The 56519-nt window shown below is 64.1% G+C and carries 51 protein-coding genes and 1 tRNA gene (2 of these 52 only partly in view); 24 read left to right on the plus strand and 28 right to left on the minus strand.

Features of this window, described 5'->3' with window-relative positions; genetic code table 11:
• Nucleotides 1-514, plus strand: partial view of a 50S ribosomal protein L19 gene (locus tag C0606_10080; GenBank protein ID PLX38789.1) — the 3' portion only. It extends 8 nt beyond the left edge of the window; the window shows 514 of its 522 coding nt (coding positions 9-522); its start codon lies beyond the left edge, outside the window; its stop codon occupies nt 512-514.
• A gap of 80 nt (nt 515-594) precedes the next feature.
• Here the strand turns inward: C0606_10080 and C0606_10085 are convergent, their stop codons facing one another.
• Entirely contained in the window at nt 595-1254 is a 660-nt protein-coding gene (locus tag C0606_10085) for a TetR family transcriptional regulator (GenBank protein ID PLX38530.1), read from the minus strand.
• 221 nt (nt 1255-1475) lie between these two features.
• Here C0606_10085 and C0606_10090 point away from each other — a divergent pair, with 221 nt between their 5' ends.
• The 3 genes from C0606_10090 to leuC all read left to right on the plus strand — a co-directional run bounded on the left by C0606_10090 (nt 1476) and on the right by leuC (nt 4035).
• Nucleotides 1476-1706 carry a hypothetical protein gene (locus C0606_10090; protein ID PLX38531.1) on the plus strand — a complete coding sequence of 77 codons (231 nt, stop codon included), beginning with the start codon at nt 1476-1478 and terminating at the stop codon, nt 1704-1706.
• A 131-nt stretch (nt 1707-1837) separates the two neighbouring features.
• The gene (locus tag C0606_10095; protein PLX38790.1) at nt 1838-2365 is read left to right on the plus strand and encodes an NADH-quinone oxidoreductase subunit F; all 528 of its coding nucleotides are present in this window, start codon (nt 1838-1840) and stop codon (nt 2363-2365) included.
• 263 nt (nt 2366-2628) lie between these two features.
• Nucleotides 2629-4035, plus strand: a complete 1407-nt coding sequence (gene leuC / locus C0606_10100) for a 3-isopropylmalate dehydratase large subunit (GenBank protein ID PLX38532.1) — start codon at nt 2629-2631, stop codon at nt 4033-4035.
• A gap of 105 nt (nt 4036-4140) precedes the next feature.
• Here leuC and C0606_10105 read toward each other — a convergent pair whose 3' ends face one another.
• The 3 genes from C0606_10105 to tesB form a co-directional block, all read right to left on the minus strand.
• Nucleotides 4141-5796, minus strand: coding sequence for a hypothetical protein (locus C0606_10105; protein ID PLX38533.1), 1656 nt, complete (start codon nt 5794-5796; stop codon nt 4141-4143).
• A gap of 134 nt (nt 5797-5930) precedes the next feature.
• Complete coding sequence (locus C0606_10110) at nt 5931-6641, minus strand: alpha/beta hydrolase (protein ID PLX38534.1); 711 nt, start codon at nt 6639-6641, stop codon at nt 5931-5933.
• A complete protein-coding gene (tesB, locus tag C0606_10115; protein PLX38535.1) occupies nt 6638-7513 on the minus strand; it encodes an acyl-CoA thioesterase II in 876 nt (291 codons plus the stop codon). The genes C0606_10110 and tesB overlap by 4 nt, the downstream gene beginning before the upstream one ends.
• Nucleotides 7514-7764: 251 nt before the next feature.
• Here tesB and C0606_10120 point away from each other — a divergent pair, with 251 nt between their 5' ends.
• The gene (locus C0606_10120; GenBank protein ID PLX38536.1) at nt 7765-8997 is read left to right on the plus strand and encodes a 2-octaprenyl-6-methoxyphenyl hydroxylase; all 1233 of its coding nucleotides are present in this window, start codon (nt 7765-7767) and stop codon (nt 8995-8997) included.
• A gap of 30 nt (nt 8998-9027) precedes the next feature.
• On the opposite strand, the gene C0606_10125 is transcribed toward C0606_10120, so the two are convergent.
• Nucleotides 9028-10059, minus strand: a complete 1032-nt coding sequence (locus C0606_10125) for a hypothetical protein (GenBank protein PLX38537.1) — start codon at nt 10057-10059, stop codon at nt 9028-9030.
• A 345-nt stretch (nt 10060-10404) separates the two neighbouring features.
• Between C0606_10125 and C0606_10130 the strand changes: the two genes are divergently transcribed.
• From C0606_10130 to C0606_10155, 6 genes are all read left to right on the plus strand, one after another.
• Complete coding sequence (locus tag C0606_10130) at nt 10405-10707, plus strand: hypothetical protein (protein PLX38538.1); 303 nt, start codon at nt 10405-10407, stop codon at nt 10705-10707.
• 275 nt (nt 10708-10982) lie between these two features.
• The gene (locus C0606_10135; protein PLX38539.1) at nt 10983-12083 is read left to right on the plus strand and encodes a spermidine/putrescine ABC transporter ATP-binding protein; all 1101 of its coding nucleotides are present in this window, start codon (nt 10983-10985) and stop codon (nt 12081-12083) included.
• A 103-nt stretch (nt 12084-12186) separates the two neighbouring features.
• Nucleotides 12187-13275: a spermidine/putrescine ABC transporter substrate-binding protein gene (locus C0606_10140; GenBank protein ID PLX38540.1), complete on the plus strand. Its 1089-nt coding sequence runs from the start codon at nt 12187-12189 to the stop codon at nt 13273-13275.
• Between the two features lie 135 nt (nt 13276-13410).
• Complete coding sequence (locus C0606_10145; GenBank protein PLX38541.1) at nt 13411-14700, plus strand: ABC transporter permease; 1290 nt, start codon at nt 13411-13413, stop codon at nt 14698-14700.
• 13 nt (nt 14701-14713) lie between these two features.
• Nucleotides 14714-15625 carry a polyamine ABC transporter permease gene (locus C0606_10150; GenBank protein PLX38791.1) on the plus strand — a complete coding sequence of 304 codons (912 nt, stop codon included), beginning with the start codon at nt 14714-14716 and terminating at the stop codon, nt 15623-15625.
• A gap of 156 nt (nt 15626-15781) precedes the next feature.
• Nucleotides 15782-17017 carry a creatininase gene (locus C0606_10155; protein PLX38542.1) on the plus strand — a complete coding sequence of 412 codons (1236 nt, stop codon included), beginning with the start codon at nt 15782-15784 and terminating at the stop codon, nt 17015-17017.
• A 13-nt stretch (nt 17018-17030) separates the two neighbouring features.
• Here the strand turns inward: C0606_10155 and C0606_10160 are convergent, their stop codons facing one another.
• The 5 genes from C0606_10160 to doeA form a co-directional block, all read right to left on the minus strand.
• Complete coding sequence (locus C0606_10160) at nt 17031-18173, minus strand: DUF1513 domain-containing protein (protein ID PLX38543.1); 1143 nt, start codon at nt 18171-18173, stop codon at nt 17031-17033.
• Nucleotides 18163-19239 (minus strand): peptidase M75, Imelysin, encoded by a 1077-nt coding sequence (locus C0606_10165; GenBank protein ID PLX38544.1) that lies wholly within the window; start codon nt 19237-19239, stop codon nt 18163-18165. Before C0606_10165 ends, C0606_10160 begins: the two co-directional genes overlap by 11 nt.
• Nucleotides 19236-20801, minus strand: coding sequence for a thiol oxidoreductase (locus C0606_10170; protein ID PLX38545.1), 1566 nt, complete (start codon nt 20799-20801; stop codon nt 19236-19238). The genes C0606_10165 and C0606_10170 overlap by 4 nt, the downstream gene beginning before the upstream one ends.
• A gap of 103 nt (nt 20802-20904) precedes the next feature.
• On the minus strand, nt 20905-22194 hold the full coding sequence (locus tag C0606_10175; GenBank protein PLX38546.1) for a peptidase: 1290 nt from the start codon (nt 22192-22194) through the stop codon (nt 20905-20907).
• 296 nt (nt 22195-22490) lie between these two features.
• Nucleotides 22491-23678, minus strand: coding sequence for an ectoine hydrolase DoeA (gene doeA / locus C0606_10180; GenBank protein ID PLX38547.1), 1188 nt, complete (start codon nt 23676-23678; stop codon nt 22491-22493).
• 408 nt (nt 23679-24086) lie between these two features.
• On the opposite strand from doeA, the gene C0606_10185 reads away from it, so the two are divergent.
• Nucleotides 24087-25571: a chemotaxis protein gene (locus C0606_10185; GenBank protein ID PLX38548.1), complete on the plus strand. Its 1485-nt coding sequence runs from the start codon at nt 24087-24089 to the stop codon at nt 25569-25571.
• A gap of 21 nt (nt 25572-25592) precedes the next feature.
• Here C0606_10185 and C0606_10190 read toward each other — a convergent pair whose 3' ends face one another.
• A complete protein-coding gene (locus C0606_10190; GenBank protein PLX38549.1) occupies nt 25593-25907 on the minus strand; it encodes a 4a-hydroxytetrahydrobiopterin dehydratase in 315 nt (104 codons plus the stop codon).
• 290 nt (nt 25908-26197) lie between these two features.
• Here C0606_10190 and C0606_10195 point away from each other — a divergent pair, with 290 nt between their 5' ends.
• Nucleotides 26198-26650: a Host attachment protein gene (locus C0606_10195; GenBank protein ID PLX38550.1), complete on the plus strand. Its 453-nt coding sequence runs from the start codon at nt 26198-26200 to the stop codon at nt 26648-26650.
• A gap of 248 nt (nt 26651-26898) precedes the next feature.
• Nucleotides 26899-27129: a hypothetical protein gene (locus tag C0606_10200; protein PLX38551.1), complete on the plus strand. Its 231-nt coding sequence runs from the start codon at nt 26899-26901 to the stop codon at nt 27127-27129.
• A gap of 27 nt (nt 27130-27156) precedes the next feature.
• Here the strand turns inward: C0606_10200 and ispG are convergent, their stop codons facing one another.
• The gene (gene ispG, locus C0606_10205; GenBank protein ID PLX38552.1) at nt 27157-28401 is read right to left on the minus strand and encodes a 4-hydroxy-3-methylbut-2-en-1-yl diphosphate synthase; all 1245 of its coding nucleotides are present in this window, start codon (nt 28399-28401) and stop codon (nt 27157-27159) included.
• 291 nt (nt 28402-28692) lie between these two features.
• Here ispG and C0606_10210 point away from each other — a divergent pair, with 291 nt between their 5' ends.
• From C0606_10210 to C0606_10220, 3 genes are all read left to right on the plus strand, one after another.
• Complete coding sequence (locus C0606_10210; protein PLX38553.1) at nt 28693-29475, plus strand: 3-hydroxybutyrate dehydrogenase; 783 nt, start codon at nt 28693-28695, stop codon at nt 29473-29475.
• A gap of 146 nt (nt 29476-29621) precedes the next feature.
• Entirely contained in the window at nt 29622-30422 is an 801-nt protein-coding gene (locus tag C0606_10215) for a hypothetical protein (GenBank protein ID PLX38554.1), read from the plus strand.
• A gap of 130 nt (nt 30423-30552) precedes the next feature.
• Nucleotides 30553-31386 carry a hypothetical protein gene (locus C0606_10220; protein ID PLX38555.1) on the plus strand — a complete coding sequence of 278 codons (834 nt, stop codon included), beginning with the start codon at nt 30553-30555 and terminating at the stop codon, nt 31384-31386.
• Nucleotides 31387-31413: 27 nt separating this feature from the next.
• Here the strand turns inward: C0606_10220 and C0606_10225 are convergent, their stop codons facing one another.
• The 5 genes from C0606_10225 to C0606_10245 all read right to left on the minus strand — a co-directional run bounded on the left by C0606_10225 (nt 31414) and on the right by C0606_10245 (nt 39126).
• Nucleotides 31414-33066 carry an AMP-dependent synthetase gene (locus C0606_10225; protein PLX38556.1) on the minus strand — a complete coding sequence of 551 codons (1653 nt, stop codon included), beginning with the start codon at nt 33064-33066 and terminating at the stop codon, nt 31414-31416.
• 95 nt (nt 33067-33161) lie between these two features.
• Nucleotides 33162-35252: an ABC transporter ATP-binding protein gene (locus C0606_10230; protein PLX38557.1), complete on the minus strand. Its 2091-nt coding sequence runs from the start codon at nt 35250-35252 to the stop codon at nt 33162-33164.
• A 12-nt stretch (nt 35253-35264) separates the two neighbouring features.
• Nucleotides 35265-36197: an ABC transporter permease gene (locus tag C0606_10235; protein PLX38792.1), complete on the minus strand. Its 933-nt coding sequence runs from the start codon at nt 36195-36197 to the stop codon at nt 35265-35267.
• A gap of 125 nt (nt 36198-36322) precedes the next feature.
• Nucleotides 36323-37273, minus strand: coding sequence for an ABC transporter permease (locus C0606_10240; GenBank protein ID PLX38558.1), 951 nt, complete (start codon nt 37271-37273; stop codon nt 36323-36325).
• A gap of 143 nt (nt 37274-37416) precedes the next feature.
• Nucleotides 37417-39126 carry an ABC transporter substrate-binding protein gene (locus C0606_10245; GenBank protein ID PLX38793.1) on the minus strand — a complete coding sequence of 570 codons (1710 nt, stop codon included), beginning with the start codon at nt 39124-39126 and terminating at the stop codon, nt 37417-37419.
• A 406-nt stretch (nt 39127-39532) separates the two neighbouring features.
• Between C0606_10245 and C0606_10250 the strand changes: the two genes are divergently transcribed.
• Nucleotides 39533-40237 carry a fumarylacetoacetase gene (locus tag C0606_10250; GenBank protein ID PLX38559.1) on the plus strand — a complete coding sequence of 235 codons (705 nt, stop codon included), beginning with the start codon at nt 39533-39535 and terminating at the stop codon, nt 40235-40237.
• Between the two features lie 161 nt (nt 40238-40398).
• On the opposite strand, the gene C0606_10255 is transcribed toward C0606_10250, so the two are convergent.
• Together C0606_10255 and C0606_10260 are read right to left on the minus strand one after the other, a co-directional pair.
• Nucleotides 40399-42687 carry a hypothetical protein gene (locus C0606_10255; protein ID PLX38560.1) on the minus strand — a complete coding sequence of 763 codons (2289 nt, stop codon included), beginning with the start codon at nt 42685-42687 and terminating at the stop codon, nt 40399-40401.
• Nucleotides 42688-42706: 19 nt separating this feature from the next.
• The gene (locus C0606_10260) at nt 42707-43366 is read right to left on the minus strand and encodes a class II aldolase (GenBank protein PLX38561.1); all 660 of its coding nucleotides are present in this window, start codon (nt 43364-43366) and stop codon (nt 42707-42709) included.
• Between the two features lie 208 nt (nt 43367-43574).
• Here C0606_10260 and C0606_10265 point away from each other — a divergent pair, with 208 nt between their 5' ends.
• Nucleotides 43575-45146: a hypothetical protein gene (locus C0606_10265; GenBank protein PLX38562.1), complete on the plus strand. Its 1572-nt coding sequence runs from the start codon at nt 43575-43577 to the stop codon at nt 45144-45146.
• Nucleotides 45147-45162: 16 nt separating this feature from the next.
• On the opposite strand, the gene C0606_10270 is transcribed toward C0606_10265, so the two are convergent.
• Together C0606_10270 and C0606_10275 are read right to left on the minus strand one after the other, a co-directional pair.
• Nucleotides 45163-45840, minus strand: coding sequence for an MBL fold metallo-hydrolase (locus C0606_10270; protein ID PLX38563.1), 678 nt, complete (start codon nt 45838-45840; stop codon nt 45163-45165).
• Between the two features lie 70 nt (nt 45841-45910).
• On the minus strand, nt 45911-46642 hold the full coding sequence (locus tag C0606_10275; GenBank protein ID PLX38564.1) for a hypothetical protein: 732 nt from the start codon (nt 46640-46642) through the stop codon (nt 45911-45913).
• 621 nt (nt 46643-47263) lie between these two features.
• On the opposite strand from C0606_10275, the gene C0606_10280 reads away from it, so the two are divergent.
• Together C0606_10280 and C0606_10285 are read left to right on the plus strand one after the other, a co-directional pair.
• A complete protein-coding gene (locus C0606_10280) occupies nt 47264-47824 on the plus strand; it encodes a cold-shock protein (GenBank protein ID PLX38565.1) in 561 nt (186 codons plus the stop codon).
• A gap of 259 nt (nt 47825-48083) precedes the next feature.
• Nucleotides 48084-49739: a hypothetical protein gene (locus C0606_10285; protein PLX38566.1), complete on the plus strand. Its 1656-nt coding sequence runs from the start codon at nt 48084-48086 to the stop codon at nt 49737-49739.
• A gap of 514 nt (nt 49740-50253) precedes the next feature.
• On the opposite strand, the gene C0606_10290 is transcribed toward C0606_10285, so the two are convergent.
• A tRNA-Ala gene (locus C0606_10290) sits at nt 50254-50329 on the minus strand.
• Between the two features lie 346 nt (nt 50330-50675).
• Here C0606_10290 and C0606_10295 point away from each other — a divergent pair.
• Genes C0606_10295 through C0606_10305 form a run of 3 tightly spaced genes read left to right on the plus strand, consistent with a single transcriptional unit; the run spans nt 50676 to nt 52266 of the window.
• Nucleotides 50676-50975, plus strand: coding sequence for a hypothetical protein (locus C0606_10295; GenBank protein PLX38567.1), 300 nt, complete (start codon nt 50676-50678; stop codon nt 50973-50975).
• Nucleotides 50976-51000: 25 nt separating this feature from the next.
• Nucleotides 51001-51324 (plus strand): hypothetical protein, encoded by a 324-nt coding sequence (locus C0606_10300; protein PLX38568.1) that lies wholly within the window; start codon nt 51001-51003, stop codon nt 51322-51324.
• Between the two features lie 48 nt (nt 51325-51372).
• Nucleotides 51373-52266, plus strand: a complete 894-nt coding sequence (locus C0606_10305) for a bifunctional methylenetetrahydrofolate dehydrogenase/methenyltetrahydrofolate cyclohydrolase FolD (GenBank protein PLX38569.1) — start codon at nt 51373-51375, stop codon at nt 52264-52266.
• 36 nt (nt 52267-52302) lie between these two features.
• Here C0606_10305 and C0606_10310 read toward each other — a convergent pair whose 3' ends face one another.
• The 6 genes from C0606_10310 to C0606_10335 form a co-directional block, all read right to left on the minus strand.
• On the minus strand, nt 52303-52503 hold the full coding sequence (locus C0606_10310) for a hypothetical protein (GenBank protein PLX38570.1): 201 nt from the start codon (nt 52501-52503) through the stop codon (nt 52303-52305).
• Between the two features lie 64 nt (nt 52504-52567).
• On the minus strand, nt 52568-53248 hold the full coding sequence (locus C0606_10315; protein ID PLX38571.1) for an ATP-dependent protease: 681 nt from the start codon (nt 53246-53248) through the stop codon (nt 52568-52570).
• Nucleotides 53249-53430: 182 nt separating this feature from the next.
• Nucleotides 53431-53775 carry a hypothetical protein gene (locus C0606_10320; protein ID PLX38572.1) on the minus strand — a complete coding sequence of 115 codons (345 nt, stop codon included), beginning with the start codon at nt 53773-53775 and terminating at the stop codon, nt 53431-53433.
• A gap of 162 nt (nt 53776-53937) precedes the next feature.
• Complete coding sequence (locus C0606_10325; GenBank protein ID PLX38573.1) at nt 53938-54723, minus strand: 1-acyl-sn-glycerol-3-phosphate acyltransferase; 786 nt, start codon at nt 54721-54723, stop codon at nt 53938-53940.
• 106 nt (nt 54724-54829) lie between these two features.
• A complete protein-coding gene (locus C0606_10330) occupies nt 54830-55579 on the minus strand; it encodes a hypothetical protein (GenBank protein ID PLX38574.1) in 750 nt (249 codons plus the stop codon).
• A 235-nt stretch (nt 55580-55814) separates the two neighbouring features.
• Nucleotides 55815-56519 carry the 3' portion of an ABC transporter permease gene (locus C0606_10335; protein PLX38794.1) on the minus strand. The gene runs 123 nt beyond the window's last position, so the window shows 705 of its 828 coding nt (coding positions 124-828); its start codon lies beyond the right edge, outside the window — the gene reads right to left on this strand; its stop codon occupies nt 55815-55817.

Here is a 56519-nt window from a genome sequence, read left to right on the forward strand (position 1 = left end):
CATCCAGGAACTCGAAAACGAGCAGATGGCCGAAATTGCGGCCCAGCGCACGCTGCCTGAGTTCTCGCCGGGCGATACGCTGCGCGTCAATGTGCGCGTTACCGAAGGCAACCGGACCCGTGTGCAGGCCTATGAAGGCGTCTGCATCGCCCGCTCCGGCGGTGGCCTCAACGAGAGCTTCACCGTGCGCAAGATTTCCTACGGCGAAGGCGTGGAACGTGTGTTCCCGGTGTTCTCGCCGCTGGTCGAGAGCGTCGAAGTGGTTCGCCGTGGTAAGGTTCGCCGCGCAAAGCTGTATTATCTGCGCGATCGTCGCGGCAAGTCGGCCCGTATTGCGGAGTCGACCAACGCCCGCACGCGCCGCCTGAACGAGGCCGATCGCCAGGCCGTCGTCAACGCCAAGGCCGCCGCGGAAGCCGAGAAGGCCGCTGCCAAGGCCGCCGCGGCCGAGGCTGAAGCCGCCGCCGCTGCCGCGGAGGCTGCTGCCGCCGAAGGCGAAGCGACCGTCGAATAGAATTTCCGCTTAAGCTGCGGATGCGAGAAACCGGCCCTTTGAGGCCGGTTTTTTGTTGCCCGGATGACGGCTTTACGAGCTCAGCGGGCGCGCATCGTGTCGAGATAAGCGCCGATCTGCGTGGCGCAGAGTTCAAGGGTCGCCGTGCTCTGCTCGTTCTTGGCGAGCCCGATGCAGCCCTCGAAGGCGGCGACGACGAAGGTCGCGACCGCGTGCGTATCGATTTCCGCCCGCACGGTTCCGGCTTCCTTGCCGCGGGCCAGCGCGTCGGCGATCCAGCCGATCAGCTTTGCGAAGATGCCATGCAGACGGGTGCGGAAGCCGTCGTCGAGCGATGACATTTCCTGCGCGAGATTGTTGATCGGGCAGCCGAGCGTGCAAAAGCCCTCGCCTCGTTCGACGCTGATCCGTTCGAGCACGGTGCCGATCGCTTCGATCGGGTCGGCGGCGTCTTCGAGCGTCTGGCGCCACATTTCCTCGGCGATGCCGGCGATGATCTCGTCGACGACGGCGTAGGCGAGCGCCTGCTTGCTCGGGAAATAGTAGTAGAAGGCGCCCTTGGTCAGACCGGTCTTTTCCAGCACTCGGTCGACGCGTGTGCCCTGATAGCCGTGCGCATAGATTTCCTCGAAGGCGGCGAGCAAAAGCCGGTCGCGCGGTGAGGGCTCAGGCGTTGGGCCGTCTCCCCGTGTCGCTGCGTCGTTCGTCTTCGCGACCATGTCTCTTCCCTTCGCCGGCATGCTCCGCTCTCTCTGCTGTCACACTTGTACGATTCGGGCCGCACTTTGTCATCGCCCGCGGTCGGTTGATGCGCCTGCCCGCGCGTACCGTTCCCGGCCGGTTTCCCCGATCACATTTCAGATATCGCGTATATTCGCAAGTGACAAACCAACTGGTCTGTATTATACAAACCAACTGGTCGGTATTGAAGATCCAAGCCGGCAAACGAGAGGAGGAAACCATGTCGTCCACGATCACCCAGGAACTCGATGCCAGCGGCCTCAACTGTCCGCTGCCGATCCTCAAGACTCGCCAGGCCATCAAGAAGATGGGCTCGGGCGAATTGCTGCGCGTGCGCTCGACCGACCCCGGCTCGGTCAAGGATATCGAGGCGTTCTGCAACCAGACCGGCCATCAGCTCGTCGAGCAGGATGACCGCGGTCCCTACACCTTCGTCATCCGCGTCCAGTAAGCGGCACACCGCACCGTTTAGGAAAGGAGGCCACCATGGTCGCCGTGACACAATTTGCGGGCGCCGAGCCCGTTGCCGATCCGCAGCGCGAGGCGTTCGAGCGCTGGTTCGACGAACGGTTCGAGGAAAAGATGCGCGAGCGCGAGGCGGCAAAGACGCCGTCGCTGGCCATCATCTCGACCAAGGGCACGCTCGACTGGGCCTATCCGCCGTTCATCCTCGCTTCGACCGGGGCCGCGCTCGGCTGGGACGTGTCGATCTTCTTCACCTTCTACGGGCTGATCCTGTTGAAGAAGGACCTCGACCTCGAGGTCAGCCCGCTCGGCAATCCGGCGATGCCGATGAAGATGCCGGTCGGTCCCGACTGGTTCAAGGCGATAGACTGGCCGATCCCGAACGCGCTGAAAGGCACCATTCCGGGCTTCGAGCGCATGGCGTCGTCGATGATGAAGAAGACGTTCCGCGAAAAGGGCATCGCGTCGATCCCCGAGCTGCGCGAATTGTCGCTTGAGGCCGGCGTCAAGATGATCGCCTGCCAGATGACGGTCGACGCCTTCGGTTTCGCCAAGGAGGATTTCATCGACGAGGTCGACAGCTGGTGCGGGGCGGCGAGCTTCCTGCCGACCGCGCAGAAGGCCGACGTCATCCTGTTCGTCTAGCTGCGCAAACAGGTGCCGGATGCCGGGTGCGAGGTGCGTGCCCGGCATCTTTTTTTGGTGCGTGGCGGGGTGCATGGGACCTATTCCCCGCATCCCGCTTGACCGTGGGGCTGCGGCTACCTAAGACACCCTTCAAAGAGTATCGGTCCGGTTGCCGCCATGGTTCCGGACCAATCCGATACCCAGACAAGGTTCGGCACTCGGGGTGCAGCGGATCGAAATCCGGTCCGGTGCGCCCTTGCGACCGTTAATGGAGAAGGTTCATGTCCGCCCCGAAAACACTCTACGACAAGATCTGGGACGACCACGTCGTCGACACGCAGCCCGACGGTACCTGCCTCCTTTATATCGACCGCCACCTCGTGCACGAGGTGACGAGCCCGCAGGCCTTCGAGGGCCTGCGCATGACCGGGCGCAAGGTGCGTGCGCCGGAGAAAACGCTTGCGGTCGTCGACCACAACGTGCCGACCACCGATCGCAGTCACGGCATCGACGATCCGGAGTCGGCACTGCAGGTGCAGACGCTGGCCGACAACGCGGCCGAGTTCGGCATCGAGTATTATTCCGAGCATGACAAGCGGCAGGGCGTGGTGCACATCGTCGGCCCGGAACAGGGCTTCACGCTGCCCGGCACCACGATCGTGTGCGGCGACAGCCACACCTCGACCCATGGCGCGTTCGGCGCGCTGGCTCACGGCATCGGCACCTCGGAAGTCGAGCATGTGCTCGCGACCCAGACGCTGATCCAGGCCAAGGCCAAGAACATGCGTGTGACCGTCGACGGCGAATTGCCGGCCGGCGTGACCGCCAAGGACATCGTGCTGGCGATCATCGGCGAGATCGGCACGGCCGGCGGTACCGGGCACGTCATCGAATATGCCGGCGAGGCGATCCGCGCCTTGTCGGTGGAAGGCCGCATGACGGTCTGCAACATGTCGATCGAGGGCGGCGCCCGCGCCGGCATGATCGCGCCGGACGAGAAGACCTTCGCCTATCTGAAGGGCGCGCCGAAGGCGCCGCAGGGTGCCAACTGGGATGCCGCGCTGCGCTATTGGGAAACCCTGCGCACCGAAGAGGGCGCGCATTTCGACACGGTGCTCGAACTCGACGCCGGCGCGCTGCCGCCGATCGTCACCTGGGGTACCAGTCCGGAAAACGTCGTCTCGATCACCGGAAAGACGCCGGATCCGGCGACGATTGCCGACGCGGGCAAGCGGGCTGCGGTGGAGCGTGCGCTCGCCTATATGGGTCTTGCCGCGAACACGGCGATGACCGATGTGGGCATCGACCGCGTCTTCATCGGCTCGTGCACCAATGGCCGCATCGAAGATTTGCGCGCTGCGGCTGCGATGATCAACGGCAAGACGGTTTCCGAGCGCGTCAACGCGATGGTCGTCCCGGGCTCGGGTCTGGTCAAGGAGCAGGCCGAAGCGGAAGGTCTCGACAAGATCTTCCTTGCCGCCGGCTTCGAATGGCGCGAGCCGGGCTGCTCCATGTGCCTTGCCATGAACGCCGACAAGCTGGCGCCGGGCGAGCGCTGCGCCTCGACCTCGAACCGCAACTTCGAGGGCCGCCAGGGCTTCAAGGGCCGCACCCATCTGGTGTCGCCGGCGATGGCCGCGGCCGCCGCGATTGCCGGCCGCTTCGTCGACATCCGCGACTGGCACTAAGAACCTTCGCCGGCACCTGCCGGGAAACACCGAAACGGGATGCGTGGCGGAGACCGCTGCGCATCCCTTTTTTGTTTGGGCCGCTTTCGTTCGGGCTGTTCGATTTTACGCGAACAGGAAGAAGTCGGCGCCGTCGGCGGAGTTGACCAGCGCGATGAAGACGTCGCGGTCGATGCCTTCCAACGTCAGTTCCTCGCTGCCGGTGTCGATGATGAGGTCATCGCCGTCCTGCTGCACCCGGTTGCCGGTGAGGTCGCCGAGATCGTCGATCGCGGTGTCGGCGGCAAATGACAGGATGTCTTCGCCGAGCCGGAAGTCGGTGATGGTGTCGTTGTTGTTGCCGGCGTCGGAGATGATGAAGGTGTCGGCATTGGCGCCGCCGGTCAAAAGGTCGTTGCCGAGGCCGCCGTCGATTGTGTCGCTGCCGTTGCCGCCGTCGATGGTGTCGTTGCCGGCACGTCCGGCGAGGAAGTCCGATCCTCCCAGACCCGACAGCTCGTTGGCCGCGTTGTCGCCATAGAGGTTGTCGTCGTCGATCGAGCCGATAACGGCCTCGATGTTGACGAATGTGTCGCCCTCGGCGTCGCTTCCCGACGCGGTGCCGGCCTGAAGGTCGATGGTCACGCCGTTGCTGTAGAGGATGTAGCTGATCGTATCGAAGCCGTCGCCGCCGTCGATAACGTCGGCACCGCCGCCGCCGATCAGCGTGTCGTTGCCGGCTCCGCCGTCGAGCGTGTCATTGCCGAAGCTGCCGTCGAGCAGATCGTTGTCGGCGCCGCCGAAAAGCTGATCATTGTGCTCGCCGCCGTGCAGCCAGTCATCGCCCACGCCGCCGTCGATCGTGTCGTTGCCGTAGTGGCCGGAGATGGTGTCGTTGCCGCCGCGACCCTCGACATGGTCGTCGCCGCTTTTGGCCGCGATGAGGTTGGCGTTGCCGTCGCCGAAGATCATGTCGTCGCCGCCGGTGGCTATGATGCCTTCGATGTTCTTCAGGACGTCGCCCGCCGATTCGCCGCCATAGACGATGCCGGCTGCGAGATCGATGTAGAGGGCGCCCGCGGATTCCTTGTAGGACACGACGTCGAGCCCGATGCCGCCGTCGATGTAGTCCGCGCCGCTGCCGCCTGTCAGTGTGTCGTTGCCGCTGCCGCCATAAAGCGTGTCGTTGCCGCTGTCGCCGAAGATTTGGTCGTTGCCGCTGCCGCCATCGATCCAGTCGGCGTTGTTGCCGCCACGCAGGGAATCGTCGTCACCGCCGCCGTAGATCGTATCCTCGCCATTGTCGCCATACGCCGTGTCCGCGCCATACCCGCCCGAAATCAGATCGTCGCCGTCATTGCCCTCGATTTCGTCGTTGCCGTTTTCGCCGTACAGTTTGTCGTTGTCGTCTCCGCCCCACACATAGTCGTTACCGATGCCGGCGTAGATGCGATCGTCGCCCGTGTGGCCGTACAGCAGATCATTGCCGTCTTCGCCATAGAGCGTGTCGTTGTCGGCGCCGCCATAGACGGTGTCGTTGTGGTTGCCGCCATAGATGAGATCGTTGCCGCTATCGCCGTAGAGGCGGTCGCGACCGTCGCCGCCGTCGATGAAATCATGGCCACCGTCGCCGTGCAGGCTGTCGGCGCCGCCGAAGCCATAGAGCTTGTCGGCGGCGAGGGTGCCGTACTGCAATTCGGACGCGTTGGTGCCCTTGAAAATCAGGCCGTAGAGCTTGGTCACGGGAACAATCGTGCTGATCGTCGGATATTTCAAAGCCATTGTCGTATCCCCCTCGGATAGCGTTTGAACGTCACATCCGCCGATCGGCGGTCATGGGTTCAGGCTAGGGGGAATGAGGCGGGCGCTCGGTGACCGACGTCACAGTTGTGTCGGTTGGCGGAAACGGCCGGGAATCAAGTGTCGGTCGCAAGCGCCCAGGCTTCGACGGCGTCGGCAAAGGCGCCCGCGCGTTCGAGCGGGGCGAAATGGCCGGCGTCCTCGATGACGACGAGATGCGCATTGGGCAGCAGCGCGACCATTTCCTCGTGGCGGGAAAGCGGGCTCCACTGATCCTGACGGCCGACTGCGACGAGCACCGGCATGGTGAGGGTTGGCAACAGCGCGCGGGCATCGGGACGGGTCAGCAGCGCATTGATCTGGCGCTCGTGGATTTCCGGCGTCTTGCGGCAGACCATCTCGGCGAGCGGCGCCATCAGCGCGGCATCGTTCTGCCGGTTGGGATGCACCATGCCGGGCAGCCAGTCGGCGGCAAGAGCCGCCATGCCCTCGTCATAGGCGAGCTTGACACGAGCGTTGCGCTTCACTTCCTCGCCCTCGACGTAAGGGTGGATGCCGGTGTCGGCAAGGGCCAGTTTTTTCACGCGCTCAGGCGCCTGTTGCGCCATTTCCATGGCGACGCGCGCGCCCATCGAATGGCCGAGCACGTAGAGCGGGCCGGGATGGGCGGCGAGCGTGTCGGCGGCCATTTCCTCGATTGACGTCTGGCTGTCGACGTCGGCGACCGCACACGGGAGATGGGGTTCGAGCCGGGCGAGCGTTCTCTCGAAGATGGTGCGGTCGCACAGCAGGCCGGGGACGAGAACGACGGTCGGCGTTTCCGTCATGCGCCGTCTCCCCTGTCGTCCGCCAACCGGATCAGACCTTCCTGGGTGACGCTTGCGACCAGCCTGCCGTCGCGGGAATAGAGCGAACCGCGATTGAAGCCGCGCCCGCCGGACGCGTTCGGGCTGTCCTGCGCGTAGAGCAGCCATTCGTCGGCGCGGAACGGGCGGTGGAACCACATTGCGTGGTCGAGGCTGGCCAATTGCAGATCGGGATTGAACACCGAGCGGCCATGGGCGAACAGTGCAGTGTCGAGCAGCGTCATGTCGGAGGCGTAGGCCAACACGCAGTCGTGGATGTCCTGACGGTCGGGCAGGGCGCCGGTCGCGCGCACCCAGACATATTGCTGCGGGGCGAACTTCTTGCTGCTGAAATAGTGTTCGAGATTGACCGGGCGCAGCTCGATGGGGCGTTCGCGCTCCCAATAGGCGCGGACGTTTTCCGGTGCGTTGTGCAGGAATTTCTCGCGCAACTCGGCCTCGCCCGGCAGGTCTTCGGGCATCGGCACGTCGGGCATCTCGATCTGGTGCTCGAGGCCTTCCTCGACACGCTGGAAAGATGCGGACATGGAGAAAATCGCCTTGCCGTGCTGGATCGCGACGACGCGACGGGTGGCGAAACTCTTGCCGTCGCGGATGCGGTCGACGTCGTAGATGATCGGCACACTCGGATCGCCGGGGCGCATGAAATAGCCGTGCAGGGAATGCACCGGGCGGTCGTCAACGGTGCGCCAGGCGGCGACGAGCGACTGGCCGATGACCAGGCCGCCATAGACGCGCTGCCAGCCGACCTGCGGACTGCGGCCGCGGAACAGGTTCCGCTCCAGCGGTTCGAGATCGAGCACCGACAACAGGGTTTCGACAGCAGACGGCATGAATGTCACCTTCGGGATCGGTTGCGCGGGAGGTTTCGCGGCTGCGGCATGTACCGGTCGCTACAAGTGGTAGCCGTTTGACGGGGCGCTGACCAGATGCCGTAAGGGTAGTGCAGGCTTGCGTCGGCGGGGAGACATTTTGCCCCTCGCTCTTGCCGTTGCCGGCATCCACCTGCGATAAGAAAACAACGCCGGATGCGCTGCCGTGCACGCCGGGAACGTAGCGCGGGTTCGCCCGCAGGGATCGCAGCATGACCAAGAAATCGAAGCAGCCGCTCGACGTGTTCATTGCCGGCGGCGGCTATGTCGGCCTGTCGCTCGCGGTGGCGCTGAAGCAGGCGGACCCGACGCTTGCCGTCGCTGTCGCCGATGCCCGTCCGGCGGAGGCCTTTGCCAAGGACGAACGCGCCTCGGCCTTTGCGGCGGCGGCCTGCCGGATGTTCGAACAGTTCGGCATCTGGGACGAGATCGCGCCAAAGGCGCAGCCGATCGAGGACATGATCGTCACCGACAGCCGGCTGCGCGACGCGGTGCGGCCGGTGTTTCTGACGTTTTCCGGCGAGGTCGAGGACGGCGAACCGTTCGCCCACATGCTTTACAACCGCGATCTGGTCGCGGCGCTGACCAGGACGGCGAAAGCGCTCAAGGTCGAGGTCATTGCACCGGCTGCCGTTGATGATTTCACGGTCGAGGAAAGCGTTGTCACGATCCGCTTCGCCGATGGCAGCGAGCGCGAGACGCGGCTGCTGGTCGCCGCCGACGGTGTGCGCTCAAAGCTTCGCGATCTGGCCGGTATCCAGACCGTCGACTGGCAGTACGACCAGGCCGGCATTGTCACCACGGTGGCGCATGAAAAGCCGCATAACGGCCGCGCCGAGGAACATTTCCTGCCGTCCGGCCCGTTCGCGATCCTGCCGCTTCCGGGCAACCGTTCGTCGCTCGTGTGGACCGAGCGGCGGGGCGATGCGGAGCGGCTGGTGGCCGGTGACGAATTCACATTCGAGATCGAGCTCGAACGGCGCTTCGGCAAGCATCTCGGCGCGCTGAAACTCGACGGTCCGCGCCAGTGCTACCCGCTCGGGCTGAAGCTTGCGCGCGAGTTCGTGCGGCCGCGCTTCGCGCTTGCCGGGGACGCGGCTCATGGCATCCATCCGATCTCGGGGCAGGGGCTCAATCTGGGTTTGCGCGATGTGGCGGCGCTTGCCGAGGTGATCATCGAGGCGCGCCGGCTCGGCGTCGATATCGGCTCGATGGCGGTGCTCGAGCGCTACCAGCGCTGGCGGCGGTTCGATACCTGGCAGATGGGCGTCGTTACCGACGTGCTGAACCGGCTGTTCTCGAACGACAACGATTTCATCCGCATCGTGCGCGATATCGGTCTTGGCATCGTCGACCGCATGCCGGGACTGAAAGACTATTTCATCGGCGAGGCGGCCGGCCTTGGCGGCGAAGTGCCGAAGCTGTTGCGCGGCGAAGCGCTTTAAAGGCGCAAGTTTACGATGAGATGAGGCCGCCTATTCGGCGGCCTTTTTCTCTTTCATCTTCTTCATGCGCTTTTCGAAGTGGGCGCGCAGTTCGGCGCAGTGGTCCTTGATGACGGCGCGCGGCGTGATCCAGACATAGTCGTAGACCGGCTTGCCGCTGGCGCTTTGCGGCAGGTAGTCGGTGAACGCCGTTTCCTCGGGATCGGCTTCGACGAAGGCGACCCGAACAACCTTCAGCTCAGGCGCGCGCTCGGCGAGATACCAGGGCACGGCCCAGTCGCCACGGATATGGCCGTTGCCGGCGATCAGCACGGCGCTGCCTTCCTTTTTTACCGCCTCGATCACCACATCGGCGAGCTGGGCGTCGCGGCCGCGCTGGACGCCGAGCATCGGACGCAGGCCGGCCTTCGGCACCATGCCGCAATGGGACTCTTCAAGGACAGTCAGCAGGGCGTCCTCGCGCTCGGCGCCGAGGGGGATCTCAAGGCCTGAGATGGTGCGGAAATCCGCCGGCAGGGCCTCCAGGCCTTCCTTGCCGATGCGGCGCTGATCGTCCTTCGACAGATCGCCGGCGTAGACCGGCAGGTCATGGCCAATGAAGCTGGCCGCGATCGGCTGATAGATCTTCCAATCGGGCCAGCCGCGCTCGGTCCAGGTGACGGCCGGGCCGAAGCCCTCGGCGCTGCGGTCGTCGCTGGCGAGATAGGCGTTCATTGCCTTGCGTTCCGCCTCCGTCACCATTTCGAGCACCACGCCCGGCTTGCGCCCGGCCTCGGCAAGGCGGTCGATCATTGTGGCCTGCAGGCGGTGGTGGTCCGGGTTGTCGTGGTGTTCGCCGAGCATCACGACGTCGGCCCCGGTCGCCGCCGCGGTCAGGGCGTCGATGTCGACCTTCTCGCCCGAGCCGACGGACCAGATCGTTCCGACCAGCGGATGGTCGCGGAAATGCTCCGAGGCGAAAGGTCCTCCCAATTGCTCATCGGCACCAAGAGCCGGCGCGGCGGAGATCGCGACAAGACCGGCGGCGGCGAGAAGGAGGGAGCGGACGGGATGAACGGTCATGGCGTGGCGAACTTCCGGCTGTTGGACGTTGGCGTCGATCGAGGTGCCGGTCGGAGGCCCGATCTGGCACGGTGTCCTTCTAGATAGGGTCGGCGCGGGGATTTGCTATCTGCGATGTCCCGTTCGCGACCGCCCTTTCTTCATCGCACAAGGCGCCCCCTCTTCTTCGCACAAGGCGGCCCCTCTTCTTCGCACAAGGCGGCCCCTCTTCTTCGCACAAGGCGGCCCCTCTTCTTCGCACAAGGCGGCAAGACGTGACCCCGGTCACAATGCCGCGTTGCGTCGAGCGCTAGGAATTTCGGTGCGGTCTGCCCGGCGGGCGGAGCAGGCCGGCTGCAAAATGGAGTGAGCGCGGTGGCCGACAGCGGAAAGACCAAGAGCGAAAGCCTCATCATCACGGCTGTAGTGGCGGTTGCCCTCGTGGCTGGATTCGCGGCCTTGTCGATGCCTGCCCATGCAGCCGGCAAGCTTGGCCTCTCCTTTGCCCGGACCGGGCTCGGCTCGACCGGGCTGCCGGTTCTCGTCGACAGCGATTACGACGCCCATCGCAAGCGGCTTTGTCGACCGTACAAGCTCAATCGCTGGAATCGGCTCACCGGCAAAATGGAGCGTGTGGTGCGCCGCCGCTGCTATTGGGAGATCCGCTGACAGCGCTCAAAACGACGTTTCGGCGAATTGCCGAAAACAAATTTTCGAAAATCGAAAAAACGAATCTGCGGTTGGATCGGGCCGAAATCGCCTCCTGCAAATGCCCGTAAATGGCAGGATTCCGCTGCGTCGCAGCAAATTTAAGGTGTTTTGTTCGCACCTGCCAAAAAATCAGACAATCAATCGCATTGGCGTTTTTTTGTACATTTTTGTCGTTCCCCCCCTCGAAATTCAGTGGGTGACATGGTTTAGTTCCGCAAAAAGGGGAACAGCTTATGTCCAAAAGCCGTGGCGCAAGCGTACGCTTCGACCAGGTACAGAAGAGCTATGACGGTGAGATTCTGGTCGTCAAAGATCTCAATCTCGATATCGCCAGAGGCGAATTCCTGACCCTTCTGGGGCCTTCGGGGTCAGGCAAAACCACCAGCCTGATGATGCTGGCCGGTTTCGAGCCGGCGACGCATGGTGAGATTTTTCTCGACGACCATCCGATCAACAACGTGCCGCCGCACAAGCGGGGAATCGGCATGGTGTTCCAGAACTACGCGCTGTTTCCGCACATGACGGTGGCGGAAAACCTCGCTTTCCCGCTTCAGGTGCGCGGGATGGGCAAGGCCGAGACCGAGGAAAAGGTCAAGCGGGCGCTGGAAATGGTCGAATTGCCGGAATTTGGCGGACGCCGGCCGGCGCAGCTTTCGGGCGGCCAGCAGCAACGCGTCGCGGTGGCGCGCGCGCTGGTTTTCGAGCCGGAGCTGGTGTTGATGGACGAGCCGCTCGGCGCTCTCGACAAGCAGCTGCGCGAGCAGATGCAGTACGAGATCAAGCACATCCACGAAAACCTCGGCGTCACGGTGGTCTATGTCACGCACGATCAGTCGGAAGCGCTGACCATGTCGGACCGGATCGCCGTGTTCAATGACGGTGTCATCCAGCAGCTTTCGACGCCGGATTCGCTCTACGAGAAGCCGGAAAACTCGTTCGTTGCTCAGTTCATCGGCGAAAACAACCGGCTGCACGGCATCATCCGCGAGACCGAAGGCGAGTTCTGCACCGTCGAACTCGACAACGGTCACAAGGTTACGGCCGCCAAGGTCGTGGAAGGCGGCGCCGGGACCGATACCAGCCTGTCGATCAGGCCCGAGCGCATCGAACTTGATCCGCCGGAGGGCTCGATGCCCGTGACCGTTCCCGGACGCATCGAGGAACTGATCTATCACGGCGACCATATCCGCGTTCGCATGAACGTCGCCGGCATGAACGACTTTGTCGTCAAGGTCCGCAATCGGGCGGGCCGGCAGTATCTTGCTGCCGGTCAGGAAACGCTCGTCGGCTGGAACCCGGAAGACTGCCGGGCACTCGACCAGCTGCGGGTCTGACCACTGCCGTCGGGACGGAGCGGCTCCGGCTTCCCGTCCTGGCGTACTCCAAGCGGCCGCAAGTGCCGCGAAACCAATCATGGAACCAAACAGAGGGACCAACATGAAGATGAAAACACTGCTGACGTCGACCATTCTCGGAGCCAGCCTGGCGTTTGCGAGCATCGCCAACGCCGGTGAGATCACGGTCGTGTCGTGGGGTGGCGCCTATACCAAGAGCCAGGTCGAAGCCTATCAGAAGCCGTGGGAAGCCAAGACCGGCAACAAGGTCAACTCGGTCGACTCCGACAACCCGGCGACGCCGATCAAGGCCCAGGTCGAGGCCGGCAATGTCTCCATCGACGTGGCTGACGTCGAATATTCCGACGCCGTGCGCTTCTGCGACGAAGGCCTGCTTGAGCCGATCGACGCGGCCATGCTGCCGGCCGCTCCGGATGGCACGCCGGCAACCGAAGACTTCATCAAAGGCGCTCTGACCGATTGCGCGGTGGCCAACATCGTGTGGTCGACCGTCTACGCCTATGACGCTTCGAAGTTCGCCGATGGCGGCCCGAAGACCATGGCCGACTTCTTCGACACCAAGAAGTTCCCGGGCAAGCGCGGCCTGCGCAAGGCGGCCAAGGCCAATCTCGAAATGGCTCTGATCGCCGACGGCGTTGCGCCGGGCGATGTCTATGCCATGCTCGAGACCGACGAAGGCGTCAAGCGCGCCTTTGCCAAGCTCGACACCATCAAGGGTGATGTCGTGTGGTGGGAAGCCGGCGCCCAGCCGCCGCAGCTGCTCGCCGACGGCGAAGTGGTCATGACCACCGCCTATAACGGCCGTATCTTCAACGCCGCCATCGGCGAGAACAAGCCGTTTGAAATCGTCTGGGACGGCCAGATCCTCGACTTTGACCTGTTCGTGGTGCCGAAGGGCGCGCCGAACAAGGACCTGGCGATGGACTTCATCAAGTTCTCGACCGACACCCAGCGTCTCGCCGATCAGGCGAGCTGGATCTCCTACGGCCCGGCCCGCAAGTCGTCCGGCGCCCTCGTCGGCAAGTACCAGGACGGCAAGACGGACATGGCTCCGCACATGCCGACGGCCGAGGCCAACATGAAGACGGCCCTGGTCAACAACTTCGAGTTCTGGGCCGATCGCGACACGGAACTGAGCGAGCGCTTCAACGCGTGGCTCGCGGCCAACTAAGGCCTGATGATATGCCGCCGGGGCGGTTTTCGCCGCCCCGGCACCTCTCTTTCTGCGTCCCCGGCGACGCGCGACGACTTTCGACCGCAGCGTTGCACCGGGACACCCAACGGCATATGGACCGGCGAGTTTTTAATGGCTGATCAGGCACTCTCTCAGGGCGCGTTGCAGGAGAATGGCGCCGGCGACACGGTTCTTCGCGCGGCCGACGGCACGCCGCTGAAGACCGCACTCGCCCGTTCGACCAAGCGGGCGCGCCGCCGGGCTTTCCTGCTGGTCCTGCCGCTGCTGCTTTTCGTGCTCATCACCTTCGCGTTCCCGATCGCGCAGATGCTCTATCGCAGCGTCAACAATCCGGCCTTTTCGGCCAACATGCCGAATGTGGTCGCCTTTTTTCAGGAAAACGATGCGTCGGGCGTTCCCGGTGAGGCGGGGTTCGCGGCCCTGCAGAAGGACCTCGTGCTCGGCCGAGAAAACAAGACAATCGGTCTCGTCGGCACGCGCATCAACTACGATATGTCGGGCACGCGCAGCCTGTTCACCTCTTCGGCGCGCAAGGCCAAGAGACTTGAGCCGCCCTATAAGGAAGCGCTCATCGGTATGGACGAGAAGTGGGGCTCCGAAGAGCTGTGGAACGTCATGCGGCGTGCTTCCTCGGCCCATACGCTCGGTTTCTATCTTGCCGCGCTCGATATGAAATACGATCCCGCCGGCAATATCGTCAGGGCGCCGGAGGAACGGCGCATCTATGTGCAGCTTTTCACGCGCACACTGTTCCTGTCGGCGCTGATCAGTCTGATCTGTTTCATTCTCGCCTTTCCGATCGCCCATCTGCTGGCGATCCTGCCGCTGCGCTATTCCAATCTTTTGATGATCTTCGTGCTGCTGCCGTTCTGGACGTCGCTTCTGGTGCGCACGACCTCGTGGATGGTGCTTTTGCAGAGCCAGGGTGTGTTCAATGACCTGCTGGTGTTTGTGGGGATTGTCGGCGACGATAACCGTATCCAGCTGATGTACAATCAGGCGGGCACGATCATTGCGATGAGCCATATCCTGCTGCCGTTCATGGTCCTGCCGCTCTATTCGGTGATGAAGACCATCTCGCCGACCTATGTGCGGGCGGCGAAGTCGCTCGGGGCGACGCCGTGGACCGCGTTCTGGCGGATCTATTTCCCGCAGACGGTGCCGGGCATCGGCGCCGGCGTGCTTCTCGTCTTCATCCTGGCCGTCGGCTACTACATCACGCCGGCTCTCGTCGGCGGTTCGTCCGGTCAGCTCATTTCGAACCTGATCGCCTTCCACATGCAGAAGTCGCTGAACTGGTCGCTGGCGGCCGCGCTCGGCGCGCTGCTGCTGCTTGGCGTGATCCTGCTCTATTGGCTGTACGACCGGCTGATCGGCATCGACAACATGAAACTCGGGTGAGGTGCTGACCGTGCTGAAACTGCCGCCATATGCATCGCGTCTCGAACGGATCTGGCATTACACCTATCTGACGATCTGCGGGCTGATCTTCCTGTTCCTGATCTCGCCGATCCTGATCGTCATGCCGCTGTCGTTCAACGCCGAGCCGTATTTCACGTTCACCAAGGAGATGCTGAGCTTCGACCCCGAAGGCTATTCGCTGCGCTGGTACGACCGCATCTTGACCTTCGGCATGTCGAACCCGGAAGCGGCGCGCGATGCGTCGTGGTGGAGCGATGCCTGGAACAACGCCCAGTGGCTGCACGCGGCGAAGAACTCGATCATCATCGGTGTCGCCTCGACGCTGCTTGCGACCGTGCTGGGTACGGTCGCGGCGCTCGGCCTGTCGCGGCCGGAAATGCCGTTCCGCCGCAGCATCATGGCGCTGCTGATTTCGCCGATGATCGTGCCGCTGATCATCACCGCGACCGGCCTGTTCTTCTTCTATTCGGCGACCGGTCTGGCGCATACCTATGTCGGCATCATCATGGCGCATGCGACGCTCGGCATCCCGTTCGTCATCATCACGGTGACGGCGACGCTGGTCGGCTTCGATCATTCGCTGACGCGGGCGGCCTCCAATCTCGGCGCCGATCCGGTGACCGTGTTCCGCAGGATCATTCTGCCGCTCATCCTGCCGGGCGTCATTTCCGGCGCGCTGTTTGCCTTCGTCACCTCGTTCGACGAAGTCGTCGTCGTGCTGTTCGTCGCCGCTTTCGACCAGCAGACCATTCCGCGGCAGATGTGGAACGGCATTCGCGAGCAGATCTCGCCGACCATTCTCGCGGTCGCGACGATCCTGGTGCTGTTCTCGATCGTGCTTCTGGCGACCGTCGAATTGCTGCGGCGCCGTTCGGAACGGCTGCGCGGCCTCTCGCCGGGTTGATCCGGCAAGGTTTCGGTTTTCCGCGGACCCGCAGCGCGCGTTTTGCCGATGCGGGCCGCCCCAACAAACGATGAAAAACAGGTCTCGGACCGCCGGGGCGTCGGGCGAGCTTTTGCCCGGCGGCCGGTCGGCGAGCGCAAATGGGAGCGAACGGCGATGGCCGCAACCGACACCACCGGCGACATGCTGCACGTCTTCGAGTGGCACAATGGCGAGAAGGAATGGTCGCCGTTTTCCGATGCCGAAATGGCGCGTCGGCAAGATGCGATGCGCGCCCACATGGCGGCGAACGACATCGACGCGGCGGTTTTCACCTCCTATCACGGCATCTGCTACTACTCGGGCTTCCTCTACTGCTATTTCGGGCGCAAATACGCCTTCGTGCTCGATCAGGACAACGCGACGACGGTCAGCGCCGGCATCGACGGCGGGCAGCCCTGGCGGCGGACCCATGGCGACAACATCACCTATTCGGACTGGCGGCGGGACAATTTCTTCACCGCGCTGCAAGGGCTGGTGAAGGGCGCGAAGCGCGTCGGCATCGAGTTCGATCATATCTCGCTCGACTATCTCACCCAGCTCAAAGCCGCCTTCCCGGAGGTCGAATTCGTCGACGTGGCGCAGGCCTCGATGATGATGCGCACCATCAAGTCGGTCGAGGAATATGCGGTGATCCGCGAGGGCACGCGGATCTGTAATGTCGGTGCTCGGGCCTGCATGGACGCGGTGCATGCCGGCGTGCGGGAATATGAGGTGGCGCTCGCCTCGACCGGTGCGATGGTGCGCGAGATCGGCGAGACCTTTCCTTTCGTCGAGCTGATGGACACCTGGACCTGGTTCCAGTCCGGCTACATGACCGACGGCGCGCACAATCCGGTGACCAACAAGAAGGTCGCGCGCGGCGATATCCTGTCGCTCAACTGTTTCCCGATGATCTTCGGCTATTACACCGCGATCGAGCGCACGCTGTTCTGCGAGGAGGCGTCAGACGCCCACCTGGCACTGTGGGAGAAGAACTGCGAGGTGATGCGCGTCGGCTCCGATCTCATCGGGCCGGGCAAGCGCTGCTGCGACATCGCGCTCGAACTGAACGACCTCTACCGCAGCTGGGACCTGCTGAAGTATCGCTCGTTCGGCTACGGCCACTCCTTTGGCGTGCTGAGCCACTATTACGGTCGCGAGGCGGGCGTCGAGCTGCGCGAGGACGTGGAGACGGTGCTGCAGCCGGGCATGGTGGTGTCGATGGAGCCGATGATCATGATCCCGGAGGGACAGCCAGGGGCGGGCGGTTACCGCGAGCATGACATCTTCATCGTCACCGAGACCGGTGCGGAGAACATCACCAACTTCCCCTACGGCCCGGAGCACATGATCATCAAGGCCGGCAAGTAACCGGCTGCACGTGTCAGCCGATGAGGCGCAAATGGTTGTCCCAGGCGTAGCCCGGATGCTCGGCTTCGCCTGCTCCGGTCATGTGGCCTGTGCCGCTTGAGGCGAGGAAGTCTTCGCCCTTGTCCGGCGCGATGCCGCAGACATCGGCAAAGTCGCGCTGTTCGATGAAGCCGACGGTTTCGGCGTCCCAGATGAGGATCGATCCGCCGCGCGGGCTGGTCGTGGCGATGCGACTGCCCGAGCGGTTCTTCGAGACAGAGCCGACATAGTTGCGCAGGCCGCGCGTGGCTGCGAGCGGCGCATCGACCAGTGCGGGCTCGCCGCCGCGCTGGTGACGGCCAACCAGCAGCACATCGTCTTCCGCCGGACCCTCATACTGACCGCCGAACCAGACGGCGCCGTGGCGGTCGATGCTCATGTGGCGGATCGAGAGCTGGTGCAGGTTGGCGGGCAATACGGTCTTTTCGACGAGGTCGCCGGTGATGCGGTCGACGTAGCAGAGCGTCGGCTCCATCGTTGCGAGATTGAGCTTTTCACGGCCGAAATCAGGATGGGTGAGGATGCCGCCATTGGCGATCGCGACGGTGCGGCCATCGGCAAGCGGCAGGGCCTGATGCGGGTCGAGGCCGCCGGTCTCGATCTCGCCGATGCGGCGGAAATCGGCCGCCACGTCGTAGACACCGAGCATGCCGGCTTCGAGGTCGTAGGCATTTTCAGTGGCGTAAAGTAGCGCGCCGTCGGGCGAGAAAAAGCCGTGGCCGGCGAAGTGGCGCCCCTCGATTGACGGAATCGTGTGGGTGGCGCGCCGGCGCTTCAGATCGACGACGACGGCGAAGCGGCCTGGCCTGCGGGCGAAGAACACCGCGCGCGATCCGTCGGGGGCAACCGCGATGTCGTGGCCGCGGGCCTGGAGCGGTTCCTCGAACAGGATCGCGCCCTCTTCATCGAGCACGATGGCCGCGAAGCTGCCGTCCGGGCGGCGGGCCGTGGTGACATAGCCGGCGCGGGGCGTGGCGAGCGCGGCGGTCGGGGCAAGTGCCACGGCGGTCAGCAGGCCGAAGCCGGTTTTGACGAAGCTGCGTCTGTCGAGCATGGTTTTTGTCCGTTGGGATCGGCGATCTGGTCTGATTTTTCGGGTCGATGGATTAGTCCCCATCGAGAGAGTTGAAGCCGATGATAAGGCCGGTGGCACCCGCATAGTGCGTGCCGATCGCCTCGCCGGCGCCGTTGAGCGCGATGATCGCGGCATTCAGCAGCCCGCGCTGATCGGCGTCGCGAAAGGCGGTTGCGACCGGCCCGTCGACCTTTTCGAGCGTCCTGATCGCATGGCCGATTTCGAAGCTGACGGAACCGGTGATCCAGCGCTGATCGTCGGGGAGTGCCGATGCGAAATTGCCCTTGTCGAACAGGGTGCGCACCGAGGTCGCGTTGGCGCGCACGGCACGCAGCGTCAGGTTTGAACGCCAGAACGGCGCCTGTTTCGGCTTTGCCTTCTTCGCAGCTTCACCGAGCGCCTTGGCGAGCTTGATGTCGCGGGCGAATTGCAGTTCCTCGGTCATCGCACGCAGCAATTCGCGTGCGGCTTCCTCCGGGGCGCGGTAGGCGGGGTTGTCGTCGCCGGTTTTCGTCAGCCGGGCGGTGAAGCCGTTCTCGTCGGCCCATTCGGCGACAAGCTCGTCCGCGGTCGTGCGGATCGCGCCGGCAATCGCAGCGCCGTAACCGCAGCGATGGGCACTATCCGGTGAGGCCTCGCCAAGAGCGTCTGCGCCGGTGCCGAACAGCACGTATTCCAGCGCGCCGATGCCCTGAACCGCGACGCTTTTTTCGCGCAAGGTCGCAACGTCGAGGACGGTCGGGTCCTTTGACCGGATGATGTCGCCGACCTGTTTGAGGCCGCGGCTTTTGCGGTCGGGCCAGAAGTTCAGCTTTTCATAGCGGTTGTCGCGGCGCACCGGGCCGAAGCGGATGAGTTCGATCGCAGACCATGCCTCGACCAGATTGCCGAATTCGGTGCGGGCGCGGTCGAGGCCGGCTTCGTCGGGTGCGGCGCAGAGCGCCTGCATGGCGGTTTCCATCGTCGCGGCTTCGCCGGCGAGCGTCGCATAGCCCGGCCGGATCACCTCCGTGATGGCGTTTTCGACCACCGCCTGGAAGGGCGACTGCGCGGCCGCCGGCAAGGTGAGACAGAGGAAGACGATCAACGTCGAGAGAGGGCGCATCACAGCGACTCCAGAAAACGGATCAGGGCGGCGCGGTCCGATGGCGGCAGAGCGACCACGGTATCGCGCGCGGATTGGGCTTCGCCGCCATGCCAGAGCACGGCTTCGATAAGGGTACGGGCGCGGCCGTCATGAAGGAAGCCGACGTCGCCGCCGACCGTCTTCATACGCCCGAGGCCCCACAGCGGCGGGGTCTTCCATTCGTGGCCGGACGCGTCGCCAACGGTCGCGGTGTCGGCAAGGCCGTCGCCCATGTCGTGCAGCAGGAGATCGGTAAAGGGCCAGATGAGCTGGAAGCGATGGGCCGGCTCGGGCGCGTCGCGGCGGGTGACGTATTTCGGCCGGTGACAGGAGGCGCAGCCGGCGTCATGGAAGACCCGCTTTCCGGCGAGCACGTCTGCGTCGTCGACGTCGTGGCGGGCGGGGACAGCCAGATTGGCGGTGTAGAAGGTGACCAGATCCATCACCGGGTCGGGGGCTTCGGTGGTGCCGAGATTGTCCTGAACGCCGCTCGGCATGGTCCGGCAGTTCGTCTGGCTTTCGGTGCAATCGCCGGCGGCGGCGGGATGCATCGGTGTCGAAATGCCGATATCGGTCGAGAAGGCGGCTGCCGACTGGGCGGCGACGCTCGGCATGGTCGCCTTCCAGCCATAGCGACCGAGCACGGGTTCACCGGATTCCCGTGAAACAAGCCAGTGCGGGCGGCCGGATATACCGTCGCCGTCGGCGTCGTCGGGATCGGCTGCGGCGAGGATGTCACTGACGGCGATGGCTTCCAGCAGTCCGAGTCCGATCATCGCCGGGGCGATGCGGGCCGAAATGCGGGTCTCCGGGTGCAGAGGTCCGTAGCCGGGATCGGAAACACGGTAGGCCGGCTTGCGCAGCGTGACGGTCTCGCCGCCGGCAAGATCGACCGGGATCTCCTCGTAGCGGACCTCAGCGCGCCCTTCCGCCGGCAGGCCGGTGACGGCGAATTCCTGCAGCTGATGGCCGTAGGTGGGTTCAGGCAGGGCGAGGATGCCGTTGGCGGCAAGGCGCGCGTGCTCTTCGGCGTTTGCGGGTGGGACGGAGAGGTGCAGCACGGTCGAGATCGAGCGATCATCAGGGCCGTCGGGTGCGCGGCCACGGCCGTCACGGATGTGACAGCGGGCGCAGGAGCGGCCGTTGAACAGGGGGCCGAGGCCATCGGAGGCCTTGGTCGAAGCGGGCGACGACACCCAGATCTTTTCGAACAGGGCCTCGCCGAGCACGAAATCGAGTTCCGTGGATTTGCCGAGATTGGCGGCGGGACTGGAAAAGGCGTCGCGGCCGCTGGTGTGCGCCGTGGCGGCGCCCGCCGACATCGCCTCGAACGGTTCGGCCTTTGTGAAGTCGGTCGCCGGGCGGGTGACGCGGGCGACGCGCTTGGCGTCGGCTTCGGACAGATCGGGGCGTATGCGGTTTTCCGCGCGGGGGGACATCGAGGCAATCGATGACGACACAACAAGGATCACCGCCGAGATGGCAGCGGCGGTGAAGGCCGTTGTGGCCGGGGCGGACCGTATGTGTCCTTGCGGAAACCGCATACGCTGTCTCTTCACTTGGCGCTTTCTCCAAGCGCCGGAAGGGAAATGCCGACCCGGCCGTTGCGACCGGGTCGGGGTTGGTTAGGCACTGATGTGGCGCGGCTTACTGGAAGACCGCCGTCGGGTTGTCGAGGCTGTCGGAGCCTTCCAGCTCGATGCCGCCAAGGCCGAGCATGGCGATGACGCGTTCGATCGAGCGGGTCTGGTCGACGAGGCCGTCGATCGCCTTCTGGACAACCGCGTTGCCCTCGTCATTGCCTTCGCCGATCATCTGGTCGTAGGCCTCGCCGGTCTCGGCGCGGGCCTTCATCGCACCCATGGCGTCCATGGTGGCGGCCAGCTTGGAGGTCAGCTCGGCGTCGAGGTCCGCATCCTTCGCCTTGACGAAATCCGACAGGCTCGGGCCTTCGACGACCGAGCCGTCAATGCGCGTGTACTTGCCGTGGTAGACGTTGGCGATGCCCTTGGCGTCGTAATAGTGCGAGTTGTGGGTGTTGTCCGAGAAGCAGTCGTGCTCCTCTTCCGGGTCGTGCAGCAGCAGGCCGAGTTTCATGCGCTCGCCGGCAAGTTCGCCATAGGAGAGCGAGCCCATGCCGGTGAGGATGCGGGTGATGCCGGCCTCGACGCCGTTGGCGGCAACATCCTTGCGGGCGGCGCCGTCCGGGCCCCAGGCCTCGACCATGTCGGTGAGATCCGCGATCAGCAGCTTGGAGGCGGCGGCGAGATAGGCGGCGCGGCGGTCGCAATTGCCGCCGGTGCAATTGGCGGTGTCGAAGTCGGTCGCCGGACGTGAACCGGCGCCGGCATCCGTGCCGTTGACGTCCTGACCCCACAGCAGGAACTCGATGGCGTGGTAGCCGGTGGCGACATTGGCCTCGACATCGCCGGCCTCGTGCAGGGTCTCGCCAAGCACTTCCGGGGTGATGACGGTCAGGTTGACCTCGGTTCCGCCGATCGTGACCGTCTTGTTGGCGATCACGTTGGCGGTGAACAATGCGTTTTCATCGGATTCGGCGCCGTAGTAGTCGGCGTTGACGTAGTCGATCAGGCCTTCGTCGAGCGGCCAGGCGTTCACCTTGCCCTCCCAATCGTCGACCATCGGATTGCCGAACCGGAACGCTTCGGTCTGCTGATAGGGAACGCGGGCGTCGAGCCAGGCGGTGCGCGCGGCAGCCAACGTCTCGTCGCTCGGCTTGGCAATGAGTGCTTCGATCGCGCCGTCGAGCGCCTTTGCGGTGATCAGCGAATCCTCGTAACCGGCATGGGCAATGTCGGCGTAGGTCTCAAGCACGGCGTCGTCGGCGGCAAGCGCCGGGGTGCCAAGAGTGGCGGCGGCAACGAGGCCGGCGAGGCCGAGGGCGCGGACGGTCAGTCCGCTCGTCTGGTGTCGCATCGCAGTTCCTTCCCGAAAACGAGGTGTGACAGAACGAAAAACGTCCGTTCTAGTAATGCGAATGAATTGCAATTGCAACAGGAGCGGGATGGAAAACTGATTCAAGCGGCGGGCGTGGCCACAGTGAGACGGGTAGTTTGGGGCGCTGGCGGTACGGCGCGAGGGGCTGTGCTGGCGTCGGTCAGCGCGGTTGGTTTCGCTGGCCGGCGTCGTAATTATGCCGGCAAATGAGGGCGCGCCGGCAATGTCTTGCCGGCGGCCTCTGGGGCGTTTGCTGGAGGCTCGCGGGTGTGGGCCTAGTCGATGACGGCGAGCTTGCGCGGGACGTTCGCCAGGCACTCGGCACCGGATTTTCCGATCACGATGCTTTCGGTGATTTCGAAGCCCCAATCCTCCATCCACAGACCGGTCATGAAGTGGAAGGTCATGTTTTCCTGCAGCACGGTCTTGTCGCCGATGCGCAGCGACATGGTGCGCTCGCCCCAGTCGGGCGGGTAGGAAAGGCCGATCGGATAACCGGTGCGGCTGTCCTTTTCGATGCCGTAGCGGGCGAGCACGGCAAAGAACGCCTTGGCGATGTCCTCGCAGAAATTGCCGGCGCGGGCCGCCTCAAGTCCGGCTTCCATGCCCTCGAGGATCGCCTTTTCGGCGTCGAGGAAGGTCTGCGTCGGCTTGCCGAGGAAGACCGTGCGCGACAGCGGGCAGTGATAGCGATGGCAGGCGCCGGCGACCTCAAAGAAGGTGCCTTCGCCGCTCTGCATCGGCTTGTCGTCCCAGGTCAGATGGGCGGCCGCCGCGTCCGAACCCGACGGCAGCAGGGGGACAATCGCCGGATAGTCGCCGCCGGCACCGATCGCCTCGTCGTAGCGCAGACCGGCGTCGTAAATGTCGGCGACGAGATCGCATTTGCGCAGGCCAGGACGGACCTTTTCGAGGATGCGGCCATGGATGCGCTCGACCAGCCGCGCGGCGGTGCGCATGTAGCCGAGTTCCTGCTCCGACTTCACTGCGCGCTGCCAGTTTACAAGGCCGGTGGTGTCGACGAAACCGGCATTCGGCAGATGGGCCTGCAGCGAGGCGAAGGCCGCCGCCGTGAACCAGTAATTGTCCATCTCGACGCCGATGCGTCCCTTGCCCCAGCCGCGCGCCTCGATCAGCGCGGAGAGCGCGTCCATCGGGTGGCGCTCGCGCGACTGCACGTAGTGGTCTTCATAGGCGACGATGTCGTCATGGCTCATGAAGCAGCGGCGCTTGGCGCCGGCCGCATCCATGCCGCGGCCGAACCAGACGGGATCGCCGTCGAGCGCCAGCAAAACGCATTGGTGGACATAAAACGACCAACCGTCATAGCCGGTCAGCCAGGCCATGTTCGAGGGATCGGAGACGATGATGAGATCGACGCCGGCGTCGGCCATCGCGGTGCGCGTCTTGGCGATGCGGGCGGCGTATTCGGCAGTGGAGAAATGGAGGACGGGGGTAACCATCGTGGGGCTCCGGGACAATGCGGGACTGGGCGGGCGGGTTGGAAACGACTGACTGAACGTTGAGCCTATCGCGCCCGGGGCCACGGCTCCACCCGTGTTCGACTGGTGCGGGCTCGATCGTGTTTCTAAATATTTCTACGCGTTTTCTTGGGCCGACTCCGAATTATTTTTGTGAGTCCAGAACTTTTGAATCTGTTCTAATATTTTGAAATTTAGATAGTTCTTAAATTTGCTATCTATCAGTTTTAATGGATGATTTACGCTCTTAAATATTTTTCGTTGCAGGATAATAAGGAACTATACCTATAGTATTCACGAAATTATAAATGATTAGGATAGTTTTCATTAACTATTATCCGAATACCGTATGAAACATATCGTGAAACCGGGGTCACGTAGGAGGACGTAATGTCCATCGGTGGAATTTTTGGTGGCGACGCGCAGGCAAAGCTTGATGCTATTGGGCGCTCGCAAGCATTGATCGAGTTCAAGCTCGACGGCACGATTCTTGACGCCAACGAGAACTTCCTCAGCACGCTTGGTTACGCGCTGGACGAGATCCGCGGCAAGCATCACAGCATGTTCGTCTCGCCTGAATTTGCCGCCAGCCAGGCCTACAAGGACTTCTGGGCGAAGCTCGGTCGGGGCGAATTCGTCGCTGACGAGTTCCCGCGCGTTGGCAAGGGCGGCAAGGAGGTCTGGATTCAGGCCTCTTACAATCCAGTGCTGGACCGTTCGGGAAAGCCCGCGAAGGTGATCAAGATCGCCACCGACATTACCGAAACGAAGCTGCGCAATGCCGATTTTGAAGGCCAGCTCAACGCGATCGACAAGTCGCAGGCGGTCATTCACTTCAACCTCGATGGTTCGATCATTGACGCCAACGAAAACTTCCTGCAGGCGCTCGGCTATACGCTCGACGAGATCGCCGGCAAGAAACACAGTCTGTTTGTCGAGCCGAGCTACCGCGACAGCGCCGAATATCGGGCGTTCTGGGACAATCTCCGGGCAGGAAAGTTCCAGTCCGGCGAGTTCAAGCGGATCGGAAAGGGTGGAAAGGAAGTCTGGATCCAGGCGACCTACAATCCGATTTTCGATGCCAACGGCAAGCCGTTCAAGGTGGTGAAGTTCGCCTCCGACATCACGGCGCAGGTGATGGAGCGCAAGCGGCGCGAAGAGGTTCAGAACACGATCGATGCGGATCTCGGCGAGGTCGTGAACGCGGTTTCCGACGCGACGGAGCGGGCGTCGAGCGCGGCGGCGGCATCGGTGGAGGCCTCGACCAACGTACAGACGGTGGCGGCCGCGGTTGAAGAGCTGGTCGCTTCGATTGGCGAAATCAGCCGCCAGGTGGAAATTGCAACGCAGATTTCGGGCAAGGCCGTCGATGAGGCCTCGCAGTCGGGCACGATCATGGCCGGGCTTTCGGAGGATGCGCAGAGCATCGGCGACGTCATCGAACTGATCGACAGCATTGCCAGCCAGACCAATCTGCTGGCGCTCAACGCGACGATCGAAGCGGCGCGGGCCGGCGAGGCCGGCAAGGGCTTCGCGGTCGTCGCTTCCGAGGTTAAGAGCCTGGCCTCGCAAACCACCAAGGCGACCGAAAACATCAACGCGCGCATTCACTCGGTGCAGAACTCGACCCAGAGCGCGGTGTCGGCGATCGACGCGATCAAGGAAATCATCGCGCAGATCAGCGATATCTCGACCAGCATTGCGTCGGCCATCGAAGAGCAGTCGACTGTTACCCGCGAGATCTCCGAGAACATGCAGACGGCGTCGAGTGGCGTTGGCATCATCACCGAAAGCATGCAGGCGATTTCCAGCTCGACCGCGCAGATCGATGCTTCGGCGCGCAAGGTGCGCGAAGCCTCGCGGTCGATCATCTAGTTTTTCGCAGGCCTCCCAGCCTCAGCGCTCGGCGAGGCGATCGGCGACAATTGCGTCGATCGCCTTGGCGAGCCTTATGTCGCGCCGGGTGATGCCGCCGCAATCGTGGCTGGTCAGGGTGACGACGAGCGTGCGGTAGACGTTGCTCCACTCGGGATGATGATCCATGCGCTCGGCAACGAGGGCAATCTCGGTCATGGCGCCGAAGGCGACCTTGAAGTCGGCGAAGAGAAACGTGCGGGTGATTGCGTCACGTTCTGCGATCTCTTCCCAGGCCGGTATTTCCGCCAGCGCTTCGGTGCGCTCCGCGCCGCTCAGTTTGCCGCTCTCGGTCATCGTGGCCTCTCCTCTCGCGTCCGCCATTTCTTCATTGAGATAGGGCCTTTTTCCACGCCGGCGAATGGGTCGTCCCGATGGTCGTCAAGACGGGGGAAACCTTGTCGAAACGCTGTGCGGAATGGGGGCGTGGCAAAACGGTTCGGACGTCTTGACGAAGGCGTTACGAGAGCCCACGTTGGATTTATGCGGAGTTTTCCGCTGGGCGACTTTCAGTCGCCCGCAAGCACTCGGATTTGCCGATGTATACGGCGTATCCAAAGGATAACGATAAGAAACGGGAGTGGAAGATGCCGGGTCTCACGATTAATCAGGATGCATGGGTCATGGTCGGCGACGGCGAAAAGGCCATGTTTCTCAGAAACAAAGGAGATTCGGACTACCCGAACCTGGAAGTCATCCGACTTCTTGAACAGGAAAACCCGGTGACCCGTGAGCAGGGCACCGACAAGCCGGGCCGCCTCCTCGATGGAACCGGACCGGGCCGCAGTTCGGTGGAAGTTACCGACTGGCACACGATCGAAAAGCATCGTTTTGCCAAGGATATCGCAGAGGCCCTCTACAAGGCCGCGCACATGAACAAGTTCAAGGAACTGATCGTGGTGGCGCCGCCGATGACGCTGGGCGATCTGCGCAAGGCGTTCCACAAGGAGGTCTCGAGCCGTGTGGTGGGTGAGGTCGACAAGACGCTGACCGGCCACGATATCTCGAAGATCGAGAAAATCCTGACCACCAAGGACTGATCCGCGGTGGTGGCCCCCGTCGGCTGACCCGCGGCGGGGGCAACGCGAAGACCGAACGGTGACGCGCCGCGTCACCGAAGGGGTGTTTGCAGGCGCTGTTTCGGCGCCAGCTCTGCAAACAACCATCCCGACGATTTCCCCCGACGAGTTTCTGCAGACGACAAACTGTGACGAGCGACACGGTCGCCGGTACGGTTTCGGCGCATGTTTCCTTCAACGGGCATACCGCCCGAGTTGTGGGGGAAGCCATGAAGCGTCTGAGGCTCATTCTGTCGAGCGAACCGGCGATCAGGATCATCGTTCCGGCCGAGGTGCCCGGTGCCGTGATCGCGGGCGCCATTTGCGGTGGCGCAGAGGGCTGCCGCCGGCGCGTTGGCGGCGGGCTTTTCAAGCAGACCTACCCTTGGGAACGGGGCCCGGCTGCGGGCGAGACCGCGGGCGACCTCTGTCGCCTCCTGCAGCGCACCCGCAAGCACTGAGCGGCTGCGGCTGCCGCCTTCGGTCGCTCAGCTGTTGCCGTAGCGCTTTTGCACGTAGTCCTCGACCATGGCCGTGAAGTCGGCGGCCAGCGTCGTGCCGCGCAGCGTCGCGACCTTCTTGCCGTCGACGAAGACCGGTGCGGCGGGCGCCTCGCCGGTGCCGGGCAGGGAGATGCCGATATCGGCGTGCTTCGACTCACCGGGGCCGTTGACGATGCAGCCCATCACCGCGACCTGCAGTTCCTCGACGCCCGGATATCGGGCGCGCCAGTCCGGCATACGCTCGCGGATGTGGGCCTGGATCGAGCCGGCAAGTTCCTGGAACACCGTCGACGTCGTGCGGCCGCAGCCTGGGCAGGCGGCAACGATCGGCACGAAGGCGCGTAGGCCCATCACCTGCAAAAGCTCCTGGGCGACGAGCACCTCGCGCGAACGGTCGCCGCCGGGCTCAGGCGTGAGCGACACGCGGATGGTGTCGCCGATGCCCTGCTGCAGGACGATGCCCATGGACGCGGCGGAAGCGACGACACCTTTCGTTCCCATGCCAGCCTCGGTGAGCCCGAGATGGAGCGCGTAGTCGCCGCGCACCGATAGCGCGCCATAGACGGCGACGAGATCCTGCACCTGGCTGACCTTTGCCGACAGGATGATTTTCGAGCGCGGCAGGCCGATCGCTTCGGCCTGCTCGGCCGACAGCAGCGCCGACTGGACGATTGCCTCGTGCATGACGGCGCGGGCGTCGAGCGGCTTTTCTGCGTTTGCGTTCTCGTCCATCAGCCGGGTCAGCAGGGCCTGATCGAGCGAGCCCCAGTTGACGCCGATGCGCACCGGCTTGTCGTGGCGGATCGCCGTTTCGACGATCGACGCGAACTGGCTGTCCTTCTTGTTCTTGAAGCCGACATTGCCCGGATTGATGCGGTACTTGGCGAGCGCTTCGGCGCAGGCCGGGTGATCGGCCAGAAGCTTGTGGCCGATATAATGGAAGTCGCCGATCAGCGGCACGGCGATGCCGGCCTTGTCGAGTGCGTCGCGGATATGCGGCACGGCGGCGGCGGCCTCGTCGCGGTCGACGGTGATGCGAACCAGTTCCGATCCGGCGAGGGCGAGTGCGGAGACCTGGGCGACGGTTGCCGCGACATCGGCGGTGTCGGTGTTGGTCATCGACTGCACGACGATGGGCGCCTCGCCGCCGACGGTCACGCCGCCGACATCGACGGCGACGGATGTGCGCCGCGGCTTGAGGGAAAGGGCGGTGAGCAGTGTCTCGGACATTCTTGAGCCTTGCGCTTCGATCGTCTGGGCCGTTTCGCGAGCGGCCGGCGGCTCTCGTCTAGCACGGCGGGCGGGCCATGCGAATAGCTGGAGCGCGCATTGCTGCCTTCAACTCGTTGCGCCGCTCGCGTTGCCGTGCCGCGTTTTGCTGCAATGCAACAAAAGACTGGACAAGCGCGCCGCGACACCGTGACATGGGCGGCAGAATCGGCTGCCGCTTCGCGCGCGCGGCCAGCATGTCTCATTGCGCCCGCAGCTCCCATGTCGGGCCCCAGCAACCGGAAACCCGCCATGCCCAAGGGAAAGACCGCCGTCATCACCGGCTCGACATCCGGCATTGGTCTCGGCATCGCCGAGGCGCTCGCAGCTGCCGGCTGCAACGTGGTGCTGAACTCGTTCACCGACAGCGCCGAGGACCATGCGTTGGCCGAGCGTCTCGCCGCCCAGCATGGGGTCGGCGCGCATTACGTCTCAGCCGACATGTCGGACGCGGAGGCGTGTGCGGGCCTGATCGAAACCGCGGCCGGGAAGTTCGGCGCGGTCGATATTCTCGTCAACAATGCGGGCATCCAGTATGTCGCGCCGGTCGAGGACTTCCCGGTCGGGAAGTGGGACGCGGTGCTGGCGATCAACCTCTCGTCTGCCTTCCACACGATCCGCGCCGCGGTGCCTGGCATGAAGGCGGCCGGCTGGGGCCGCATCGTCAACATAGCCTCGGCGCACGGGTTGACCGCCTCGCCGTTCAAGGCGGCCTATGTGGCGGCAAAGCACGGCATGGTCGGGCTGACCAAGACGGTGGCGCTGGAGCTCGCCGAAAAGGGCATTACCTGCAACGCGATCTGCCCGGGTTATGTGATGACGCCGCTGGTCGAAAAGCAGATCCCGGATCAGATGAAGGCGCACGGCATGGACCGTGACACGGTGATCCGCGAGGTGATGCTGGAACGCCAGCCGACGAAGGAGTTCGTCGACGTTGCCGAGCTCGGTGCGCTGACCGTGTTTCTCTGCGGCGACGGCGCACGCCAGATGACGGGCACGACGCTCTCGGTCGATGGCGGCTGGACGGCGCTCTAGCCGTCTCGCCAGTGTCGTCATGCGCGGCTTCGACGCGATTTTCGGGCTGAGGCTTGTGCGTGTTTTGCGGGCGTGGCACCTTGTGCGCGCTGCAACCGGGGCCTGTATTTGCGGTGCAGTGCCTGATCCTGCCGGAGCCGTATTGAATGCTTGATTTCACGCTTGCCCGTTTCGTCGTTTCCTTCGTTTCCGCGAATCTGCGGTTCGTCGTGCTGCTCGTTGCGCCGCTTTTCGTCCTGGCTCTGATCCGGACCCATTTCGCCGCCAAGAACGCCGCTGTGATCGCGTTCGCGCCGGACGGTATGAGCGCGGTTTCCTCGGTGTCCGGCACGGAATTCGTCATCCTGCTGATCGAGGCGGTGCTCTGGCTCGGCGCGGCGACCGCGTGGCACCGGCTGATCCTGTTGCGGGAAGAGCCGTCGGTTGGCAGTCTGGTCCCGGGAAAGCGCGAGTTCCGCTATTTCCTCGTGTCTCTGATGTTGTTCCTGCTGTTGGCGCTGATCGTGTTGCCGGTTGCGATATTGGTGTCGGTGATCACGCTGACATCGGGGAGCGTCTTTCTCGTCTTGCTTGTCAGCGTCGCCATGATGCCTCTCGCCACCTATTTCGCGCTGCGTTTTTCGCCGGTTCTGCCGCGCGCTGCGCTGGAGCTGCCCTGGCTTGGTTTCAAGGATGCGTGGCGAAAGACGCGGCCCTATTCGAATGCGATCCTCGGCTGGATCGTGGTTGTTTTCGCGGTTTCCGTCGCGCTTCAGCTGATTTCGCTGGTCTTCGGCAGGTCGCTTCCCTTCGGCGCTTACGGCACGGCGATGCTCGGCGCCGTGATCCTGACGCCGATCAACTATTTCCTCCTGTTCGCCGATCTGACCGTGATGTCGGAGCTGTTCCGGGTCAGCGCGAATGATGGCGAAGATGCAGACCGCGACGGCGGAGATGTGCCTGCCTAGACGGGTCCGCCGTCCCGGCCCGATCGGGGCTTTAAGGGGTTTTCAAGCGGTCGGACCGTAAGCTTGTCCGCTCATCCTGCAATCGGCGCGGCGCGTGGGGCTGGTGCGCGTGCGGGATCATGGGGCGGATATGCAAGAACCTCGGCCGGGACTCGGCTCTTTCCTCGATTTCTCGCTGGCGCGCTTCGCGCTCAACGATGTGGTGCGACACTATCCGGTGATCCGCACGCTTGCCGCGCCGCTGTTCCTAGCCGTGCTGGTGTGCATTCATCTCACCGCCTATGGCGCGGCCAGCATCGCGGTGACGCCGCTTGCGATCGATGCCGATCCGCCCTACCTCGGCGTGCTCATCGTGATCGTGCTGGTCGCCGGCGTTTTGTGGGGCGCTCTGGCGGTGGCCTGGCACCGCTTCTTCCTGCTCGGGGAAAAGCCTGGCTGGCGGAGCGTGCTGCCGGGTTTTGCCGCGTTGGGCTATTTTCTCACCGCAATTGGCCTGATCGCGGCGGGGATCGGGGTCGGGTTTTTCGTCAGCGTGCTTGGTGATGTCGCCGCAGCGCTCTCCGGCCTGCCGTTTGTCGCCGCTCTCGTGTGGCCGGTTGCGGTGGTCGCGGGGGCGTATGTTGCCTTGCGGATGTCGCCCGTCCTGCCGGGGGTCGCGCTCGACTATTCGTGGCGCAGCTTTCGCAACGGCTGGTCGGTGACGCGGCCCTATGTGGGCGGGATTTTCGGCTGGTCGGTGGTGCTTGCGGCACTGATGCTCGCGGCAAGGCTCGCCATAAAAGCGCTCCTCTTCGTCGTGCCGCTCGACGTCTACGGCACGAACTTCGTTTTCCTCGGCCTCTCGTTTGCGGCCACTTTTTTCCTCGGACTGGCAAGCCTGACGGTCATCACGGCCGTTTTCCACGCCGCCTATGACGGCGTGTTGTTCGGAACCGACAGCGGCGAGGAAGCGAACGGCCGCTGACGCAGATCGTCCACCACACCTCGCCGGTTACCCGGCGTTGTCGCCCTCGGCGGCGGCTTCCTCGATCGCGCGCTGGCGGAACAGCCGGCGGATGACCTTGCCGGTGGTGGTCAGCGGGATGCTGTCGACGAAGGCGATCTCGCGCGGATATTCGTGCGCGGAAAGCCGCGTGCGGACATGGCTCTTGATCGAGTCGACGAGGGCGTCGTCCTGCTTGGTGCCCGGCTTCACCACAACATAGGCCTTGATGATCTCGGTGCGCATGGGGTCCGGCTTGCCGACCACGGCGGCAAGCGCGATCTGCGGGTGGCTCGAAAGACAGTCCTCGATCTCACCCGGACCGATGCGGTAGCCGGCCGAGGTGATGACGTCGTCGTCGCGGCCGACAAAGTGGATGTAGCCGTCGTCGTCCATGGTGCCCTGGTCGCCGGTCAGCATCCAGTCACCGATGAATTTCTTCTCGGTCGCTTCCATGTTGTCCCAGTAGTGCAGGAACATCACCGGGTCGGGGCGGGCGACCGCGATCTGGCCGAGGCTGCCGGCCGGCAGGCGGTTGCCCTCGTTGTCGATGACGGCGACGTCGTGGCCCGGCACCGGCATGCCGATGGCGCCGGCGCGGCTGACGCCAATCTTGGCGCAGGACGACAGCACCAGATTGCATTCCGTCTGGCCGTAGAACTCGTTGATCGTCAGGCCGAGCGTCTCGCGCGCCCATTCGTAGGTATCGCCGCCGAGCGCCTCGCCGCCCGAGCCCACGGTTCGCAGGTCGAGCTTGAAGGTCTTCAGCGGATCAGGCACCGCGCGCAGCATCTTCAACGCCGTTGGCGGGATGAAGGTGTTGCGCACGCCATATTGCGCCATCAGCGCGTAGGCTTTCTCGGGGTCGAATTTCTCGAATTTGTGGGCGACGACCGGCACGCCGAGATGCAGGCCGGGCAGCAGGATGTTGAGCAGCCCGCCGGCCCAGGCCCAGTCCGCCGGCGTCCAAAGGACGTCGCCCGGCTGGGGCAGGAACTCGTGGCTCATCTGCATGCCGGGCAAATGGCCGAGCAGCACGCGATGGCCGTGCAGCGCGCCCTTCGGCGGCCCGGTGGTGCCGGAGGTGTAGATCATCATCGCCGGGTCGTCGGGTCCGGTTTCCTCGACATAGAAGGCGTCATAGGCCTCGGCGAGCAGCTCGTGGAAGGAAACCGCGCCGGGCCCGGGGCCGTCGATGGAAACGACGAGGGAAAGACCGGGCAACTGATCGCGGATCTGGGCGACCTTTTCGGCCCCTGCGGCGTTGGTGATCAGCACGCGGGCGCCGGAGTTTTCCAGCCGGTACTGCAGGGCCTCGACGCCGAACAGGGCGGCGAGCGGCACGGCGACGGCGGCAAGCTTGTAGACCGCGAGATGGGAAATGGCAGTCGCCGGGTGCTGCGGCAGCAAGAGTCCGACCCGGTTGCCGCGTTCGACGCCATAGGCGCGCAACGCATTCGCCAGCTTGTTGGAATCGCGCGCGAGCCGGCCGTAGGTCACCGTTTCGGTGGAACCGTCGTCGCGATGAAACAGGATGGCGGTGCGGTCCGGTTCGCGGGCCGCCCAGGAATCGCAGGCGCTCACCGCGATGTTGTATTTCTCCGGCACCTGCCAGCGAAATGCCTTGACCAGCGCGTCGTAGGACTCTGCGGTGGGCAGCATGGCCGTGAACCTCCCTGCGGGTTGAACCGTCTTTTGCTGCGCACTCTACACAGGCTTTCGGGCGAAAACTACATCGTCCGAAAGCCGATTTTCGCTCACGCGTCGGCGAGCTCCGGCCCGGCCGTGTCGGCGGACGCGATGACCGGTTTCATGGCGCTGAGCATGTCCATCGGCAGATGGCAGGCGATGCGGTGGCCGTTGCCGAAATCGCGCGTCGGCGGCACTTCGTTCTCGCAGGTTCCCTCGATCGCGTAGAGGCAGCGCGTGCAGAAGGGGCAGCCCGCCGGCGGGTTGGACGGCGAGGGCATTTCGCCGCTCAGCACGATCTTGCGCTTCTTGATGTGGGTGTCGGCGATAGGCACCGCCGAAAGGAGCGCTTCGGTGTAGGGATGATAGGGCGGCGAGAAGATTACCTCGGTGTCGCCCTGCTCCATGATCTGGCCGAGATACATGACGACGATGCGGTCAGCGAGATAGCGCACCACCGAAAGGTCGTGGCTGATGAACAACAGCGTCGTGCGGTGTTCGCGCTGGATGTCCATCAACAGCTCGGTGACGGCGGCCTGCACCGACACGTCGAGCGCCGATACCGGTTCGTCGGCGATCACCACCTTCGGATTGCCGGCAAAGGCGCGGGCAATGCCGACGCGCTGTTTCTGGCCGCCGGAAAGCTGGCGCGGTCGGCGCTTGGCGAAGTCGCGCGGCAGCTTGACGATGTCGAGCAGCTCAAGCACGCGTTCCTCGATCTTGTCGGGATCGGACTCGACGCCGAACTTGCGAATCACGCGGGCGATCTGGCCGCCGACGGTGTGGCTCGGATTGAGCGTGTCGAACGGGTTCTGGAAGACCATCTGCAGGTCGGCGATGGTGCGGGCACCGCGCTTGTCGACCGGCAGTGAGCCAAGCTCGATATCACCGAGCATGACCTGCCCCGAAGTCGCGTCTTCGAGCCCCATCAGCACCTTGGCGAAGGTCGACTTGCCGCAGCCGGATTCACCGACGATGGCGACGGTTTCGGCTTCGCGGGCGAGGAAGTTGAGCTGTTCGTTCGCCTTGACCGTCTTTGGCTCGCCGAACACGAAGAGGCCGCTTTCCTCGATCTCGTAATGCTTGGTCATGTCCTCGACACGCAGCACCACCTCGCCGGCCTCGACGCTTTCCTGCGCCTTGGCGGCGGCGATATCGACGTCCCAGTCGATCTCGGCGAAACGCGGACAGCGCACGAAGTGGTTGGAGCCGGCGCCGGTCTCACGCATCGAGATCAGGCCCGGTTCGCAGACGCCGGCCTGGAAGTAGTCGCAGCGCGGGCCGAAATAGCAGCCGTCCGGGCGTTCATGCGGCAACGGCAACTGGCCGGGAATGGCAACCAGCGGGTGGGCGTTCTTGTCGGCGCCAGGCAGCGGGATCGAAGCGAACAGGCCGCGCGTATAGGGATGGCGCATGGCGTTGAACACGGTGTTGACGTCGCCGACTTCGACGGCCTCGCCGGAATACATCACGGTGATGCGGTCGCAGGTCTCCAGGATCAGGCCGAGATTGTGCGAGATGTAGATCATGGAGGTGCCGAACTCCTCGGCGATCTCCTTGATCAGGTCGACGATGCCGGCTTCGACGGTGACGTCGAGCGCGGTGGTCGGTTCGTCAAGCAGCAGCAGTTTCGGGTTCGACAGCAGCGCCATGGCGATAACGACGCGCTGCTGCTGACCACCCGAGATCTGGTGCGGATAGGAGTTCATGATGCGCGCCGGATCGGGCAGCTTGACCCGTTCGAGCAGCGCTTCGGCCTTCGCCCAGGCGTCCTCGGCGGAGAGATTGTCGTGGTAGATCGGCACCTCGGTGAGCTGCTCGCCGATCAGCATGGCCGGGTTCAGCGAGGCCATCGGCTCCTGATAGACCATGGCGATCTTGGAGCCGCGCAGTTGGCGCAGTTCTTCCTGGCTCATGGTGCGCATGTCGCGCCCCTCGAACAGGATCTCGCCGCTGACGATGGCGCCGTTCTTGCCCATGTACTGCATGATGGCGAGCGCCACCGTCGACTTGCCGCAGCCGGACTCGCCGACGATGCCGTGCGCTTCGCCCGGCATCAGCTTGAGATTGAAGTCCACCACGGCGGGAATTTCGCCCGCCCGGGTGAAGTAGGAGATGCACAGGTCGCGGCACTCGAGGACCGGGGTCTGTTCGTTCATTGTCTTTTCCCCTTAGTCCCGAAGGCTCATTTCGCGCAGGCCGTCGGCCAGCAGGTTGAAGCCGAGGATGAGGCTCGACACCGACAGCGCCGGCACCACCAGCATGTAGGAGAACTTCCACAGCATGGCGGTCTTGGCCGATTCCTTGATCATCAGACCCCAGTCGGGATCGGGCGGCTGCAGGCCGAGGCCGAGGAAGGTCAGCGTGGTGATCGCCACCGTGGTGTAGCCAAGCCGCAGGCAGGCATCGACGATGATCGGGCCGCGAACATTGGGCAGCAGCTCGATGACCATGATCCACAATGCGCTCTCGCCGCGTGTCTGGGCGGCGAAGACGTAGTCGCGCGTCTTGATGTCGAGGGCGAGGCCGCGAACGATACGCATGATCGCCGGTGCCGAGGCAAAGGTCACGGCGATGACGATGTTGAAGCCGCTGGGGCCGAGATAGTTCAGGATGACGATGAACAGCACCATCACCGGGAACGACAGGAAGATGTTGGCGATGAAGGAGATGATCTCATCCCACCAGCCGGCGAGATAGCCGGCGATCAGGCCGAACATCGTGCCGACGACATAGGCGACGGTGGTCGCGGTGACGCCCCACACGATGACGCGTTGGCAACCCCAGATGGCGCGCGAAAGCATGTCGCGGCCCTTGAAGTCGGAGCCGAGCCAGAAGGTGACTTCCTGGCGCATGCCGTCTAGCGAGACCATCTTCTCGGTGCCGGGAACGGCGAACGGTGCGAGCGGCTTGTTGGGGTCGACGAGCGGCAGGTAGGGCGCGCTTACCGCCATCAACAGCCAGAAGAAGACCAGCGTTACGCCAATGAGGGCCGTCTTCGACTCGCGCCAGTTGGTGACGGCGAGCAGATAGAGGATCAGGGTCGCGGGGATCGCCGGCAACAGCACGAGGTCGGCGGTGTCGCCGAGCTGGCGGCCGGCCATGACATAGGTCATGAGCGGCGCCCACATGACCAGGAGAAGGGCGATCACCACACGCGGTCGCGACAGGCGTTCGACCAGGGTGGGGGCGGGCATTGTCGTGTCGATGCTCATTGTTTTCACCCCTCTCAAGCGAAGCGGATGCGCGGGTTGAGGAAGGTGTAGCCGACGTCGGAGATGATCTGCGAGAACACCGCGACGAAGACCGCAACGAGGGTGCCGGCCTGGATGACGTATATGTCGCCGAACAGGGCGGCCTCGAGCAGCATCTTGCCGAAGCCGTCATACTCGAAGAAGACCTCGACCACGACGACGCCCGACAAGAGCCAGTTGAGCTGCAGCACGATCACCGTGAAGGGCGCGATGAGCGCGTTTCTCAGCGCGTGTTTCATGATCACGCGGCGGTAGGGAAGGCCCTTCAACACGGCGGTGCGTATGTATTGCGAGGTCATCACCTCGGCCATCGAGGCTCGGGTCATGCGCGCCACATAGCCGAAATCGTAGAGCACCAGGGTGAGCACCGGCAGTACCAGCTGCCAGCCGTCGAAGCCGCCGATCATCGCCGATTTGGCGGGCAGCCATTTGAGGCCGAGCGCGAAAATGATGGTCAGGAAGATCGCGGTGGCGATTTCCGGGATCGAGGTGGTGAATACCGACAGGAAGGATATCGATCGGTCCTGGAAGGACCCCTCCTTCATGCCGGCCAATACGCCAAGTATCAGCGATATGGGAATCATCAGGGCGAAGACCCAGAAGGCGAGAATGCCGGTATTCGCCAGCCTGTCGAGCAGGATCGGGCCGACCGGGCCGTTCTTTTCGAACGACTGCCCGAAATCGCCGTGGACGACGTCCCCGACCCACTTGGCGTAGCGGGTGTAGAACGGCACATCGAGGCCCTTCTTGGCGAGCCACGCCTGATAGTCGTCGTCGGACAGGGCGGAAACGGCGAAGCCGCCGAGTTCGGCGGTCGCAATCTGTTTCTTGAACTTGTCGCTATCGAAGACGAGGAACAGGATCAGCGAAACCGCCGCCATGATCAGCACCATCTGGGCGAGGCGGCGGAGAATCAATTTCACCATGGGTCGAGCCCGTATTTTTCACTGCGGCGAACAGGGAACGGCGCGATGCCGGTTTTCCCGCCGCCTGGCTGGTCCACAGAGTGTCTGCGGATGAAAAGGGAAACGCCCCGGCGGTGTCGCCGGGGCGTCGTCATTCGGTTGGGTTAGGCGTCGAGCCACACCTTGTTGAACTGATGATAGTTCGTCGGGTGCAGCTTGATGCCCTTGACCTTCTTGGCGGCGATCGAGAACAGCGGGCGCCAGATCGGCATGACCATCACATTGTGGTCCTGCAGGATCTTCTCGACCTTCTCCATCTTCTTGCGGCGCTCTTCGACGTCGAGGGTGGCCTCGGCATCATCCAGCGCGGCATCGAATGCCGGATCGGCGAGGTGGCAGTCGTTCCACGGCACACCGGTGCGGTAGCCGAGCGACAGCACCATGGTGCCGAGCGGGCGATGGGTCCAGGCAACGGCGCCGAACGGGGTCTTGTCCCAGATCTCCCAGAACTTCGAGGACGGCAGCACGTTGATGTTGAGCGTGATGCCGGCGTCCTTCATCTGGTCGCGCATGATCTCGACGACCGTCTGGTGCCACGGGCCGTCGGTGTTGCCGACGTCGATGGTCAGCTCGATGCCGTCCGGGTGACCGGCTTCGGCGAGCAGCTTCTTGGCGCCTTCGATGTCGCGCTTGAGTGCCGGCAGGGCGAAGTATTCCGGATGGACCGGCGCGACGTGATGGTTCTCGCCGATGTCGCCGCCGCCCTGGAAGACGAGATCGCGCACGACCGAGTTGTCGCAGGCCATGGTGACGGCCTTGCGGATGCGCGGGTCGTCGAACGGCGCCTTGTCGACCTGCATGCGGCAGCACAGGTTCTGCGCGGTGCGGGCTTCAATGATGTTGCCGTCAAAGGCCTTGGCGAGTTCGTACTGCTCGATGCCGAATTCGTAGATGGTGTCGACATCGCCGCCGGCGAACGCGGTCAGCGCGTTGTCGTCGGAGAAGTTGTAGTAGTGAATCTCGTCGAGATAGACCTTGCCGCCCCAGTATTCGACGTCGGTGACGCGCTTGAGGATGCACTTTTCGCCGACGGCCAGCTCGGCCAGCTTGAACGGGCCGGTGCCGATCGGATTGTCCGACAGCGGCGGCTTGAAGCTGCTGTGCACGATCGCCGTCGGGTAGTTGTACATGTCCTCGGGCACCGACAGAACGGGCTTCGACAGGTTGAGACGAACCGTGTGGTCGTCCACCTTTTCGATGGCACCCGCGATCATCTTCTTGACCTTCTTCGGGTTACCCTTGTCGTCCTTCTCGCCGGTCTCGACTTCCTCGACCATTGCCGAGCAGGTCGACAGGCCGACATTCGACGAGCCAAGCGTCGGGTCGAGCCAGCGGGTGAAGTTGAAGATGATGTCATCGGCGGTGAAATCGTCGCCGTTGTTCCACTTGACGCCCTTGCGCAGGTAGAAGGTCCAGGTCTTGAGGTCGTCGGAAGCTTCCCACTTCTCGGCGAGCATCGGGCGGGTGACGTTGTCCGGGCCGGTCATCGCCAGATGCTCGAGCATGTGGCGGGTCTGGTTCGACATCTCGACCCATGAATAGGTCGCCGGATCTTCCATCTTCTGGATTTCCATGCCGACCTTGAGGATGCCACCCATCTTGGCGCCGGCTTCATCTGCCGGGAACGGCATGGTGCCGTCGGCGGCGAAGGCCGGGGACGGCAGGCCCGCCATTCCGTAGGCCGCACCGGCGGATACACCGAGCAGCGCAGCGATGCGGATGAACTCGCGACGGTCCATGCGGCCGGCGTTCATCAAGCCCTCGGCTTCGCGCACCTTGGGGTGTAGTCTCCCTGACTTCTTGTTGTCGAACATATTACTCGACGCCTCCATTGTATTTTGTGCTGTAAGAAGGTGTTAATTCGTCGTTATTTGATAGTTATGTTTGGCTATTGTTGAGTTAACCTTGACTCATTGCGCGTTCATTTACGACATGCATTAGCGCATTTTAGCCTGACGAAGTGTGTGGTGGCGGCAGTATAACATTTGGACGCGGGATGAAATCAACCGCTCATCGATGAAAAATTTGCGACATGGCGTCCACTCCCGGTTCCTGGCCGATTAAATGCTTCTGTGATGCTTGTGCATTGCACAAATATCCGGATTTTCGGCAGGTTCAGCGGGTCATACGGCGCGCTTGAAGCGGAAAAAGCGCTTGGAGGCGATGATGCGCCGTGGCAAGGGAAAGCGTTCCGCTTGCAAGGTTCCGGAGTGCCCAGCGATGACCAATGACGCGTTTGTCTTTCCCGCCCGCCCCATTCCCGCCGCGCCGGTGAAGGGCAGTGCGTTGCGCTATCCGATCGGTCGCATCTTCTGCGTCGGGCGAAACTACGCCGAGCACGCGCGCGAGATGGGCACCGAGCCGGACAAGGAGGATCCGTTCTACTTCACCAAGTCGGCGCATGCCTATGTGCCGTCCGGTTCGACGATCCCCTATCCGCCGGAGACCGCGAACTGCCATTACGAGATGGAGCTGGTGGCGGCGATCGGCGCGGTCGGGTTCCGGGTTGCCGAAGAAGACGCCCTGTCGATTGTCTACGGCTATGCGGCGGGTATCGATCTGACGCGGCGCGACCGTCAACAGGACGGCAAGGACAAGCGGCGGCCGTGGGATCTCGGCAAGGACTTCGAGAATGCCGCGATCCTCAGCGAAATCGTGCCGGCGGCCGATATCGGCCATCCCGAGAGCGGGGCGATCGAGCTTTCAGTCAATGGCGAGATGCGCCAGCGGGCCGACATCGCCGACATGATCAACAGTGTCGCCGAGGTGATCGCGCATCTGTCGCGTTTCTACCATCTGGCGCCGGGCGATCTGATCTATACCGGCACCCCGGCCGGCGTCGGCCCGATCGTGGCCGGTGATCGCATCGAGGGACAAGTCGAGGGAATTGCCGAGATTTCAGTCATATTTTCTGCTGCGGAATAGGAAATGATGCGTATTTTTATCATTTCCCCCTAATATTCCATGGATATCCAAGAGGGCCCCGGGGGAGTACAGTTCTCCTCGCAAGTATGGGCCTACTAAACAGCCGGAGACTTCCGCGGAGCGGATCTCCGGCTCTTTTTTTGCCCGCGTTCCCGGAAGGGCTAGCGCGACTGCTCTCGCCGCATACGCCAGCGGGCGTGCAGGGTCAGCAGGGCCGGCAGCAGCAGGATGTTGGCGAAGAAGGCGGCCATCAGAACCAGCACCGACACGTATCCGTAGAGGCGAACGTTCGGCAGCAGGCTCGTCACCGTCGTGCCGAGACCGAGAACCAGCACCACCGTCGAGATGATCAGCACCGGGCCGAGCGTCGTCACGGTGCGCGACAGCGCCATGATGGGATCGCTGGTTTCAGCGCGCATCAGTCGGTGGCGGTTGAACATGTGGATGGTGCTGTCGACGGCGATGCCGAAGCTGATGGTGAAGGCGATGACGCTGGTGAATTGCAGGCCGAAATCGCTGAGATAGAGGAAGGCGCCGCCGAACGCGATCGGCAACACGTTCGGCAGGATCGACAGCAGCGTTGCCGCGCGCGATCTCAGCGCGACGCCGATCAGCAGGATGATCACCACCACCGCGCCGATCAGGCTGTAGTTGAGCTGCCGGATCATGGCGGTGCTGGCGCGGGCGGCGACAAGGTCGAACCCGGTCAGCCGGATCGTGGCGTCGGGATGCGCGGCGCGCAGGGTGTCGAGCCCGTTTTCGAGGCGTTCGATCACTGGCAGCAGGGCGGCGGCATCGGAATTGGGGAAGTAACCGGTCACAAGGGCAGAGCGGCCATCGGCGCCGATCACGCGGCGCGCCAGATGCTCGCGGTTTTCGGCGAGGAAGGCGGCCGCGCTGCCGGTGGGCCTTTGTCCGCTCTCGTACCAGTCGACGACATCCTGCAGCGACCAGGTGGTGCCGATCATCGGGTCAGCGGCGAGGACCTTCTGAGCCTCGGCAATGAGCGAGAGGCTTTCGGGAGCAAGCGCATCCTGGCCCTCGGGCATGGTCAGGTAGACGGCCATGGTGCCGGAACCGGCAAGTGTCGCGTCGATGCGGCTGACGCCGATCAGGGCATCGCTCTTCACCGGCAGATTGCTGCGGTAGTCGTAGTAGGTCGGGTTGGCGAGATAGAGTCCGGCGCAAATCGCGGTCAATACGGCCGCCACGACGGTCACGGTGCCCGGATGGCCTATGGAAATCGCGGCGGCCTGGCGCGACAGACGCACGCTCAAATGCCCGATCCAGCCGTGTTCGAAGGCAGCCGTTGTGCCGTCGACGCGGTTGAGGACGGCGACGGCGAGCAGCGGGAACAGGAAGATCACGCCGAAAAAGGCAATTGTCGCTCCGATCGCGCCGGCAAGACCGAAGCCGGCGATGTAGGGATGCGGTACGACGGCGAGCGACAGAAGCGCGAGCGTCGTGGTCAGCGAGGTAAGGGCGGCGGCCGGGCCGACATCGATCACGGATGCCTCGACCGCGTCGCGCACGCTCATGCCGTTTTCGCGGTTACGCGCGGCAGCGAACATCATGTGCAGTCCGTCGGAAAAACTCAGCACCATGACCAGTGTCGGCACGACGGCGGTGATGATGTTGACCGACTGGCCGAGCAGCCACATGGCGCCGAGCTGCCAGACGATGGCGGTGAGCACCGGCACGGCGACGACGATGACGTAGCTGAGGCGGCGGAAGAACAGCCAGGTCAGGAAAATGCCGATGAAGAAGCCGACGATGCGGAAGATCTTCTGATCGCGCTGCAGGGCGTCGACGATGGTCAGCCGGATCTGCGGCATGCCGGTATAGCGAACGGTAGCTCCGGTGCCGGTCAGCGTTTCGGTGCCGAGGCCGCGGATTTCATCGACCTTGGCGCGGACGGCTTCGAGTGCGGTGACGCCGGGTGCCAGCGATACGACGAAAAGCGCCAGGCGGCCGTCCTTCGCCAGCAGCTTGTCGGTGACCAGCGGGTGAGCGAGGAGATCCCGGCGCAAATGGTCGAAGCCGGCCTCGTCGAGCGGGCTCAGATCGGCGGGGATCAGCGCCGCGAGGTCGCCGTTTTCGTTGGGCGGGCGATAGGCGGAGAAAACCGAGGTGACCGCGTCGACATCATCGAGCAGCACAAGCTCGAGGTGCAGCGTGCGCAGATCCTCCAGCGTGTCGGGCCGGAACAGGTCGCCTTCGACGACAGCGATCACGTCGTGTTCGGTCGCGGGAAAGTGCGCGATCATATCTTCGAGAACGGCGTAGTCGGCGGCGTTTGACTTGAAGATCTCGCGAATGTTGCTCTGGAATTCGAGCTTGGAGGCAGCCCACCCGGACAGCAGCGTGAGAATGACGGCCAGAACGGCCATCACGCGGGTATGGCGCAGCGACCACAGGCCCAGTCTTTCGAGCCCGAACCCGGCCGTCATGATGCGGTCCGCCGCTGCATCATGCCGGCGCGTCCTTGCGGCGCGGCCCGTAGGTCTTGAACTTCTCGACCACCACGGCGATCTCGTCGTCGTCGAGGATCACCGGGTCGCCGAGCTGGCAGGCGATGACATATTGCCGAGCGAGCGTCTCGATCTCGACGGCAAGCCACATCGCCTTGTCGAGACTTGGTCCGCAGGCAATCATGCCGTGATTGGCGAGAAGGCAGGCGGTGCGGTCGGCCAGCGCCTCGAGGGCGAGACGGGAAAGCTCCTCGGTGCCGAAGGTTGCGTACGGCGCGCAGCGGATGGTCGAGCCGCCGGCTGCCGCGATCATGTAGTGCACCGCCGGTAGGTCGCGGCGGGTCATGGCGACCGCGGTGGCGTTCGGCGCGTGGGTGTGGACGACGGCGTTGATATCGGGGCGGGCAGCGAGAATGTCGCGATGGAAGCGCCATTCGGACGACGGCGCGCGCATGCCCTCCACCTTGCCGTCGAAGCCGAGCCAGACAATGTCCTCCGGCGCCATCATCTCATAGGGAATGCCGCTCGGGGTGATCAGCAGGCCGTCGCCGTGGCGCACGCCGATATTGCCGGCGGTGCCCTGATTGATGTCGAGGGCGCTCATCGACCGGCAGGCGGCGATGATCTCCTTGCGCAGGGCGAATTCGGCGTCCGACATCTCGGCTCCTTGCCTGAACATTTCCGTTCGCGTCTGCGCCGGAGGTAGCACGGAAGCGCGCGCGCGGCCACAGGGTTCGCGGCTGTTTGCCGTGTTGCGCCATAATCTTGCCTCAGCCGCCTGCGGTGTTTGGCGCCGGCAGGCGGCAAGGATACGGTCCGTTGCGGGGCAAAGACGCGATTCGCGGCGGCAGAAGAAGGAAAACAGCATGACCGGATGCGGTGTGCGGGGGCACGGTACGACACGGGATCGGCAATGGCGGTTCCGCCATGCGATTGCAACGGGGGCCTTTCTGCTTTTTTCGACGGTACTGACGCCCGCTTCGCCGGGCTTTGCGCAATCGGGCGCCGCGCAGGAAAGCTGGCAGGTGCATCGGCTCGGTCCGTTCCAGTTCCAGGCGCCGGGCTCCTGGGTCGCCGGCACGGCGCCGGGTGAAATCCTCGTCGGCGACGAGGGTGACGACGGCAGCAGTCTGTTTCTCAGCACCGGGTCGCAGGAGGACGTTTCCGATACCATCGATGGTCTGGTGGGCACGTCGCGGACGCGTATCAGCGGCGTCCCCGCAACGCGCTACGACTGGCAGTCGAGCGGTCTGCGCGGCGTTACGGTCGTCACCGAGGCGCGCGTTGGCCGGCCGCCGCTGACGGTCGTCTTCTCCACGCCGGAAGAATTCTGGGACGACAGCCGCGCGGTTTTCGATCGCGCGATCCGAAATGTCCGCTTTGCGCCGCGCCCGAAAAAAGCCGCCGAAGCGCAGTCAACGCCGCGAGAGGCGGATGCCGCACAGCAGGGTAGCGGCGGCAGCGACGTCAAACTGCCGGCGGCGATCCGCGCGGCCATCGAGGCACGCAGTCGGGCAGGTGACGAGCCGGAGGCTGCGCCGGCGGTGGAGAAACAGGCAGAGCCCGCTGGCGATGTACCGGCGTTCCAACCGGTTGCGCCTGCGGTTGCTGCGACCGAGCCGGAAGCGCCCGCTGAACCCGCTGCGGAACCGGACGCGTCTGAACAGGCGGCCCCGCAAAAGGCTGTGGAAACCGTCGCGGAAGTGCCGGCGGCGGTTGAGCCGAAACCTGCGACGCCCGCCGTTGCGCCCACTGTTCCCGCTCCGCCGGCCGAAAAGATGGCGCAGGCGGAACTGGCCTTGCGGTCGACAACGCCGGCGGTCGTGCCCGATGCCGAGCCGAAGACTGAAGCGGTTGCTGCAGATGCGCCGGTTGAGGTGGCGCGTGTCGAGCCGGCCGAAACGGCCCCTGCTGCTGCTTCGACGCCGCCGCCTGCGGCCGAAATCCGCATGATTGCCGATCTCGGCTTCGGGCTGCGTATCCCGCAGGGCTGGGTGCTCGATGAATCCACCGATACCAAGGTGGTGAGCTGGCGGTTGCGGCATCGCGATGGGCGTTCGGGCATGACCGGCGCCGGCGCCTATGCGCTGACGCTCACGCTCACCGACGACAGCGGCAAGATTCCCTTCGATACGCTGTTTGCCGACACGGCGGGCTATCTCGCGGGAACCCTCATGAGCGGCGGCAAGATCTCTTCGGAGCGACAGGCCGTGCTCGGGCCGATGACGGGACGGGTCGCGGATCTGGTCGGCACGGCTGTCGATGGCGGCGAGAGCGCCCGGGCGCGCGTGTTCATCGCCCGCAAGGACGGCCGGCTTCTGGTGCTCAGTGCCGTTGGCGGCAAGGGCGCCGCGCTCGATCAGGCGTTCGGTGCCGGTGGGCTGGTGACCACGGGGCTGCGCCCAGTGGAGGCAGCCTCGGCGACAGCGGCAGAGTAGCCGACGCCAGCGGGCGTCAGGTCAGGAACGGGTTGGATGTCCGCTCGGCACCGAAGGTGGACATCGGCCCGTGTCCCGGCAGGAACGAGACGTCGTCGCCGAGCGGCAGAAGCTTGTCCTTGATCGAGGAAATCAGGTCGGCGTGGTTGCCGCGCGGGAAGTCGGTGCGGCCGATCGATCCCTGGAACAGCACATCGCCGACCAGGGCGAAACGCGCGGTCTCGTCGTAGAACACAACGTGACCGGGCGTGTGGCCCGGGCAGTGGATGACCTTGAAGGTGATGGTGCCGACGCTGACGGTGTCGCCGTCGCTCAGCCAGCGATCGGGTTCGACATTGCGGCCGCCGGACGCGCCGAAGCGCTGGCCCTGTTCTTCCATCGCTTCAAGCAGGAAACGGTCGCCCTCGTGCGGGCCCTCGATGGTGACGCCGAGGCGCTCGGCCAGTTCGGTCGCGCCGCCGGCATGGTCGAGATGGCCGTGGGTGAGCCAGATCTTTTCGATCTCGATGCCCTGGTTTTCGATCTCGGCAACAAGCCGGTCGACGTCTCCGCCGGGATCGACGACAGCGCCCTTGCCGGTCTCGGTGCACCACAGGATCGTGCAGTTCTGCATGAAGCCGGTGACGGGTACGACGGCGGCTTTCAGGGTCGACTCCACGGGCTTGGTCCTCGCGCGGTTGTTTTGCCGCTGCATAGCGAGGTTTGCCCCGCGCGACAAGGTGACAAACCGGCAGCGGACCCGGTTTGCCTTTTTCTGTCATGACTTAACGGTCGTCGCGAACGCGTCGAAGGTACGGGCTCGGGAGCCGGGCCGGGACCGCGCCATGGCCTCTTCGCTCGGCCGTGCGCCGGGTCGGTTTGCTGTGCCGGTAGCGCTCGCTGCGGGCCTTGACGAATAGCGGGAGGTTCGGCAGTCGGCGGAAATCGCGCCTGTCGTAAGCCTTGTGGCGGACATCGCATTGCCGGTCGGCGGCGCGCAGGGCGCGATGGATTTCGCGCTGCAACGATGCGCAGGAGCGAGGCGAACTCATGCGCCGGGCCTTTTTCACAAAGCGATTGAGACAGCCCATGTAGATCGTCTTGTGATGCAATTCATGGCGTCGGGTGAAGGCGCGGAAGGAATCCCAGGCGCGCCGGGTGCGGCGATCGAACGACGCACGATGGACGGCGCGCGGCAGTGTCATGGTGAAGCGGATCCTGAGCGATAGCGAGCGCACCGTGCAGCGGCCCGCCTTTTGCCGCGTCTCGATGCGCAGGTCGTATTTGGGCCGGATGTTTGCCATCGCCGGACCGTAGTCGCCACGAAAGGGGCGGGTCTTCATGAAGGAAACGGCGGCCTTGGCGCTGCGGCCATGGACGCGATAGTCGCGCTCGACCAGCGACGCCTTGATGCCGGCTGCCGTCGGGCCGGCCGCAAGGGTCAGTGCGGCGGCCAATGCGATTTGGCCGGCCATACGAAGGGCCTTTCGCAGCAGTGTCTCCTTCTTCAGCGCCATTGAACTCCCCACCAGCCGGACACATTGAGAAAAGTTTCCCGAAAGCAGCGGGCGGCTTCAAGTCACGTTTGTGCGACGCCGGGTTACGCGCATCGAGCGGATACGGCGAAGTTCAGCCTGGCCAGACCGGGCGCGCCGTTGGCAATTGGTCAGGACCACGCAGCGATGCCGAGGTCTCCGCGGACAAGAGCGAAAATAACCGCACGGATCGCTTCTGGCTGACCCGGGACCGGAAATTTGAGTATAGCTTTTCTTTATCCTTGAAATCCCACCACGCAGATTTGCATTTAACGTCATCGAGGCAATACAACATTCTGGAAAACTTCCTATTTCAAGTATCCCTCAATTTTGATGCATAATTTTTGAGCAGCCTGTCACGTCATTCTGCGAGCCGGCAAACCGTTGGCCATTGAAATTCCTTGAAGAAAGCCTGTGGATACGCCATACTTCTTGCTGGCAACGTTTCGACGGCGGATTTTCCCGGACAGCGCGGCGGCCGAGAAATGCGCACCCTTATTCCATCGCTCGAACACGAGGCCGTGTGAGCCGGCGGCAGGGGCCGCTTTGGAATACGACTGGTCGTGTCCGTGACGGCGCGATGGAACAGGTGGCGTTCAGACGATGCATGATGACGAAAATGGCGGCTATCGACCGCCTCGTGGTGGCGATTCCCGAGACAACAGACGCGGTGGCGGCGGTTATGGTGGCGGCCGTCGTGAAGGTGGCGGCTACGGCGGCGGACGCCGCGAGGGCGGCGGCTACGGTGGCGGCGACCGCTTCGGCGGTGGCGGCGGCGGTGGTGATCGCTTCGGCGGTGGCGGCGGCGATCGCTACGGTGGCGGCGGAGGCTACGGCGGTGGCGGTGGCGGTGGCGATCGTTTCGGCGGTGGCGGCGGTTATGGCGGCGGTGGCGGCGAGCGCAGCGGCGGATTCCGCGGTGGCGACCGCGAACCGGTCGAGCGTGGACCGCGTCAGCCGGGTACCGTGAAATTCTTCAAGGCCGACAAGGGCTATGGCTTCATCACGCCGGATACCGGCGAGGCGGATGTGTTCGTGCATATCTCCGCGGTGGAGCGGTCCGGCCTGAACGGTCTCGACAGCGGCCAGCGGATCACCTACGAGACCGAGCCCGACCGGCGCGGTCGCGGTCCGAAGGCCGTGAACCTGCAGATCGAGGAATAGCCCGTCGGCATCCGGTCCTGCCAGTTGTTCGGCGGGGATCGGATCCGGTGCCGGACGGAATACTCTGTTTTTGCACGCTTTCTTATCCAAAAAGTCTGTCAGCTTTTTGGGAAAGCGCGATGGGGCGCCCAGTTAAGCCTACGGTTTTTGCGACAGATGAGGCGGCCTCCGGGCCGCCTTTTTTGTGTCCGCTTGCCGGGGTGGTTTGGGTCGGCCAAGGTAGCATCGCAAATGGTGGTTGACGGGGCTGGTCGTGCCGATGATTCAGATATCGAAACGCTTTCTTCGCGCACTTGCCGAAGGGCTTTCGCCGCTCGGGGTCGTCGCGTCCGCAGTCGTCTTCAACGCATCGCTGACGCCGACGCTGGTGCCGCGCGACGCGCTGATTTCCGGTTTGCTCGGTGGCGTATTCGCGGCCTTGGGCTACGAACTCGGCAATCTTTTTTCCTTGCTCTGGCGCTATCTGGAACTTCCCGTTTCGAGCGTGCGCAATCGCCGGATCGCCCTAGTCCTTGCGGGTGCGATCGCGGCTGCGGTTGTCGCCTACGGGCTGTTCAAGGCGATCGGCTGGCAGAACGCGACGCGCACTGTGTTCCGCGTCGAGCCGCTTCATCCCACGGCGCTGGTCACAATTCTGCTCGCCGCAATCGCGGTCGCTTTCTTTCTCTGGCTGCTTTTCCGCGTTCTGGGTATGGCGCGGCACAAGCTGCAGGGCTGGCTGGAGCGGATCGTGCCGCGGCGGATCGGCTACGTCGTCTCCACGGTGGTCGTGCTCTGGCTGGTTTGGGTGATCGCGAGCGGCACGCTGCTGCAGCGTGTCTTCGATATCGCCGACAGATCGCTTGCTGCTGCCGATGCGCTGTTCGAGCCGGACATCGCGCGGCCCGACGATCCGGTGAAGACGGGCAGCGCCGCCTCGCTGATCCGCTGGAACGAACTCGGCCGGCGCGGCCGGCAGTATATCGCCAGGGCGCCGACGGCGGCCGAGATCGCGCCGTTTTTCGGTGCGGCGGCACGCGATCCCGTTCGGGTATATGTTGGGCGCGGCGCGGCCGAGACCGCCAAGGCCCGGGCGAAGCTCGCGCTTGAGGAACTGATCCGCGTTGGCGGCTTCGAACGCTCGGTTCTGGTGGTCACCGTGCCGACCGGTACGGGCTGGATGGATCCGGGCGCCTACGACACCGTTGACGTGATGTTCGGTGGCGATGTCGCGACCGTCTCGGTCCAGTACTCGTATCTGTCGAGCTTTCTGGCGCTGATGAAGCATCCCGAATACGGCGTCGACCAGGCCGAGGCGCTGTTCGATGTGGTCTATGCCCACTGGAAGACCTTGCCGAGGGAGACGCGGCCGAAATTCTACGTCTCGGGGCTCAGCCAGGGCGCGTACAATTCGCAAGCAGCGCTGCCGCTGCTCGACATGCTCGGCGATCCGATCAACGGGGCGATGTGGGCCGGCTCGCCGTTCTTTTCGCACTACTGGGCGGATGTGCGCGACGACCGCAATCCCGACAGCCCGGCCTGGCGGCCGACATTCGGCAACGGCTCGCTCGCCCGGGTACTGACCCAGACCGGCGGGCTCGACGAGGCGGCGGCGCCGTGGGGTCCGGTGCGTTTCGTCTTTCTCAACTACCCGAGCGACCCGATCGTCGCCTTCACCTTCGACAGCGCGTTTCGCCAGCCGGCCTGGCTCGAGCGGCCGCGCGCGCCGGACGTCTCCGACGAGCTGATCTGGTTTCCGATGCTGACAATGCTGCAGACGGCGGTCGATTCGGTGCTCGCCGTCGGTGTGCCCGGCTACGGCCACGACTATGTTGCCGCCGACTATATCGACGCCTGGGCCGCGGTCGCCGATCCGCCGGGCTGGTCGCCTGCGCGCGCCGAGGCGCTGAAGGCGTATTTCCGCGCGCGCCGGTGAGGGCGTTGCGACAAGCCCGGAAGTCCGAGGCGAACCAATTCAGCCATTTGGCATACTTGTGTATGTCACTGAAATGGACTCGAACCCGCAGGGTTCGCAAGCGCGACTGCGCGCCGGAACACGGATGTTTCCGTGTTCCGCCTGAACATCACTGACAAGTCGGCTACAGCCGACTTGAGCCGCTCAGGCCGCCCCATCGGAGACCTGAGCGAAGCGAAGATACGTCGTGAGATATGAAGACTGGTGGAGCCACCCGTTGCGCCTTCGAACGTTGTTCGAAGCGCGACAAGCCTCGAAGACCGAGGCGAACCAATTCAGTGATCTAGGGGAATTGGTGGAGCCACCCGTTGCGCCTTCGAACGTCGTTCGAAGCGCGACAAGCCTCGAAATCCGAGGCGACCCAATTCAGTGATCTAGGGGAATTGGTGGAGCCACCCGTTGCGTCTTCGAACGTCGTTCGAAGCGCGACAAGCCTCGAAGTTCGAGGCGAACCAATTCAATCATTTGAGGGAATTGGTGGAGCCGAGGGGAATCGAACCCCTGACCTCTGCAGTGCGATTGCAGCGCTATCCCATCTGAGCTACGGCCCCAAGGGGGAAAATCGAGCGCCATTTAGGGGACGCGCCGCCATCCTGTCAAGCGCAATGGGGGCGGCGTGGGCAAATCGTTTCGCGTTTTCCCGATCATGTCGGGGGATGCCCCGCTAAGTCCCGGCGGGCCGATCCGTTTACGCTGTCGGCGGGAAGGCTTGCGGATGGGGCAGGTGAAAGCTACATCAGGGAGAACGCAGGACGAATAGCGGCATTCCCCCGCCGGCAGCGCATCGGCGCCGGCTTGTGCGGCTTCGTTCTTTCCCCGACCGGGACACTGCAGGGCGGCCACCGGGTCGCCGCGGGCCGGTTGCCAAGAGTATGACCGAACAGGCGGTGCCGATCCATGTGCTCAATTCTCCAGATTATTTTCATTATCCTGCAGATCTACACCTGGGTCGTGATCGCCAGCGCGATCTTTTCCTGGCTCTACGCGTTCAACGTGGTCAATCCGCGCAACAGCTTCGTCGCCATGATTGGCAACGCGCTCTACCAACTGACCGAACCGGTCTACAAGCGCATCCGCCGCTTCCTGCCCGATCTGGGCGGCCTCGATCTGTCGCCGGTCGTGGTGCTGCTTCTCATCATCTTCATCGAGATTCTGATGCGGAACAATCTGGTGCCGATGTTCTGCTACGCCGGCTAGGACTGGCTGACTGGCTGAAACCGCCATGCCGTTTGACGACGCCGTCACGATTGCCGCCGACCACATGCTGGTGCGGGTGCGGCTGACGCCGAAAGCGAATCGCGATGACATCGATGGCGTGCAGGAGGGGGCCGACGGCATGTCGTCGGTCACGGCCAGGGTGCGGGCGGTGCCCGAAAAGGGCGCGGCCAATGCCGCGCTGCAAAAAATGCTTGCGAAGACGCTCAGGGTCGGAAAAACAGACGTCACGGTCGTTTCAGGAACGACAGCGCGGCTCAAAGTCGTGCGCATTGACGGTGACGGTCCGGCGCTTGCTGTTGCTCTCAAGGCCCGGGTCGAGGACACCTGAGCCACGCGGCCCCGTGGCCATGATTTGACGCGTTTGGAGGATGAAGCGATGACGGCAACTCTGATCGACGGCAAGGCGCGCGCCGCGCAATTGCGGGCGGATGTCGCGGTGGCGGTTTCCGAGATCAAGGCCGCGCACGGCTTCACGCCGGGGCTCGCGGTGGTGCTGGTCGGTGAGGATCCGGCCTCCAAGGTCTATGTCGCCAACAAGGGCAAGCAGACGGTCGAGGCCGGCATGCACTCCTTCGAGCACCGCCTGCCCGAAGAGACGACGCAGGAAGACCTCCTCGCGCTGGTCGAAAAGCTCAACGCCGACGACGCGGTCGACGGCATTCTGGTGCAGATGCCGTTGCCGAAGCACATCGATACCGACACGGTCGTCGAGACGATCGATCCGGCCAAGGACGTCGACGGATTGCACCCGATGAATGCGGGCAAGATCGTGCTCGGCCGGACCGGCCTCGTGCCGTGCACGCCGCGCGGCTGCGTGATCCTGGCGAAAGACGTGCTCGGCGATCTGTCCGGCAAGCATGCGGTCGTCGTCGGCCGCTCGATCCTGGTCGGTAAGCCGGTCTCTCTCCTGCTGCAGAACGAGAACTGCACGGTGTCGATGGCGCATAGCCGCACGGTCGATCTCCCCGGCCTGTGCCGCGAGGCGGACATTCTGGTTGCCGCCGTTGGCCGGCCGCAGATGGTGCGCGGCGACTGGGTGAAACCGGGCGCTTGTGTCATCGATGTGGGCATCAATCGGATTGACGCGCCGGAGCGCGGCGAGGGCAAGACGCGCCTCGTCGGCGACGTTGCGTTCGACGAAGCGGTCGAGGTTGCCGGTGCGATCACGCCGGTGCCGGGCGGCGTCGGGCCGATGACGATTGCCTGCCTGCTCGCCAATACGGTGGCGGCCGCCTGCATGCGCCGCGGCATCGAGGCCCCGGCGGTTTAGCAGCGAATATTTCGGGATTGAGCGCCTGCCTCGCCCCTAAAGCGGGCGGGCCTCGTCGGGCAGCATGATCGGGATGCCGTCACGGATCGGGTAGGCGAGTTTCGCCGCGCGGCTGATCAGCTCCTGCTTTTCGGCGTCGTATTCGAGCGTTGTCTTGGTCAGCGGGCAGACGAGAATTTCCAGCAGCTTGCGATCGATTGCGCGCGGGGCCGCCTTGCCGGTTTCGCTGTCGCTCATGGCGTTTCTTTCCTTGCCGTCTGATCCGAGGTGCGAGTGCCGCAGTGATGCCGGCAAAGCGCTCTTATTGCAAGCGTGACGGCATGTCGCCGTCGCCGCGGGCGAGGTCGACCTCGGTCATGGCGATCAGCGTTTCGGCGCGGCTCTTCAGATCGGGCGCCTCGAGCAGCGCCTGTTTCTCCGCCGGGCCGTAGGGGCTCATCATGGCGAGCGCGTTGACCAGCGCCTCGTTGGAGGCCTTCTCGACGCTGTCCCAGTCGGTCTCGAGATCCTTTGCCTCGAGATAGGCGCGGAAGGTGTCGAGCAGGGCGGCGCGGTCGACCGCGTCCTCGCCGAAATGCGGTGTGTAGTCGACCCGGAACGGCTCGGTGTCGATGCGGCACTGGCGGTAGGGTGTGGTGACGGCGAGTTCCTCGGCAATGCGGAAGCGGACGATGCCGGTCAGCGTGATCAGGTAGCGGCCGTCGCCGGATTCCTGATAGGCGACGAGGCGGCCGAGGCAGCCGACGGTGCAGAGATTCGGGTCGTGGCTGGTTTCGTCGGCATCGCCGGCGAGTTCCGGCTGGATCATGCCGATGATGCGGTCGCCGCGCAGGGCGTCGTCGATCATGGTGACGTAGCGCGGTTCGAAAATGTTGAGCGGCATGCGGCCGCGCGGCAGCAACAAAGCCCCCTGCAAAGGAAAGATCGGCACCGTGGCCGGAAGGTCCTCCGGGCCGTCATATTGGGCGTTGCCTGCCTTCATGCCGTCGTTCCTTGCGCTTTTTCGGGGCGAAGGATGCCGCATCTTCCGCCTTCCCGGTCGCCGGTATGGCCGCGCCTGAAAAGGCAGATCAACCCGGCCGGCGACAGAGACCAATGTAGCGCAGTTTCAACAATCGTCGAATCTTGAATATGTCGGGGGCGGTGGGCGTGTCTGATCCGGGCTCAGGCCGCTTCGGCGGCGCACAGGGCGAGATCTGCGAGAACCTCGTCGCGCTCGCGCTCGTGGCGGCTCAGGAGGTGTACGAAAACCAGACGGTCGCGTGAGGATGTCTCGGCGGGGCGACCGGTCAGGTGGCCGGTCTCGTCGGTGGCGCCGACCCAGAGCGCGCGCCAGCGGCGATTGGCGAACAGAACCACGGCGTTGGAGAAATTGTCGAGCTCGTTCATCGCAACGGCCGTGAACAAATATCGCCGGCCCGAGGCGCCGTGCCAATATTTGAAGCGCGTTCCGAGGCCGGCCTTGTCGACCGCCAGGGGTATCGCGCCTTTCCGAACTGCCGTCGTCATGGGTGTTCTCGCAAAAGAGAAGAACAAAATACGAACAAACTCACATAAAACGCAAGAGCTTTTCAGCTATTCCTTAGCGTAAACTCCTCCGTGTGCACACCTAGTGTGCAGTAACGAATCAATAACAAGATCGTGTGTTTTTTATGGCGGTCGCGGGCGGCGCTATTGCGCGGGGCCGAACTTCTCGTCGAGGTGCTGACGCGCCATCTCCGACAAGGGCGGCGCCGGATTGCTTTCGGCGGCCTCCAGAAGCAGCCGGTCGCTGGCGTCTTCGATCCGGTCGGTGAGGATTTCGCGGAATTGCGATGTCGGGACGCCGGGTTCGATCGCCGGCAGGATCTCGATAACGATGGTCCCGGGGAAGCGAAGGAATTTGCGTCGCGGCCAATAGGCACCGGAGTTCAGCGCAACCGGCAGCACCGGGCAACCTATTTCCTTGTAGAGGTGCGCGACGCCGAATTTGTAGGCCGGCGGAGCGCCGGCCGGGCGCCGGGTTCCCTCGGGAAAGATCAGCAGCTGGCGGCCTTCGGAGATGGCTTCGCGCGCCCTGGTGGTCAAAACGGGCAGGACCGCGGAGCCGCGCCCGCGATTGACCGGGATCATGTGGAATTTCCAAGCGTACCAGCCAAACAGCGGGATCCACATCAGTTCCCGTTTGAAAATGAAAACGGGGTCGCGAAACAGCGGAATGAGGGCGAAGGTCTCCCACATGGACTGGTGTTTCGACGCGACGATGAATCCGCCTTGCGGAATGTTCTCGCGCCCGCGCACCTCGATGTCGATCCTGGCGATATGGCGCAGCAGCCAAAGGTTGGTGAAGGCCCACCAGCGGATCGCCGGCCAGCCGACCTTGCGCGGCAGCAGGAAGACAGGCCAGATCACCAGCATTGCGCCGATCAGGTAGGCGTACAGGGCGATATTGAAGATGACCGAGCGCAGGGCAATCATGTCGCGGTTCCGTCGTCGCCGGCGTGACACCGGTCAATGAATGTCGGGGCTGTTGATAAGCACAGTTTGCCGCGACGATCCAGAGCCGTGTGCAGGCGGGATGGGGTCAGCCGTTGTGTGGAACTTCGATCACGATCGCGGCGATCATGCGCTGCATGTCTCCGGGGATGTTCATGCTGAGGCGCAGGCGGGCGGCGATATACTTCAGATATTCGCGCATCAAAAGGCGGGACGCGGCCCAGTTGGTGTACCAGCGGTCGAGGTTGAGATCGGCGCGGACGACCGGATAAGGATACAGCTCGACGTCGGGCAGCGAGTTCTTGAGTTCGGCCATGGAGCGGGGCATGTGATAGGCGCTGGTCACCACGATCAGCGACTTGAAGCCGTTGTCGAGCACCCAGTTGCGGGCCTGCTCGGCGTTGCCGATGGTGTCCTCGGCCTTGTAGTCGAGGTCGACGCAGCAGGCGAACAGATCGGCGCGGCGATTGGCGTGGCGGGCGATTGCTGCACGGCTGGTGCGCGGATGGACGCCGGAAATCAACAGCCGCTTGGCGTGGCCGTCGGCGAGAAGGTCGAGAGCCCCGGTGATGCGGGCAGCGCCGCCGGTCAGCACGACGATGGCGTCGGCATCCATTTTCTGCGGCGCGGTCTGTGCGCCGATATTGGTGGCGAAATGCAGGAAGCCGCCGACAAAAAAAGCTACCGCCAGCAACACGGTCACCAGTACCGCGCGCCGGACACGAGCAAGCACCGAGCGCCCTGTGACGCCCGCCTGCGTGTGGCTGTGATCATCGGGCACCGCGGCCAAGCCTTTCCTTGCGGTGTCCGGTGAGCTGTCCATCAGCAAACCATCCATTCGAAACGCATAGCATGAGAATGCGGCGCGGCGGCGGCATGAACAAGTCCAAACTGCGTTTTCGCCGGGGATGCGGCGCGCGATCTGCTCCGAGGATACACCTGGACCGGCCGCAGTGTGTTTGTCCTGTGCCAATCGCCCATTCGATCCGAAAAGCGTAGCATATCGTTTGCACGGCTGCACGGGCCGCGCGCGGCCTTGCGCAAGAGGCGATCAACCGAGCTCGCCGTGCGGCCTATTCCATCTGCTGTAGCGTGCGCCGCACCGCGAGGCGCGAGGTGACGGCTGTCAGGACGGCAACCAGGAAGACGATGCCGAGCGCGCCGAAATAGCCGCCGGCACCGACGGTGAACTGGCCGAACAGGGCGCGTAGCTGGTCGCTCGCTGCGAGATCGCCTCCGTCGCTGCGCAACAGCGATATGAGGGCAAAGACGATGATTGCCGCGATGCCGCCGGCGGCGCCGCCCTTGAGCCCAAGCAGCAGGAAATGACGCTGGAACTCGCGTGCGACGAAGCTGTCCTCGGCGCCGACCAGATGCAGTACCTGGATGATTTCCTTGTTGCCGGCCATGGCCGCGCGGGTGGCGAAGACGACGCTCAGCATCATCGCGGTCAGCACCAGGACAAGGATCAGAAAGCCGCCGAAGACCATGGTACGTGCCATGGCGACGAGGCGGCGGGTCCAGGCGGAATGATCGTCGAGGCTGGCGCCGCGCACGTCGGCCTTCAACTGCGCGCGCAGGCCATCGAGATCGACACCTGCCGGGTCGAGCATCTCGACAAGAATGAGACGGGGAACCGGCAGCGCCTCGAGATCGAGACCGGCGCCGAGCCAGGGCTCGAGCAGACCGCGGGTTTCGTCGTCGGAGATTGCCCGCACGGTGCCGACGCCGGAAAACTCCTGGGCAATGGCGATCGCCTTGTCGATCTCGCGGACGAT

The sequence above is a fragment of the Hyphomicrobiales bacterium genome (assembly GCA_002869065.1).
Lineage (GTDB): Bacteria > Pseudomonadota > Alphaproteobacteria > Rhizobiales > Rhodobiaceae > Rhodobium.

What these genes read in the sequence shown, in the direction of transcription:
- C0606_10135 (PLX38539.1), top strand. Translation starts at nt 10,983, where the DNA reads ATGTCCAAAAGCCGTGGCGCAAGCGTACGCTTCGACCAGGTACAGAAG.
- C0606_10325 (PLX38573.1), bottom strand. Translation starts at nt 54,723, where the DNA reads ATGATTGCCCTGCGCTCGGTCATCTTCAATATCGCCCTGTACGCCTAC.
- C0606_10140 (PLX38540.1), top strand. Translation starts at nt 12,187, where the DNA reads ATGAAGATGAAAACACTGCTGACGTCGACCATTCTCGGAGCCAGCCTG.
- C0606_10310 (PLX38570.1), bottom strand. Translation starts at nt 52,503, where the DNA reads ATGAGCGACAGCGAAACCGGCAAGGCGGCCCCGCGCGCAATCGATCGC.
- leuC (PLX38532.1), top strand. Translation starts at nt 2,629, where the DNA reads ATGTCCGCCCCGAAAACACTCTACGACAAGATCTGGGACGACCACGTC.
- C0606_10120 (PLX38536.1), top strand. Translation starts at nt 7,765, where the DNA reads ATGACCAAGAAATCGAAGCAGCCGCTCGACGTGTTCATTGCCGGCGGC.
- C0606_10330 (PLX38574.1), bottom strand. Translation starts at nt 55,579, where the DNA reads ATGGATGGTTTGCTGATGGACAGCTCACCGGACACCGCAAGGAAAGGC.
- C0606_10145 (PLX38541.1), top strand. Translation starts at nt 13,411, where the DNA reads ATGGCTGATCAGGCACTCTCTCAGGGCGCGTTGCAGGAGAATGGCGCC.
- tesB (PLX38535.1), bottom strand. Translation starts at nt 7,513, where the DNA reads ATGCCGTCTGCTGTCGAAACCCTGTTGTCGGTGCTCGATCTCGAACCG.
- C0606_10185 (PLX38548.1), top strand. Translation starts at nt 24,087, where the DNA reads ATGTCCATCGGTGGAATTTTTGGTGGCGACGCGCAGGCAAAGCTTGAT.
- C0606_10265 (PLX38562.1), top strand. Translation starts at nt 43,575, where the DNA reads ATGACCGGATGCGGTGTGCGGGGGCACGGTACGACACGGGATCGGCAA.
- C0606_10250 (PLX38559.1), top strand. Translation starts at nt 39,533, where the DNA reads ATGACCAATGACGCGTTTGTCTTTCCCGCCCGCCCCATTCCCGCCGCG.
- C0606_10230 (PLX38557.1), bottom strand. Translation starts at nt 35,252, where the DNA reads ATGAACGAACAGACCCCGGTCCTCGAGTGCCGCGACCTGTGCATCTCC.
- doeA (PLX38547.1), bottom strand. Translation starts at nt 23,678, where the DNA reads ATGGTTACCCCCGTCCTCCATTTCTCCACTGCCGAATACGCCGCCCGC.
- C0606_10170 (PLX38545.1), bottom strand. Translation starts at nt 20,801, where the DNA reads ATGCGGTTTCCGCAAGGACACATACGGTCCGCCCCGGCCACAACGGCC.
- C0606_10320 (PLX38572.1), bottom strand. Translation starts at nt 53,775, where the DNA reads ATGACGACGGCAGTTCGGAAAGGCGCGATACCCCTGGCGGTCGACAAG.
- C0606_10245 (PLX38793.1), bottom strand. Translation starts at nt 39,126, where the DNA reads ATGTTCGACAACAAGAAGTCAGGGAGACTACACCCCAAGGTGCGCGAA.
- C0606_10160 (PLX38543.1), bottom strand. Translation starts at nt 18,173, where the DNA reads ATGGGGACTAATCCATCGACCCGAAAAATCAGACCAGATCGCCGATCC.
- C0606_10190 (PLX38549.1), bottom strand. Translation starts at nt 25,907, where the DNA reads ATGACCGAGAGCGGCAAACTGAGCGGCGCGGAGCGCACCGAAGCGCTG.
- C0606_10285 (PLX38566.1), top strand. Translation starts at nt 48,084, where the DNA reads ATGATTCAGATATCGAAACGCTTTCTTCGCGCACTTGCCGAAGGGCTT.
- C0606_10175 (PLX38546.1), bottom strand. Translation starts at nt 22,194, where the DNA reads ATGCGACACCAGACGAGCGGACTGACCGTCCGCGCCCTCGGCCTCGCC.
- C0606_10270 (PLX38563.1), bottom strand. Translation starts at nt 45,840, where the DNA reads ATGCAGCGGCAAAACAACCGCGCGAGGACCAAGCCCGTGGAGTCGACC.
- C0606_10155 (PLX38542.1), top strand. Translation starts at nt 15,782, where the DNA reads ATGGCCGCAACCGACACCACCGGCGACATGCTGCACGTCTTCGAGTGG.
- C0606_10225 (PLX38556.1), bottom strand. Translation starts at nt 33,066, where the DNA reads ATGCTGCCCACCGCAGAGTCCTACGACGCGCTGGTCAAGGCATTTCGC.
- C0606_10085 (PLX38530.1), bottom strand. Translation starts at nt 1,254, where the DNA reads ATGCCGGCGAAGGGAAGAGACATGGTCGCGAAGACGAACGACGCAGCG.
- C0606_10300 (PLX38568.1), top strand. Translation starts at nt 51,001, where the DNA reads ATGCCGTTTGACGACGCCGTCACGATTGCCGCCGACCACATGCTGGTG.
- C0606_10200 (PLX38551.1), top strand. Translation starts at nt 26,899, where the DNA reads ATGAAGCGTCTGAGGCTCATTCTGTCGAGCGAACCGGCGATCAGGATC.
- C0606_10315 (PLX38571.1), bottom strand. Translation starts at nt 53,248, where the DNA reads ATGAAGGCAGGCAACGCCCAATATGACGGCCCGGAGGACCTTCCGGCC.
- C0606_10105 (PLX38533.1), bottom strand. Translation starts at nt 5,796, where the DNA reads ATGGCTTTGAAATATCCGACGATCAGCACGATTGTTCCCGTGACCAAG.
- C0606_10260 (PLX38561.1), bottom strand. Translation starts at nt 43,366, where the DNA reads ATGTCGGACGCCGAATTCGCCCTGCGCAAGGAGATCATCGCCGCCTGC.
- C0606_10090 (PLX38531.1), top strand. Translation starts at nt 1,476, where the DNA reads ATGTCGTCCACGATCACCCAGGAACTCGATGCCAGCGGCCTCAACTGT.
- C0606_10275 (PLX38564.1), bottom strand. Translation starts at nt 46,642, where the DNA reads ATGGCGCTGAAGAAGGAGACACTGCTGCGAAAGGCCCTTCGTATGGCC.
- C0606_10305 (PLX38569.1), top strand. Translation starts at nt 51,373, where the DNA reads ATGACGGCAACTCTGATCGACGGCAAGGCGCGCGCCGCGCAATTGCGG.
- ispG (PLX38552.1), bottom strand. Translation starts at nt 28,401, where the DNA reads ATGTCCGAGACACTGCTCACCGCCCTTTCCCTCAAGCCGCGGCGCACA.
- C0606_10195 (PLX38550.1), top strand. Translation starts at nt 26,198, where the DNA reads ATGCCGGGTCTCACGATTAATCAGGATGCATGGGTCATGGTCGGCGAC.
- C0606_10235 (PLX38792.1), bottom strand. Translation starts at nt 36,197, where the DNA reads ATGGCCGGCCGCCAGCTCGGCGACACCGCCGACCTCGTGCTGTTGCCG.
- C0606_10280 (PLX38565.1), top strand. Translation starts at nt 47,264, where the DNA reads ATGCATGATGACGAAAATGGCGGCTATCGACCGCCTCGTGGTGGCGAT.
- C0606_10125 (PLX38537.1), bottom strand. Translation starts at nt 10,059, where the DNA reads ATGACCGTTCATCCCGTCCGCTCCCTCCTTCTCGCCGCCGCCGGTCTT.
- C0606_10295 (PLX38567.1), top strand. Translation starts at nt 50,676, where the DNA reads ATGTGCTCAATTCTCCAGATTATTTTCATTATCCTGCAGATCTACACC.
- C0606_10210 (PLX38553.1), top strand. Translation starts at nt 28,693, where the DNA reads ATGCCCAAGGGAAAGACCGCCGTCATCACCGGCTCGACATCCGGCATT.
- C0606_10110 (PLX38534.1), bottom strand. Translation starts at nt 6,641, where the DNA reads ATGACGGAAACGCCGACCGTCGTTCTCGTCCCCGGCCTGCTGTGCGAC.
- C0606_10240 (PLX38558.1), bottom strand. Translation starts at nt 37,273, where the DNA reads ATGGTGAAATTGATTCTCCGCCGCCTCGCCCAGATGGTGCTGATCATG.
- C0606_10095 (PLX38790.1), top strand. Translation starts at nt 1,838, where the DNA reads ATGCGCGAGCGCGAGGCGGCAAAGACGCCGTCGCTGGCCATCATCTCG.
- C0606_10215 (PLX38554.1), top strand. Translation starts at nt 29,622, where the DNA reads ATGCTTGATTTCACGCTTGCCCGTTTCGTCGTTTCCTTCGTTTCCGCG.
- C0606_10220 (PLX38555.1), top strand. Translation starts at nt 30,553, where the DNA reads ATGCAAGAACCTCGGCCGGGACTCGGCTCTTTCCTCGATTTCTCGCTG.
- C0606_10255 (PLX38560.1), bottom strand. Translation starts at nt 42,687, where the DNA reads ATGACGGCCGGGTTCGGGCTCGAAAGACTGGGCCTGTGGTCGCTGCGC.